Origin of the sequence: Moraxella sp. 179-F 1C4 NHS (assembly GCF_045370505.1) — a bacterium.
In the GTDB taxonomy this organism is placed as follows: Bacteria; Pseudomonadota; Gammaproteobacteria; order Pseudomonadales; family Moraxellaceae; genus Faucicola; species Faucicola tetraodonis.
Map to the genome: position 1 here is coordinate 1 of NZ_JBIQEC010000009.1, position 57671 is coordinate 57671.

The 57671-nt window shown below is 43.9% G+C and carries 46 protein-coding genes (1 of these 46 running past the window's edge); 12 read left to right on the plus strand and 34 right to left on the minus strand.

Annotated elements, in window-relative coordinates:
* Positions 1-276: 276 nt before the first annotated feature.
* Positions 277-1473, minus strand: a complete 1197-nt coding sequence (locus ACH0AB_RS05790; protein WP_076776244.1) for an amino acid aminotransferase — start codon at positions 1471-1473, stop codon at positions 277-279.
* 348 nt (positions 1474-1821) lie between these two features.
* Here ACH0AB_RS05790 and ACH0AB_RS05795 point away from each other — a divergent pair, with 348 nt between their 5' ends.
* The 3 genes from ACH0AB_RS05795 to ACH0AB_RS05805 all read left to right on the plus strand — a co-directional run bounded on the left by ACH0AB_RS05795 (position 1822) and on the right by ACH0AB_RS05805 (position 4704).
* Positions 1822-2370 (plus strand): hypothetical protein, encoded by a 549-nt coding sequence (locus tag ACH0AB_RS05795; protein ID WP_406877535.1) that lies wholly within the window; start codon positions 1822-1824, stop codon positions 2368-2370.
* Between the two features lie 191 nt (positions 2371-2561).
* On the plus strand, positions 2562-3818 hold the full coding sequence (locus ACH0AB_RS05800) for a putative DNA modification/repair radical SAM protein (protein WP_406877536.1): 1257 nt from the start codon (positions 2562-2564) through the stop codon (positions 3816-3818).
* A gap of 70 nt (positions 3819-3888) precedes the next feature.
* On the plus strand, positions 3889-4704 hold the full coding sequence (locus ACH0AB_RS05805) for a TIGR03915 family putative DNA repair protein (RefSeq protein WP_406877537.1): 816 nt from the start codon (positions 3889-3891) through the stop codon (positions 4702-4704).
* A gap of 93 nt (positions 4705-4797) precedes the next feature.
* Here ACH0AB_RS05805 and ACH0AB_RS05810 read toward each other — a convergent pair whose 3' ends face one another.
* Positions 4798-5928 carry an RluA family pseudouridine synthase gene (locus ACH0AB_RS05810; RefSeq protein ID WP_406877538.1) on the minus strand — a complete coding sequence of 377 codons (1131 nt, stop codon included), beginning with the start codon at positions 5926-5928 and terminating at the stop codon, positions 4798-4800.
* A gap of 174 nt (positions 5929-6102) precedes the next feature.
* Here ACH0AB_RS05810 and ACH0AB_RS05815 point away from each other — a divergent pair, with 174 nt between their 5' ends.
* The gene (locus ACH0AB_RS05815) at positions 6103-7185 is read left to right on the plus strand and encodes an outer membrane protein assembly factor BamD (RefSeq protein ID WP_406877539.1); all 1083 of its coding nucleotides are present in this window, start codon (positions 6103-6105) and stop codon (positions 7183-7185) included.
* A gap of 87 nt (positions 7186-7272) precedes the next feature.
* On the plus strand, positions 7273-9483 hold the full coding sequence (locus ACH0AB_RS05820) for a DNA primase (RefSeq protein WP_406877540.1): 2211 nt from the start codon (positions 7273-7275) through the stop codon (positions 9481-9483).
* 12 nt (positions 9484-9495) lie between these two features.
* Here the strand turns inward: ACH0AB_RS05820 and ACH0AB_RS05825 are convergent, their stop codons facing one another.
* Genes ACH0AB_RS05825 through ACH0AB_RS05840 form a run of 4 tightly spaced genes read right to left on the minus strand, consistent with a single transcriptional unit; the run spans position 9496 to position 14118 of the window.
* The gene (locus ACH0AB_RS05825; RefSeq protein ID WP_406877541.1) at positions 9496-10809 is read right to left on the minus strand and encodes an ABC1 kinase family protein; all 1314 of its coding nucleotides are present in this window, start codon (positions 10807-10809) and stop codon (positions 9496-9498) included.
* Between the two features lie 13 nt (positions 10810-10822).
* Entirely contained in the window at positions 10823-11617 is a 795-nt protein-coding gene (locus ACH0AB_RS05830) for a HesA/MoeB/ThiF family protein (RefSeq protein WP_406877542.1), read from the minus strand.
* 55 nt (positions 11618-11672) lie between these two features.
* Complete coding sequence (gene prmC, locus ACH0AB_RS05835; RefSeq protein WP_406877543.1) at positions 11673-12527, minus strand: peptide chain release factor N(5)-glutamine methyltransferase; 855 nt, start codon at positions 12525-12527, stop codon at positions 11673-11675.
* Positions 12520-14118, minus strand: coding sequence for an AmpG family muropeptide MFS transporter (locus tag ACH0AB_RS05840; RefSeq protein WP_406877544.1), 1599 nt, complete (start codon positions 14116-14118; stop codon positions 12520-12522). The genes prmC and ACH0AB_RS05840 overlap by 8 nt, the downstream gene beginning before the upstream one ends.
* Before the next feature lie 556 nt (positions 14119-14674).
* On the opposite strand from ACH0AB_RS05840, the gene ACH0AB_RS05845 reads away from it, so the two are divergent.
* The gene (locus ACH0AB_RS05845) at positions 14675-15601 is read left to right on the plus strand and encodes a LysR substrate-binding domain-containing protein (RefSeq protein ID WP_062330529.1); all 927 of its coding nucleotides are present in this window, start codon (positions 14675-14677) and stop codon (positions 15599-15601) included.
* A 70-nt stretch (positions 15602-15671) separates the two neighbouring features.
* A complete protein-coding gene (locus tag ACH0AB_RS05850) occupies positions 15672-16673 on the plus strand; it encodes an LLM class flavin-dependent oxidoreductase (RefSeq protein ID WP_076776218.1) in 1002 nt (333 codons plus the stop codon).
* A 57-nt stretch (positions 16674-16730) separates the two neighbouring features.
* Here ACH0AB_RS05850 and kdsB read toward each other — a convergent pair whose 3' ends face one another.
* The 10 genes from kdsB to ppsR all read right to left on the minus strand — a co-directional run bounded on the left by kdsB (position 16731) and on the right by ppsR (position 27205).
* Complete coding sequence (gene kdsB / locus ACH0AB_RS05855; protein WP_406877546.1) at positions 16731-17525, minus strand: 3-deoxy-manno-octulosonate cytidylyltransferase; 795 nt, start codon at positions 17523-17525, stop codon at positions 16731-16733.
* Between the two features lie 21 nt (positions 17526-17546).
* Positions 17547-18650 carry a tetraacyldisaccharide 4'-kinase gene (lpxK, locus tag ACH0AB_RS05860; RefSeq protein ID WP_406877547.1) on the minus strand — a complete coding sequence of 368 codons (1104 nt, stop codon included), beginning with the start codon at positions 18648-18650 and terminating at the stop codon, positions 17547-17549.
* On the minus strand, positions 18650-20413 hold the full coding sequence (msbA, locus tag ACH0AB_RS05865) for a lipid A export permease/ATP-binding protein MsbA (protein ID WP_406877548.1): 1764 nt from the start codon (positions 20411-20413) through the stop codon (positions 18650-18652). Before msbA ends, lpxK begins: the two co-directional genes overlap by 1 nt.
* Before the next feature lie 63 nt (positions 20414-20476).
* Positions 20477-20932 (minus strand): ExbD/TolR family protein, encoded by a 456-nt coding sequence (locus ACH0AB_RS05870; protein ID WP_065252671.1) that lies wholly within the window; start codon positions 20930-20932, stop codon positions 20477-20479.
* A gap of 30 nt (positions 20933-20962) precedes the next feature.
* Entirely contained in the window at positions 20963-21586 is a 624-nt protein-coding gene (locus tag ACH0AB_RS05875; protein ID WP_095355430.1) for a MotA/TolQ/ExbB proton channel family protein, read from the minus strand.
* 63 nt (positions 21587-21649) lie between these two features.
* Positions 21650-22786 carry a ParB/RepB/Spo0J family partition protein gene (locus ACH0AB_RS05880; RefSeq protein ID WP_406877549.1) on the minus strand — a complete coding sequence of 379 codons (1137 nt, stop codon included), beginning with the start codon at positions 22784-22786 and terminating at the stop codon, positions 21650-21652.
* Between the two features lie 178 nt (positions 22787-22964).
* Positions 22965-23765, minus strand: coding sequence for a ParA family protein (locus ACH0AB_RS05885; protein ID WP_406877550.1), 801 nt, complete (start codon positions 23763-23765; stop codon positions 22965-22967).
* Between the two features lie 104 nt (positions 23766-23869).
* Positions 23870-24517: a 16S rRNA (guanine(527)-N(7))-methyltransferase RsmG gene (rsmG, locus tag ACH0AB_RS05890; protein WP_406877551.1), complete on the minus strand. Its 648-nt coding sequence runs from the start codon at positions 24515-24517 to the stop codon at positions 23870-23872.
* Positions 24517-26211 (minus strand): Si-specific NAD(P)(+) transhydrogenase, encoded by a 1695-nt coding sequence (gene sthA, locus ACH0AB_RS05895; protein ID WP_315263612.1) that lies wholly within the window; start codon positions 26209-26211, stop codon positions 24517-24519. The genes rsmG and sthA overlap by 1 nt, the downstream gene beginning before the upstream one ends.
* A gap of 109 nt (positions 26212-26320) precedes the next feature.
* On the minus strand, positions 26321-27205 hold the full coding sequence (ppsR, locus tag ACH0AB_RS05900; protein WP_406877552.1) for a posphoenolpyruvate synthetase regulatory kinase/phosphorylase PpsR: 885 nt from the start codon (positions 27203-27205) through the stop codon (positions 26321-26323).
* Between the two features lie 483 nt (positions 27206-27688).
* On the opposite strand from ppsR, the gene ppsA reads away from it, so the two are divergent.
* Positions 27689-30055: a phosphoenolpyruvate synthase gene (ppsA, locus tag ACH0AB_RS05905; protein WP_406877553.1), complete on the plus strand. Its 2367-nt coding sequence runs from the start codon at positions 27689-27691 to the stop codon at positions 30053-30055.
* A gap of 104 nt (positions 30056-30159) precedes the next feature.
* Here the strand turns inward: ppsA and ACH0AB_RS05910 are convergent, their stop codons facing one another.
* The 7 genes from ACH0AB_RS05910 to ACH0AB_RS05940 form a co-directional block, all read right to left on the minus strand.
* Positions 30160-32280, minus strand: a complete 2121-nt coding sequence (locus ACH0AB_RS05910; protein ID WP_406877555.1) for a 2-oxo acid dehydrogenase subunit E2 — start codon at positions 32278-32280, stop codon at positions 30160-30162.
* An 81-nt stretch (positions 32281-32361) separates the two neighbouring features.
* A complete protein-coding gene (gene aceE, locus ACH0AB_RS05915) occupies positions 32362-35175 on the minus strand; it encodes a pyruvate dehydrogenase (acetyl-transferring), homodimeric type (protein ID WP_406877557.1) in 2814 nt (937 codons plus the stop codon).
* A gap of 272 nt (positions 35176-35447) precedes the next feature.
* Positions 35448-36143 (minus strand): glutathione S-transferase, encoded by a 696-nt coding sequence (locus ACH0AB_RS05920; RefSeq protein WP_406877559.1) that lies wholly within the window; start codon positions 36141-36143, stop codon positions 35448-35450.
* A 173-nt stretch (positions 36144-36316) separates the two neighbouring features.
* Complete coding sequence (gene gyrA, locus ACH0AB_RS05925) at positions 36317-39130, minus strand: DNA gyrase subunit A (protein ID WP_406877561.1); 2814 nt, start codon at positions 39128-39130, stop codon at positions 36317-36319.
* Positions 39131-39588: 458 nt separating this feature from the next.
* Complete coding sequence (locus ACH0AB_RS05930) at positions 39589-41253, minus strand: alpha/beta hydrolase family protein (protein ID WP_406877563.1); 1665 nt, start codon at positions 41251-41253, stop codon at positions 39589-39591.
* Between the two features lie 168 nt (positions 41254-41421).
* A complete protein-coding gene (pssA, locus tag ACH0AB_RS05935; protein WP_406877564.1) occupies positions 41422-42345 on the minus strand; it encodes a CDP-diacylglycerol--serine O-phosphatidyltransferase in 924 nt (307 codons plus the stop codon).
* Between the two features lie 129 nt (positions 42346-42474).
* Positions 42475-43362, minus strand: coding sequence for a 23S rRNA (adenine(2030)-N(6))-methyltransferase RlmJ (locus ACH0AB_RS05940; protein WP_036604382.1), 888 nt, complete (start codon positions 43360-43362; stop codon positions 42475-42477).
* Between the two features lie 133 nt (positions 43363-43495).
* On the opposite strand from ACH0AB_RS05940, the gene ACH0AB_RS05945 reads away from it, so the two are divergent.
* A complete protein-coding gene (locus tag ACH0AB_RS05945; RefSeq protein WP_406877565.1) occupies positions 43496-44110 on the plus strand; it encodes a 2OG-Fe(II) oxygenase in 615 nt (204 codons plus the stop codon).
* Here the strand turns inward: ACH0AB_RS05945 and ACH0AB_RS05950 are convergent.
* On the minus strand, positions 44096-44710 hold the full coding sequence (locus ACH0AB_RS05950) for a LysE/ArgO family amino acid transporter (RefSeq protein ID WP_406877566.1): 615 nt from the start codon (positions 44708-44710) through the stop codon (positions 44096-44098). The two genes, ACH0AB_RS05945 and ACH0AB_RS05950, sit on opposite strands and share 15 nt — an antisense overlap.
* A gap of 196 nt (positions 44711-44906) precedes the next feature.
* Here ACH0AB_RS05950 and dapE point away from each other — a divergent pair, with 196 nt between their 5' ends.
* On the plus strand, positions 44907-46145 hold the full coding sequence (gene dapE, locus ACH0AB_RS05955; RefSeq protein WP_406877567.1) for a succinyl-diaminopimelate desuccinylase: 1239 nt from the start codon (positions 44907-44909) through the stop codon (positions 46143-46145).
* A 211-nt stretch (positions 46146-46356) separates the two neighbouring features.
* Here the strand turns inward: dapE and iscX are convergent, their stop codons facing one another.
* The 6 genes from iscX to ACH0AB_RS05985 all read right to left on the minus strand — a co-directional run bounded on the left by iscX (position 46357) and on the right by ACH0AB_RS05985 (position 51370).
* The gene (gene iscX, locus ACH0AB_RS05960) at positions 46357-46557 is read right to left on the minus strand and encodes a Fe-S cluster assembly protein IscX (protein WP_036604374.1); all 201 of its coding nucleotides are present in this window, start codon (positions 46555-46557) and stop codon (positions 46357-46359) included.
* Positions 46558-46569: 12 nt separating this feature from the next.
* Positions 46570-47082: an acyl-CoA thioesterase gene (locus ACH0AB_RS05965; protein ID WP_406877568.1), complete on the minus strand. Its 513-nt coding sequence runs from the start codon at positions 47080-47082 to the stop codon at positions 46570-46572.
* Positions 47083-47170: 88 nt separating this feature from the next.
* On the minus strand, positions 47171-48559 hold the full coding sequence (locus ACH0AB_RS05970; RefSeq protein WP_095355761.1) for an NAD(P)(+) transhydrogenase (Re/Si-specific) subunit beta: 1389 nt from the start codon (positions 48557-48559) through the stop codon (positions 47171-47173).
* Positions 48560-48570: 11 nt separating this feature from the next.
* Positions 48571-48933: a proton-translocating transhydrogenase family protein gene (locus ACH0AB_RS05975; protein WP_406877569.1), complete on the minus strand. Its 363-nt coding sequence runs from the start codon at positions 48931-48933 to the stop codon at positions 48571-48573.
* Positions 48934-48976: 43 nt separating this feature from the next.
* Positions 48977-50098, minus strand: coding sequence for a Re/Si-specific NAD(P)(+) transhydrogenase subunit alpha (locus ACH0AB_RS05980; RefSeq protein ID WP_095355440.1), 1122 nt, complete (start codon positions 50096-50098; stop codon positions 48977-48979).
* A 222-nt stretch (positions 50099-50320) separates the two neighbouring features.
* Positions 50321-51370 carry a ribonuclease Z gene (locus ACH0AB_RS05985; protein ID WP_406877570.1) on the minus strand — a complete coding sequence of 350 codons (1050 nt, stop codon included), beginning with the start codon at positions 51368-51370 and terminating at the stop codon, positions 50321-50323.
* Positions 51371-51821: 451 nt separating this feature from the next.
* On the opposite strand from ACH0AB_RS05985, the gene ACH0AB_RS05990 reads away from it, so the two are divergent.
* Together ACH0AB_RS05990 and ACH0AB_RS05995 are read left to right on the plus strand one after the other, a co-directional pair.
* Entirely contained in the window at positions 51822-52103 is a 282-nt protein-coding gene (locus ACH0AB_RS05990) for a subtilase-type protease inhibitor (protein WP_406877571.1), read from the plus strand.
* Positions 52104-52244: 141 nt separating this feature from the next.
* Positions 52245-53924, plus strand: coding sequence for a sigma 54-interacting transcriptional regulator (locus ACH0AB_RS05995; protein WP_406877572.1), 1680 nt, complete (start codon positions 52245-52247; stop codon positions 53922-53924).
* On the opposite strand, the gene ACH0AB_RS06000 is transcribed toward ACH0AB_RS05995, so the two are convergent.
* The 4 genes from ACH0AB_RS06000 to ACH0AB_RS06015 all read right to left on the minus strand — a co-directional run.
* Positions 53921-54469, minus strand: coding sequence for a 2-amino-4-hydroxy-6-hydroxymethyldihydropteridine diphosphokinase (locus ACH0AB_RS06000; RefSeq protein ID WP_406877573.1), 549 nt, complete (start codon positions 54467-54469; stop codon positions 53921-53923). The two genes, ACH0AB_RS05995 and ACH0AB_RS06000, sit on opposite strands and share 4 nt — an antisense overlap.
* Before the next feature lie 40 nt (positions 54470-54509).
* Positions 54510-54989 (minus strand): dihydroneopterin aldolase, encoded by a 480-nt coding sequence (folB, locus tag ACH0AB_RS06005; protein ID WP_406877574.1) that lies wholly within the window; start codon positions 54987-54989, stop codon positions 54510-54512.
* Between the two features lie 11 nt (positions 54990-55000).
* A complete protein-coding gene (gene rarD, locus ACH0AB_RS06010; RefSeq protein ID WP_406877602.1) occupies positions 55001-55897 on the minus strand; it encodes an EamA family transporter RarD in 897 nt (298 codons plus the stop codon).
* A gap of 227 nt (positions 55898-56124) precedes the next feature.
* On the minus strand, positions 56125-57671 hold the 3' portion of the coding sequence (locus tag ACH0AB_RS06015) for a bifunctional prephenate dehydrogenase/3-phosphoshikimate 1-carboxyvinyltransferase (protein WP_406877575.1). Its footprint extends 688 nt past the window's final position; only the last 1547 of its 2235 coding nucleotides appear in the window; its start codon lies beyond the right edge, outside the window; the stop codon is at positions 56125-56127.

The following is a 57671-nucleotide window of genomic DNA, read 5'->3' on the forward strand; positions in this document are numbered from 1 at the left end:
AGCTCGTAATTTTGAGTCAATGATTTACCTCGCTTGCATCATTATTCATGTTAAAGTGAATTGAGGACACAGCCTAACAACCCTCAAAAATATTTCTACAATCTTACCAAAACGGGCTTAAATACTCCCCGCCCGGTTAATCATAAGTCATAAACCATCACTTATAAATCGTAAGCCATACGTCATAAAAAACCCCTAACAGGCGGTTAAGGGTTTTGATGATTTAAGCTATCTTAGTTTTTTAACAGGCTTATTTAATAAGCCCATGTAATACGCTTAGTCTTTCAACACTTCTGCCATGGCATTGGCCACATAGTCGATATTGCTAGCATTTAGACCGGCAACCGAGATACGACCATTAGCGACCATATAGATACCAAAATCTTTGATAATGCGCGCTACTTGCTCAGGGGTGAGACCAGTATAGCTGAACATACCGTTTTGCTTGGTGATATATTCAAAACTGCGACCGGGTAATTTGGCCTCTAGGCTGTCACGCAGTTTTTGGCGCATGTCTTTGATACGATCGCGCATCACATACACTTCTTGTACCCATTCATTGAATAACGCTTCGTCATTCATCACGATATCAACCACGTGACCGCCATGCGAAGGTGGGCTTGAGTAAATGCGGCGGATATTGAACTGCAATTGACCTTGCACCGCTTTGGCTTGTGCTTCGTCTTTACACACCACAGATAAACCGCCAACGCGTTCACCATACAGTGATAGATTTTTTGAGAATGAGTTACTGACAAAGAACAACAAGCCCATGTCCACTGCTTTGCGAATCGCATAGACATCTGCATCCATGTCTTCACCAAAGCCTTGATAGGCAATATCCATAAAGGCAAGCAAGTTTTTCGCTTTGACCACTTCAAGCACTTTATCCCATTGCGCTTGGGTCAAATCAACGCCCGTTGGGTTATGACAACAGGGATGCAGCAACACCACATCATGGGCTTGCAAGGTGTTTAGAAAAGCAATCAGCTCATCAAATTTGATGCCATTGGTCGCTGCATCATAGTAAGGATATTTGCCCACCGCAAAACCAGACCCTTCAAAGATACCAATATGGTTCGCCCACGTTGGGTCAGACACATAGCATTTGGCTTGTGGAAACCAAGCATGAATAAAATCAGCCCCGACTTTGAGCGCGCCTGAACCACCGATGGTTGCTGTGGTTGCCACACGTTTATCTTTTAATACTTGTGCGTCTTTACCAAACAATAGGTTTTGGCAAGCGGCGCGATAACCTGGCAGACCGTCCATTGGCAAATAGGGACGTGGTTTTGGTGGATTAGCGATTTGTGCTTCAGCTTTTTGCACACAGTTGAGGACGGGTAATTTACCGTCATTATCAAAATATACACCCACACCCAAATTAACTTTGTCGGCACGTGGGTCTTGTTTATGCTTGTCCATCAACCCCAAAATCGGGTCACCCGCATACGGTTCTACATGTGAAAACATGAATAGCTCCTACATTTAATTGATAAGTTTGACTGCTAAAAAATTTACGCTAACGTGGCATTGCCCAAATATTCAATGTCAACGGATAAGGATAAACCTTGTAACCCAATAAAACAACCGTCACGCCTATTTTTTTGCTTGTCTAAGCGCTTTACCTGACAAAGTTTTAAGCCTATCAAAGTGTCCTGTTCAATGGGTTAATTGACCCATGCAGTTACATTTTTTCACAGCAGTTATCGCATAAATTGCAAATTTTGCGTGTTATTTACATTTATAACTTATATTTCTTTCAACAATATGCGCATAATAATTTCATCAATTCCGTGTGTATTTTTGAGGAAACACAACATGATGATGACCGCTATAAAAAAATCTCAAATCGTTGCCGCGACAGTTGCGGTGATTGCCATGAGTGCCGTGGCAACGCCCAGTCATGCGCGCACCGTTAAAGCCGCCGCCAAAAAAACTACAACAGTAACCACGACCCGCATCGCACCAAAAACCACAACGATTGTCAATCAACATATCGATGGCACTAGCGATACCGTGATGGTTCGCCCTAATGGATTTACCATCGTTGACGGTATGCCATTTTACCCGACACAAATTGTCACCACGCCGACTTATCGCACTGTCTCTACGCCTGTCGTCACTACCACAGCCCCTGTGTTAACAACAGCACCTAGTACGACTGTAATATCAACATCGAATGTCAATACTACTACCCCAGTAACGGTACAAACAGGCTCAGGCGCGACAGTGACCGTGTCAAAACCTGCTACGGTTGTTTCTACCACTACGACAACCCCCGTATTGCTACCGGCATCAACGCCTGCGGTAGCGACAATGACCACCATGCCTGTCACGACCGCACCGGCTATTATCGTGAATCCGTAATTCGTAATTCGTAATTCGTAGACACTAATTAGTTAATCTACCAAAAGCAAGACGACAACGTGTGACGTCTTGCTTTTTTTTAACCGTATTTTTAGCCGCTGATAAGGTAAAATACTCATCTTAAGTTTAATTTTGCAACCTATTTTTTATGTTTTTATCCGCTGATATATGAGATATGCAAGGTTTACGCGATGAATTATGAAAGATTGCAAGACAAATTAGCCATCTTAGCCGATGCTGCCAAATATGATGTTTCCTGTTCATCAAGTGGTAGCAAACGTGACAATCATAACAAAGGAATCGGTACGGCTAACTCGGGTATTTGTCATAGCTATACCGAAGATGGCCGCTGTGTTTCCTTATTAAAAATATTGTTTACCAATCATTGTATTTACGATTGCGCCTATTGCACTTCAAGGCGCAGTCACGATACGCCGCGCGCAGCTTTTACTGTCGAAGAAGTGGTTGATTTGACCATGCAGTTTTATCGGCGCAACTATATTGAAGGCTTGTTTTTAAGCTCAGGGATTTTTAAATCGCCCGACTACACCATGGAGCGATTGGTTCGTGTCGCCAAAACCTTGCGCCTTGCGCACAAATTCAATGGCTATATTCATCTAAAAACTATTCCCGGTGCGTCTGCTGAGCTGATGCAGGAAGCAGGATTGTATGCCGATCGCTTAAGCGTCAATATGGAAATCCCCACCAAATCAGGCTTGGCATTGCTCGCACCTGAAAAAAACCATGACGATATGAAAGCCCCAATGAAAGTGGTGCAAGAACAAATCGTGGTGTTTAAAGACAGTAAAAAACAACACAAACATACCCCAAAATTTACCCCAGCGGGTCAAAGTACCCAGCTGATTGTGGGCGCAGCGCAAGAGACCGACTTACAAATCATCCGTTTATCGAGCCATTTTTATCAAGAATATGACCTAAAACGGGTGTACTATTCAGGGTATGTGCCTATGCTCAGTGACAATCGCTTGCCCGCCATGGGCACCCCTGTGCCGATGGTGCGAGAAAATCGCTTGTACCAAGCGGATTGGTTAATGCGTTTTTATGGATTTGAAGCAGAAGAAATTCTACCCGATGACCATCCGTTTTTGGATTTGGACTGTGACCCCAAATTGGCTTGGGCGATTCGTAATAAGTCACATTTCCCCGTCAATATCCAAACTGCGCCTTACAAAATGATTGTGCGTATTCCTGGTATTGGCACACGAACCGCCAAAAAAATTGTTCAGGCACGAAAATTTTCAACTTTGACGCTTGATCATCTCAAGCAAATGGGCGCTGCCGTGAACCGTGCCAAATACTTTATCGCACTCAAAGGTCGCAATGAGCATTTAAGTCATTTAACGCAGGATAATTTTCGCGATTATGTACTGGCGCAGACCCAAACCAAATTCAAAGCCGAGCGGCATGGTCAATTGGCGTTGTTTTAGCATTATTGTTTTAACATTACATTTTTAAAATCAAAGTTTTAAAGTCCACTGTGCAAAAGGTCAATCATTTATGGATTTAGTGACGGCTGAGACCCCCATTTTAATCTTTGATGGCAGCTTTGAAGGGTGGCTCACGTGTGTGTTCACCATTTTTGAGAATGGTTGGCAGCACACCCCGATTGTGACCATTCAAGCCGAGCATGAAGTGGTGCCCAATTTTTGGCAAGCCACTGTCACCGTCGCGACCGATGAAGCCAAAACCTTACGGGTGAGTGATAAATTAGAACGCGTCTTTGGCAAAAACGGTATGCGGCAACTGCTGTGGGGCTTTTTATCAGAATCGCCTACGGTGTATAGTCATCTGTTTGGTGTGGTACGGTTTCAACTGTCCAATCCCAACCTTGATGTGTGGGAGAATTATACCCATGCGGATGTGATGGCAGTGAGCAAGCTTATCAAAATGGTCGGGCGTGAGCGCCACCGTATGCAGGCGTTTGTGCGATTTGAACAAATGCAAATGCCAGACACTGACAAACCGGTATATTTTGCGCGCGTTGAGCCCGATTTTAATGTATTACCCATTTTGCATCAGCATTTTAAAGAACGCTATGCCGATCAGACTTGGGCGATTTATGATGTCAAACGCGGGTTTGGTATTTATTACGCTCACGATGATCCCAGCGAACAAGTCCATATCATCTTTGATGTAGATGATGAAGCGCTACTGCATCCGCAGCAGTTTTATAGCGAGGCAGAACAACAATACCAGACGCTTTGGCAAAAATATTTTACTCACGTGACCATCAAAGAGCGGTTAAATCGCAAGCTACATATTCAGTATTTGCCAAAACGCTATTGGAAATATTTGACAGAAAAAATGGGTTAATAGCCGGGCGTACCTTAATCGCCCGCTAACACGCCTCAATAACACTTCATTTATTTAATAAAAGTCGTATAACGGTAAAAAGTTATGGCTTTGTTAGGGCTTTAGGGTGTCGAGTAATTTTTGCATGTCTTCGGGCAGGCGTGCTTGCACTTTAATAGGCTCGCCTGTTTTTGGGTGGATAAAGCCAAGCTCATAAGCATGTAGTGCCTGACGCTGGAACTGTTGCACGATGTGTTTTTGGTCGTCATGCAAAGTTTTTAACAATATCGCATTTTTACGAGCTGCACCATAGAGCGGATCTCCGAGCAACGGAAAACCCAAGTTTGATAAGTGTACACGGATTTGGTGGGTACGCCCTGTTTCAAGGCGGACGCTGACCAATGAGACAGCGTCGCTTATCGCTGTGATTTTCTCAAGATGGGTGACAGCGGGTTTGCCACTACCCACCACCGCCATTTTAGTGCGCTGGGTCGGATGGCGACCAATGGGGGCGTCAATGGTGCGATGGCGGGCAAGCTCAGCCGCGGACGCTAACACAATCGCTTGATAAAGCCGGTACACGGATTTGTCTTTAAGCTGATTAATTAGATGCAGTTGGCTTTGACTGTCTTTAGCAATCACCATTAAACCCGATGTTTCTTTATCGATGCGATGTACCAATCCTGCTCTAGGTAGCGTGCGGCTGTCAGGATAATGAAAAAGCAGCGCGTTGACTAGCGTACCCGACCCATTGCCTGCGCCAGGATGGACGACCAAGCCTACTGGCTTATTGATGACCAGCACCGCCTCATCTTCATACAAGATATCAAGTGGGATATTCTCGGGCAAATCTTGCTGCTGAGCAGTCAAACTCGCTTTAAGCATCAACATATCGTTGGGCTTAAGACGATATTTGGGTTTTTGCGCTGCGCCATTTACGGTTAGTTCGCCTGACTCAAGCCAGTTTTTGATTTGCTCACGCGAATAATCGCTAAACATCAAGGCAGCAATTTTATCAATGCGCTCCCCTATTTGCTCAGAGTTGACTATATAATTTTGGACAATTTGATGACTGCCAGCGTCGTGGGTATGTAGGTTTTGAGTGCTTGGCTGTGGTTGTGACAGGTTTTCCCATTCTTCTTCGAGTTGATTGGTGTTGTTTTGAGTCATAGATTCAGTCGTAGATTCAATGTTTGATTCGATTGGATTTAAGTTGCTCGGATGTGAGGCGATTGGCGTGGTCATAAACATATCAGACTTAGGGTATATGGATTTGCAAAATTAATATGCGCGGATAGGTCACAAAGTATAACGTTTCGTGATAGACTTAGTGAAATTTTTAATACAATATTTTGCATTCAGTTTTGAACAATAAGTATTATGATGGGCAAATATTTTTGCAATAGATTTGAGGTTCGTATGCATCATCTTTCCAAAGTTGTGGGTGTCACCGCAATTACTCTGGCTTTGACCACTTTATCTGGCTGTCAAACGCTAAAAAATTCAAAATTGTTGGGTGGCAAAGACGAAGTCGTCGCGACCAAAGCTGAAAAAAGCGAACAAGGCTACTACCAAGCAGCGTCTGACAACATCAAAAAAGGCAACCTTGCTAAAGCGATTAGCCAGTTAAACGATTTGCGGACTTTCTATCCTGTGGGTGATTACAGCGAGCAAGCATTACTTGACTTAATGTACGCGCAGTACCAGCATGGTGACTATTTGGATGCCATTGCCAGTGCTGATCGTTTTATTCAGTCTTACCCATCCAACCCGCAAGTTGACTATGCTTACTATGTTCGCGGTATCTCAAATATGCAGGCAGCATCAGGCGGCGTGATGAAATACACCAAGCTCAATCCTGCACACCGTGATATGGGCTATTCGCGCATTGCGTTTAATAATTTTCAGCAATTGATTAATCGCTTCCCCAATAGTGCCTATGCCCCAGACGCTGCGCTACGTATGCGTTATATTTATAACCAATTGTCAGAAAGTGAGATGGATGTAGCGCGCTGGTATATTAAACGCAAAGCCTATGTGGCAGCCGCCAACCGTGCTAAATGGGTATTTCAGTACTATCCACAAAGCGAAGCGATTCCAGAGTCTATTGCAACCATCGCCTATAGCTATGACAAATTGGGAATGACCGACACCGCCAATCAATATAAACAACTACTTCGTATCAACTATCCTGGTCTGATTGATGCGCGTGGCAACGTCAAACTTGATAATACCCGTACCGGTTCAAATTGGTTAAATAAAGCCACATTGGGCGTGCTGGGTCAAAGTTCAAAAAATGCTGCTGTTCAAGGGCTAGCCCAGCAGTCGGGTCAATACTCAGGCAACACCAAGCCACAAGTGATTCAGACTTCAATTCAGCAAGCTGCTGCAATGCGCCTGCCAAGTCCGGCTACCACGGCAAATGATGAAACGCCAACCAGACCACGTGAGACGACAATTGGTTTGGGTCTACCACCTGACAATACCAGTCAAGTCAAATAATCTATAAACCCTGTTAACATTAGCTAGGTTTATCCTAGCTATTTTTTTTCAATCAGCTAATTTTTAACTGGAAATGCGCTTTTTACCATGAGTAACAATGCCATCATTGATCAAATCATTGCTAATGCCGATATCGTCAAGATTATTGGCAAGCATGTGGAGCTCAAACGTTCGGGCAATGAATTCAAAGGCTGTTGCCCTTTTCATGGAGAAAAAACGCCCTCATTTTTTGTCAATCCGCAAAAAGGGCTATATAACTGTTTTGGCTGTGGTGTCGCTGGCAATGCGCTCACCTTTTTAAAAGAGTATGAAAACCTCACCGCGGGTGAAGCGCTCAAAGAATTATCCCGTCAAACGGGGATTGAGCTGCCCAAAGAACCTATTAATAAATCACACACCTATAAAAAAACACCCGTTGCACCTAAACCTGCTGTAGCGCAAGCAAGGGCATCATCTCATCAAAGTCCCGCTCAAGCCCTCTCTGACTCAGATGTTGCCGAGTGTCCGGCTATTACCAATACAGAGGCTTTGTGGATAGACGCTTTTGATGACTTTCAAACGTCTGATAACTTAGCTGCCAGCTTCATCCCTTTTAGCGAGTATGACGACGCAAGCGTTGGCGGGTTTTCACCTTTTGATGACATGGGCAATAACAGCCTACAGGATAGTTCATCAAGTTTATACGACTTACTGACCCAAATCTGCCAGTTTTATCAGCATCAATTACAGCAAAATAGCTTTGCCCAACATTATTTGCTCAAACGTGGATTGACGCCGCATACTATCGAAGAATTTGCCTTAGGTTTCGCCCCAAACGGTTGGCAACATCTTGAAGAAGCCTTCCCCCAAGATATCGAAGGTTTAAAAATCTTGGGATTGGTGCGCACTTCGCAAAATGGGCGTGATTTTGATTTGCTGCGCAATCGGGTGATTTTCCCCATCCGCGACCAACAAGGGCGCGTGATCGGCTTTGCCGGTCGCACCCTATCCGATGATGAGCAGCCCAAGTATATCAACTCTTCAGATTCACCTGTATTTCATAAACAAGCCGTGTTATATGGTCTTTTTGAAGGTCGCAAGGCCAAAGCCAAAGACTGGCTGGTGGTTGAAGGTTATATGGATGTCATAAGCCTTCATCAAGCGGGCGTGTATGGTGCAGTTGCCTCCATGGGAACAGCGCTGGCGCAATCACAAATCGAAAGATTACTGCAATTTAATCCCAGACTTACTTTAAGTTTTGATGGCGATAGTGCAGGACAAAAAGCCGCTTGGCGTGCTATGGAAGTTGGGTTGCCTGCCCTTACTGATGGCAAGGAATTACACTTTTTGACACTGCCAGATAATCATGACCCGGATAGTTATGTCAAAGCGCATGGTTTGTTAGCGATGCAGCAACAAATCGCCCAAGCGGTTCCCCTATCAGCGTATTTGTATTCAAGTCTGACGCGTCAATATCCTACCAATACCCCTGAAAATCGCAGCAAGATTTTGCAGCAACTCTCTGCGCTGACCCAAAAACTGCCAAAAGGCAGTTATGGCTGGTTGCTACGTGAAGACATCAAGAACAAAATGGGATTGGGGCGAAAAAACCAAGCACGGCAAGCGCAAGATGCCCTGCTCAATTTTGATAGCGAATTGACGGTACAACTGCATCTGCAGCTGTGTTTTTTGTTTCAACCAGAGCTGTTAGGCAATCTGGAAAATAACCGTATTAGCCAGTCTGTTATCCGCGATATTTATCAGCGCAGCGAAGCGGCTAATGTTTTTAAACCGAAACACCCCTCTACCAAACCGACAGCCCCGATTCGATTGGACGAAAATTCAACCGGTGACACTGGTGTTATCACGGATATCATCATGGATGCGATGAATGCGCCCTGCAAAAACTATGATGAAAGTTGCTGCCTAACTTGGCAAGCCATTGCCGATGAAGAATTATTGAAGTTGATTAGTTGGATTCAAACCATTCAATCAAGATTGCAGGATTTTGATAACCCAAACTGGTCAACTTACGAGCGAATCAATGCCAAAGCACATTTTATACTGGCGTGTTTGACATCAGAGCAGCAAAACAAACTTATCAAACATTGGGCGCGGTTTTTTAAAGAGCTCAGTCAGCGCAATATTGATGATATCTCAGACCTGGTGACAGAGTTGGTGGTTCAGCTGATGTTAGAAAGCCTACAGCGCGAACAAAAAACCCTAAAAGCAGACTTAAAGGCGCTGAGCCTATGTATCAAACACCACCAAGCGATTTTAACTTGGCTTAGAACATGGCTACAGCGTAAAGAGGATTAATTCATCGCGTGTTTATGCCATTTTAATCCGCGCATCATGAAACATATCCATCTCAGGGGCGAGTACTTTCATAAAACGGTCAAAATATAACAGTTGTTTGGTGAGTAGCGCAAAATCTCTTGGGAAGTGAATACCATGGCGTTTACCGACTTCCACCATTTCAAGCAACATTTGGTTGATTTCATCAGTATGATCTTTCAAGCGGTTTGGCATGGTTTGGTCAATGGTTTTTCCCATAAACAAACTATCATCTGCCAAGATTTTTTTCATCACTGATTCAAGATCTTGGGCAAGGACATCGACATTGACTTGCTCTCGCACATGGGTCATATCCATTTCAACCATATAATGCGCCATGCAGCGATAGTCTTCTTTAGCAAAACTATCCATCATCCCCATACTGGCCTGCCAGGCTTTGGGTTCAAGTTTACCTACAATCCCAAAATCAATAAAGCCAATACGACCATCGGTCAACAACATCAAATTGCCTGCATGCAAATCGGCATGAAAACTATTGCACAGCATCAAGCTAGAAAACCACGTATTTAAAGTATCTGTCATCACCTGTGCGGGGTATTTGCAGTATTGACGCATGGCAGCATCATCAATCATCGAAACCCCAAAAAACCGTGTCATGACAAGTACTTTTTTGGTACTGATATCATGATAGACATCGGGTGCGACTACTTTCTGATTGTCGGTTTTTTTCAAAAAATCTTGGAAATCATCAATGTTTTTGGCTTCTTGTAAGAAGTCCGTTTCTGCTGCCATACGCAAACGGATTTCATCAATAATGGGTGAAATACTGGCAAATTTTAGCGATGGTGCAATACTGTCAATCAGTTTAGTTACCCCAACCATCATGCCTAAATCGGTTTGAATAATGGTATCTACTTCAGGTTTTTGCACTTTTAACACCACATTATCGCCATTTTTTAAAATAGCACTGTGGACTTGGGCGATGGATGCAGAGGCTAGCGGTTTGACCTCAATACTTTGAAAAATATCTTCCAATGTCTGTCCATCTTTTTCCAGTTCCTCTCTTAAGACGCCTTCAATATAGCTATAAGGCATGGGCGTGGTTTGATCCAGACAGCCTTGAAATACTGTCACATATTCGCGGGGAAAGATGGACGGGGTACTGGCAATAAACTGACCGATTTTGATATAGGTAGTACCCAACGCTTCAAAGCTTTGGCGCAGCAGCGTTGGGGTCATTTTTTCACCTTGGGTGATGCGCAGCCCTGCTTTGCCAGCCACGGTTGCCGTCTTCCCGACCCGCTGAATGACATTTAAGGATTTTTTCAAAAAGTGATTTTTTTGCATGATTAACTCTAGTTTACATTACGTCTGTGATAGCGGATGGTTGGCTACAAATCTCGCAGTTCGCGTCTTTACGATAGTGAAGTTTTTTAAGATTCATGGTTTTGCCGTTCCATAGCAATAACGTTTGCGCTATAGGATTGATACCGAGTCCCAAAAAACTCAAAGCCGCTTGGGCTTGAAGGTTGCCGATGATTTGGGTGGTACTGGCAAGCACACCGCTAGTGGCACAATTTCGCTCGTCATCCCCTGCCCCTTGAAACAAGCAATGATAGCAACCTTGCTGCGGCGCAAATAATGCCAGTTGCCCGGTTTGTGCAATGGCTGAGGCTGATAATAATGACAAATTTGACTTGACAGCGATGGTATTAATAAGGTCTCGCGTTTTGAAGTTATCGGTACAATCACAGATTATTCTGCTTAGGCTATTTATTTTCGCTTGTTCAACCATTTGTTGATAATTATCTGCTGTTAAACGTGCTTGTATGGCGATAACATCACAAAATGCATTGATTTGATTTAATTTAGCCTTGGCTACCAGCGCTTTAGATTGACCGATATCGTTAGGGGTAAACAACGACTGCCGCTGTAGATTGCTCTCATCAATCGTATCATCGTCAATAATAAGCATCTTGCCAATACCAGCACGGCACAAGGTTTCTGCAAGTGGGCAGCCTAGCCCGCCCATGCCAATAATAATCGCACAGCTATTTTTTAGCCGCGTTTGTGCTTCTATATCCCACCCTTCTAGCAATATTTGGCGGGCATAGCGTAGCATTTCTGCATCGGTTAATTCTGTTTGTTTTGACATAGTAGTTAAATTTCACATATTTACTTAGGCTATTTTAGCCCATTAATTTAGTACACTAATTTAGTACACCTAGCGTTACCCGTTCATTGTCCCCATAGTCTTTGACGGTGATTACATCGCCAAAGCCATGTGACAAAAACACGCCCCTAACCTGTTCACCCTGATCATACCCATGTTCAATCGCTAATAAGCCATGAGGCTGTAAAAATTGTGGTGCAGTTTTGACAATATGACAGATGTCCGCCATGCCCTTATTATCCGCGATTAGCGCGCTAATGGGTTCATCGGTTAAACCTGCCAAGTGGGGATCGTTGGGATCGATATAAGGTGGATTAGACACGATGATATCAAATTTGTTGTTTTCATCTGCATGGGCTGTCATAAAGGGTTCATACCAACTGCCTTCAAAAAACGCGATATTACTAACCCCTATTTTTTTAGCATTTTGTGCTGCCATCTTCAGTGCATCAAGCGACTTGTCTACTGCTTTAACGGAGGAATTTTTAAATTCCTCTGCCAGCGTGATGGCAATACAACCTGACCCCGTGCCTAAATCTAAAATATTCATTGGTTTGCTTAGGCTATTTTTATGGTGATTAAGCACTGCTTCTATCAACCTCTCGGTATCAGGACGCGGTATTAAAGTATGCTCATTGACTAAAAACTCATGCTGCCAAAAACTTTGTTTACCTAGTACATAAGCGAATGGTTTACCGGCTATCAACTCATCAAGCGCAGCAAAATATTGAGTGGCTATTGCTGCAGTTACCATTTCGCCATCATGGGTAATAAGATAAGTTTGCCCTACATGAAGATACTCACCCAGCAACTGTTTGCGGATATATTTTTCAACTCTGCTTGGCACAGCCAACAATGATTGAATAGTGTAAGATGACATTGGGTTATTCATGGGTGATGTTATCGCCTCTTGGCGCATCTTGGCTCATCACATGCTTATCTACCATATAAATCAACAACAGCACAGGAATCCCAATCAATGCAGTAAAAGTGAAAAAAGCAGGATACCCCATGGTTTCTACCATCGCACCCGAGTAGCCACCCAAAATTTTTGGTGTTAACGTCATCAATGAACTAAGCAGTGCATACTGTACCATGCTAAAACGAATATTGGTCAATACCGATAAAAAGGCGACGAAAATAGCACTTGCTAGACCTGATGCGAGGTTATCAAACATCACCGCCGAGTACATATAAAAAAAATCATGTCCCTTGCCCGCCAAAATCACAAACAATAAATTACTGGCTGACGCTAAAATCGCACCAATCAACATAGCATTCATGATTTTAAAACGCTCAGCAAGCAAGCCGCCTAGAATACCCCCTACAATTGACATCCCCATCCCAAAGGTTTTGACCGCCAAGGCGATATCGGTTTTGCTAAAGCCCAAATTGACATAAAACAAGTTTGACGTCGTACCTGCCACAATATCTGAAATACGATACAAGCCTATCAATAAAATCAGCCATACGGCTTTTTTACCATAACGAATGAAAAAGTCTTGAATCGGTGCGACCCACATGTCAACCGCGACTTGCTTTTTGATGATTTTGGCTTTTAATAACACCAAAGCGGTGCCAATGGCGATAACCACAGCGCCAATAAATTTAATACTCTCATAAACAAAGCCCAAAAATTTTGACTCAGTCGCTGGAAGCACATGACCGATGACAATAAAACTGGCAATCAGCGCAATCACTGAAATTAAAAATAGTAAAAACAGTTGAAAATAATCCGACATCGGGCGTTCATGCTGCTCACGGGTGACGGTGGGTTCTTTAATCAAAAGGGTGGTAACAACCCCTATTAGCATCAAAGATGACATAATATAATAGGTTTGTTGCCAAGCAGCGTAGTTGTAAGTGGCTTTGGTCGAGCCAAAATATTCTGCCAAGAACAGCGCCCCCGCCCCTGCAACAATCAGACCGATTCGGTAGCCTGCCATAAACATACCAGAGAGTACAGGCTGCATCGATTTTTCAGCAATTTCAATGCGATAGGCATCAATCACGATGTCTTGTGTCGCCGCTGAAAAACCTAACAACACGGCAAAAAATGCCATATAATCAAGTACAACATCACTGGTGGGATTAAAACTACCAAGCATAAAAATTGCAAAGGCAACCACAATTTGTGCCAAAGCTAGCCAACTACGGCGTTGTCCTAGCATTTTGGTTAACAATGGAATCGGCACGGCATTGACGAGGGGCGACCAAACAAACTTAAACGAGTACCCGAGCATCGCCCAACTAAACATGGTGATAATTTTGATATCAAACCCTGCTTCTTTGAGCCAAATTGATAAACTAGAAAATATCAATAAATAAGGCAACCCTGAAGAAAAACCCAATACCAACATCACCCAAGCGCGCTTGTCCATATAGGCTTTGATGGCTTCGCCCCAAGACTTTTTTGTGCCTGTTGAGCTTTCGCTTGGTAGCGCCGCTTTGTCGTTTGACACAGGTTGTTTTGATATTTCCATGTTACCTCTCACTCATCACGCACGATTTACCACAAAACTTCATTAAAATCTTGCTATTGTAGCGGTTTTCTAGGTGTATACAAACTAAAATTATTATGGCTGTCTGAAACGTTGATATCTGAAACAAAGTGGCACTGCAACTGAATCAATAACTGAGTCAATGTCTACAGACTTGTCATATTTCAATTTTTTAAATTTTAAGCCTATTAAATAAGCCTGACTTAAGCAGCTAGGTTTTGAACCTGCTATTTTATGGTAATATGCTATACTTGACACCCTGCGGTGACTTTTAACCTTTTTGTCAGTTGTTAGCTGTTGACGGCTTTGGGGCAAATTATGCAATAGCCGATTGCTATCTATCAGCAAAACAATGCCTATCATGTCACGGTACCTGATATTGAAAGCATATCTGTAATTGATAGTAGCATGGCAGGCGCGGTGTCTAACACAGATATGGCGGTAATGCCTAGTTTTGTTAATATTTAAGTTCAACCAAGCTCATAAAGCGAGCATTTTTATTTCGTTTTTTTATTCGTTTTTTTATTAAGGTCATTTTATGGCAATCAATGTTGTCATCAATCAACGTTATTTACAAATCCAACTTAAACAACTTGAAACCGTTTGGCAGACTGTGATTAATAATTACAATCTAAGCCAAGCTGCCAAAGTATTACACACCAGTCAATCCAGTCTTAGTAAGCATATTGCCGCGCTCGAAAGTCAGCTTCGAGCAGAAGTTTTTGTGCGGCAGGGTAAGCGATTGGTGGGTCTCTCTCCTATCGGGGAGCTGCTACTGCCGCATATTGAGAAAATCTTTGTGGAAGTAAGGTCGATTGAAAATTTAACTTTAGATTTTCAAAATCCCCATCAGGGTGAATTATCAATTGCCACGACCCATACCCAAGCACGTTATGTGTTGCCTTGGGTGGTACAGCGCTTTAAACAACAATTTCCCAATGTCCATCTGATTTTACATCAAGCTGACCCCGAGTCGATTGCCAATATGGTGGCACAAGGTCAAGCTGACATTGGCATCGCAACCGAATCACTGCTTGCGCACGATAATCTACACTGTATTCGCTATTATGATTGGTATCATCATGTTATTGTGCCAGTGGGACATGAGCTTGAGAGTCGCACTGAGATTGATATCCAAACCTTAGCGAAATATCCGATTATCACTTATCACGGCGGTTTTACGGGCCGTGGTGCGATTGATAGAGCCTTTAGCGCGGCACAGCTGACGCCTAATATTGTACTTACTGCTTTGGATGCCGATGTGATTAGTACCTATGTCGGTATTGGTATGGGCGTGGGCACGATTGCTGAAATGGCATTTGAAGGTCAGCATTATCGCAATCTTGTCAAAATTCCAACGAAAATTTTTGGAAAACATGTGACGTGGATAGCTACCCGTGTCGATGGCGATATCCGTAATTTTGGCAAAGCTTTCATTGATATTTGTCAGCAACAATTTGGGTGATTGATTTTTTTGGATTCGCCATTATAAAGGGACTACTATTCTTTTTATGATGACTACAGTGATGACAAAGATGACCAAACAAATCCCTATTTCATTTTTAGACCTTGTTCCTGTACCTGAAGGCAGTGACGCTAAAAACGCGCTTAAGCAAGCGGTGACTGTTGCCCAAACTGCCGAACAAGTAGGTTTTAACCGCTATTGGCTGGCTGAGCACCATAACATGCGCGGCATTGCCAGTACCGCAACCAGTGTGTTGCTAGCTCACATTGGCGCTCACACCTCAACCATACGGATTGGCTCAGGCGGTATCATGCTGCCTAACCATGCGCCGTTAGTGGTTGCAGAACAGTTTGGTACGTTAGCCACTTTGTATGGCGAACGTATCGATCTTGGCGTGGGCCGTGCCCCTGGGACGGATGGGGCAACCTTCCGTGCCTTGCGCCGCACCATGAATGATGCTGAAAACTTCCCGCAAGATGTGCAAGAGCTGATGCATTATTTTGACCCGCTCGATGGTCAGACAGTGACCGCCATGCCGGCTAATGGGTTAAATGTGCCTGTGTGGATTTTAGGTTCGTCCTTATTTGGCGCCAGTCTTGCTGCTGCATTAGGCTTGCCTTATGTATTTGCGTCTCATTTTGCCCCGCAGATGTTATCGCAAGCGGTGACATTGTACCGTGAGAATTTCAAGCCTTCCCGCTACTTGCAACAACCTTATGTGATGGTAGGAGGTAACTTGCTATTGGCCGATAGCGATGAGGAAGCCGCTTACCAATTCACCTCAGCGCAGCAAAGTTTTGTCCATTTGCGCCGTGGTAAACCTTCACAAATGCCAAAACCGATTGAGAATATTGATGCTTTTTGGACATCTGCAGAGAAATACATGGTTGAATCGTCATTAGCAATTTCGTTTGTCGGTACACCTGATAGTGTCAAACCAAAACTTGACCATTTTCTTGAGACTATCCGCCCTGATGAATTGATTGTCACTTGTAATATTTATGACCAACAAGCCCGCCTCAACTCATTATCTTTGGTGAAATCGCTTGATTTATTTAGCTTAAACAGCTAATCAAAACCATAAAAACGCAAACCATAAAAAAGCCCAAGATTAACTTGGGCTTTTTTATTATTTCAATAACTCTGATAACGTCAAATCATTGAGCCGATCCAAATCCTCTTGCGTGTCTACACCGGGCGGCAACAATTCTGAAGCAATATCAATGGCGATACGCATGCCTTGCTCCAAAATACGCAATTGTTCCAATGATTCAAGCTGCTCTAGCTCGCCTTGCTGCCAAACACTAAATTGTTGTAGCAAACTGACCCGATAAGCATAAATGCCTAGGTGTCGGTAAGCGTTTTTTGGCGCGCTATTTTCCCCACTGATTGGCTGATCAGTCAACAATGCTGTATGGCGATCGCAAGGAATTGGCGCTCGGCTAAAATACAAGGCTTCCTTGTGGGCATTTTTGACGACTTTGACCACCGATGGCCGTAAAAACTCTTCAACGCTTTGGATGGGTTCAGCCAAAGTCGCCATCACGCAATCTTTTTTTTGTAGCAGAAGCTCAGTCACTTGTTTGATGAGCCCTGCAGGCACGAGTGGTTCATCGCCTTGCATATTAATCACGATATCTTCAGTTGACCACTGCTGAAGCCTAGCTACTTCAGCAAGCCTATCAGTGCCAGACGCATGATTGGGGTCAGTCATGATGACATTTGCCCCATAGTCTTGACACAGTTTAGCGATGCTATCATCATCGGTTGCCACAAAAATATCATCGGCAATTTCCGCCGATTTTACCGCATTGGCACGATCAATCACCCATAGAATCATCGGCTTGCCATGAATTTCTAACAGTGGTTTGTTGGGTAGTCGGGTACTTTTTAGACGGGCTGGTATGACCACATGTTTTAACATAGTGTATTTCCTACAAGTTTTTTAATTGTCAGCATTGTCAGCAAGGGTAACCAACTCACCGATTTGTCGGTCGATTAACGCATAAAAGGCGGGTGATAATTCGGCTTCTACCGGTAACACCCAGATATTTGTTGCAATGTCATTTTTTTCATGACCTTGGGCGAACAAAACACGCAATTTGACCGCATCCTTATCGGTGACGATAATCGGTAACTTTGGCAAGTTGGCAAAATCTTGCAAACTATAAGTGTGATGGTCATTCAATGGCATCGGTATGATGTCAAACCCTAATTGGCTTAGGCTATTAAAAAAACGCTGCGGCAATCCAATCCCCGTCATGGCAATCACTTGTTGGGCAGGTAAGCTATTTTGCGAACACGTTTTAAATAAAGGTGTTTTAAATAAAGGTACTAGGGGTTTTTGTAGCAAACGCATGCGAACATCGGGTGATATGCTATGACAATTTCTGCTTAGGCTATTTGAAAAATTGGTTAAAGTCTGCGTATCTTGCCAATCACTTTGGTGAAATATGACGGTGGTATTGGGCTGATACAGGCGTTTAATCGGTTCGCGCAGAAAGCCTGTGGGCAATAGCTGGCGGTTACCAAAGCCGCGATCGGCATCGACGACAATCCAGTTTTCATCCCTATCCAAGGCAAAATGTTGCAGTCCATCATCCGCCAAAATAAGTTGAATGCTTGGGAATTGCTCAAGCAATAACTCAATTGCTTGACCACGGTTGGGACAGACTGCCATTGGCACGCCTGTACGCTGGACAATCAGACACGGCTCGTCACCAACGTCACTGGGCTTTGAATTTGTTGTCACGATACAAGGCATCAGCTTGGCTTGTCCACCATAGCCACGACTGATGACGCCGACTGTCAGCCCTTTTTGCTGCAGGTAAGTTACCACGGCAATGATTAGCGGCGTCTTACCGCTACCGCCAACCGTGATATTGCCCACTACAATGACGGGCACGTTGGGATAATAAACGGGTTTTAGCCCTAATCGATAAATATTTTTATTGAGCCAAAAAACCAATCCATACAACCAAGACACGGGCAATAACAACCATAGCCAGAGAGATTTGTTGCGCCACGCCTGTAGTAGTGTCTGTTGCATTAGCTTGACAATATGTCCTCTTCAAAATGACGCTCATACAGCTTGGCATACGTACCTTGCGCCGCTAGCAAACTGTCGTGGGTACCGACTTCAATAATTTCACCTTTATCCATGACCACGATTTTATCGGCATTTTGGATAGTGGTTAATCGGTGCGCGATAACGATGGTGGTTCTGCCATGCATGACGCGCTCCAGCGCTTTTTGGATATAAAATTCCGATTCGTTATCTAGCGCGCTTGTGGCTTCATCCAAAATCAAGATAGGCGCATCCTTTAGCAGGGCACGTGCAATGGATAAGCGTTGGCGTTGTCCGCCAGATAACTGCAGACCCTGTGAGCCTATCTTTGATTGGTAACCCTGCGGCAACTGCATAATAAAATCGTGCGCAAAGGCTGATTTTGCGGCATCAATCACTTGCTCCGAGGTTCGGTTAGATAATTCGCCATAGGCGATATTGTTGTGGATAGAGGTATCAAACAGTACCACTTGTTGGTTGACACTGGCAATCTGACTACGCAGTGAATGTAATGTCAAATCTTCGATAGCGACATCGTCAAGATAAATATTGCCCTTTGTGGGCTCTAGCGCACGCATCAGACAGTTGACTAACGTGGTTTTACCTGCGCCACTCCGACCGATTAATGCCACGGTTTCACCGGGATTGACCACCAAATTTACGTTATTGAGCGCTTGTTTTCCATCCTCAAAAGTGACGCTTAGGTTGTTAAGTACTATTTTACCGGTCAGGGTTTTTTCAATCTTGCCTGTATCTTTTTCTTCGGCTTCATCAAGCATCTCAAATATAGAATCCGCCGCCGCCAAACCTTTTTGTAAGCCTTGATTGATATCGGTCAACGAGCGCACGGGTTTGCTCAGTAGCCCTGCTGCACTGATATAAGCGATAAACTCGCCTGCAGTAGTATCACCTAATACATTGGGTCTTAATGCAATCCATACCACCACCGCCATCGCACACGCCATCAATAATTGAATTAATGGCGTATTGATGCTATTGGTCACCACCACCTTTAGCCCTTGTTTCAGATTGGTTAAAGAGGCGTTATTAAACCGCGTCAGCTCGTTTTGCTGACCGCCATAATTTTTGACCACTTGGTAGCCTGTGATGACTTCATTGGTAATATGACTGACTTCACCCATGGATTTTTGAATACCACGCGACAGCTTGCGAAAGCGTTTACTGGCTTTACCGACTAACAATAAAATCGGCGGCAATACCACAAACAACGACAGGCTTAATTTCCAATTACTGTAGAGCAAAAACGCTAACAATCCAATCACGGTCAAACCATCGCGTAACAAGGTTTTGAGCGTATCGGTACCCGCCGCAGTTACCTGCTCAACATCAAAGATTAATTTTGCAGAAATCTGACCGGCATTGTGGCTCAAATAAAATTGGCTGGGTAATCTAAGCAATTTTGAAAACACTTGCATACGCAGCTGATAGACGACATTACGTGAAATCACTGCGCTAAAGTAATTACCTAAAAATGAGCTAAGCCCTCGCAGTACAAACAACAACACGATTAAAGCTGGAAAAAGATTGATATGCGCTTGATCACGTTCATTAATCGCATCAATAATGAATTTGACCAGCTTGGCAATGCCCACTTCGGTGCCTGCATTTAAGGTAAAGCCAATGACTACGAAGGTCATCGCCCACCAATACGGCTTGAGATAACCTAGCAATCTTCGATAGGTCTGCCAACGTGGGTGAGCATTGGAAGGTTTTGAAACGGTCATGGCATCTCAATATATAAAAGAACGACTTAACAGCTATTGTATCAGTAAATTGAAAAATAAAAATTATTTGGCATCTGGCGCTGGGGCAATATTACTATCGAGCGAAGTGGCAGGTATCACAGTACTGATATTTAAATTCATAAAGCCCATTTTACCCGCTATATCCATCACTTTAACCACCGACTGGTGACTGGTATCGGCATCAGCAGAGATAACAAATAGCTGCTTTCGGTCTTCACCCGCTTCTTGACGGATCATCGCCGTCAATTCAGCTTCGCCATTACCAGATAAAGCAATGCCATTGACCAGATAACTACCATCTTTTTGCACCGCGATTTCAATGCGTTTGCTTTTTTCGGTAATTGGTACGCCCTCTGCTTGCGGCAAAATGATATTGAGTTTACTAAAATGGTTAAAGGTGGTCGACAGCAGCAAAAAAACAATCAAAAACAGCAAGCAATCAATCATCGGGGTAAGATTGATTTCTAATGGTTCGACCGTGGGTTTACGAAATCGCATGGGTTGACTCTTTTACGCAGCTATATGCCATTAACGAGGCGTGATTAGACCATAGTCCAGTAATTCTTGCATCATCAAACCCGCTTCTTGTTCAAACGCGGCATTGATATCAATGATACGGCGCTGAAAAATACGGTAAGCCATCACTGCAGGTATCGCAACCAGCATACCCCCTGCTGTGGTAATCAGCGCTTGTGATACGCCAGCTGCCAGCATGGTCGGATCTTGCATTGCGCCTTCGGTAATGGCTAAGAAGGATGAAATAATCCCCAGTACGGTACCTAAAAGACCTAACAATGGCGCGATAGCACCGATGGTACCCAGCATATTAATATGTTTTTCTAATTGGTGAATGGCGATACTGGCGCGGTTTTCCATATGCATGGTCATTGAATCAATCCCATGCTGGCGATTCATGAGTCCTGCAGCAAGGATATCACCCAAAGGCGAATTGAGTTTGACATTCTCAAGCGATTCACGATCAATGTCGCCCTGCTCAATCAAATGCTGCATCAATTGTTCACGCAGATGAGCGGGTGTCACTGTACTGGCTTTAAGTTTTATCGCGCGCTCAATGATGATAATTAACATCAAAATCGAACATAGGACAATGGGCCACATCAACCAACCGCCTGCTTTAACTAATTCCCACATCGGTTATACTGCCTTTGCATGTCAATGACTAATAAATTGAGAAAACTAATCTAATGCGCAAGATTAATGCTCAAGTTGCGACTGAAACTGCACAATCAAAGCTTGTAATTCCTCTTCATTGTGAAAAAATATCTCAATACTCCCCTTTCCTTTTGAAGAGCCTTTGATTTTTACCACGGCACCGAGTTGCTCAGAGAGGTGTTGGTTCAGTCGCAGCCTATCATAATCAATTTCTTGGCTCTGTGTCGGCGCTTTTGGATTTAAAATATCTTTGACTAAGGCTTCAGTCTCACGAACAGTCAATTGACCCTGTATAATTTTTTTGGCAATAACCGGCTGCTGTTTAGGTGACAGCGACAATAATGCCCTGGCATGCCCCATGTCCATTTGCCCTTCATTTAACGCTTGTTTGACATCGTCATGTAATTGGTTCAAACGCAACAAATTAGAAACCGTTGTTCTCGCCTTACCGACCACATCCGCAATTTGCGAATGACTCATGCCAAATTCATCATGAAAGCGCTGCAATGCGGCAGCCTGTTCCATGACGCTCAAATCTTCCCGTTGGATGTTTTCAATCAATGCCAAAGCGATAGCCAAGTCATCTGACATTGGGCGCATGATGGCGGGTATATGGGTTAAACCCGCAATTTGCGCCGCACGCCAGCGACGTTCACCAGCGATAATTTCATGGGTAATCAGGGAATTGGGCAATACTTTGGCTAAGGGCCGAATCACAATAGGCTGCATCACGCCATGCTGCTTGATAGAGGTTGCCAGCTCTTGCAAGGCATCTTCGTCCAAATCAATGCGCGGCTGATACTTGCCACGCTGCAAATACGCGACATTGATATGCATCAAATTTAAGCTAGCCACATTACTATTATCATTGGCATCATTATTGATGGGTGCGTTATGGCTACTGGACTTTAGTGTTTTGGCGGGTTTGGGGGTTATCGCCGATGTAGGCGATTTTTTGGCTACGGCTATAGTATCGCGAGCTTCGGCTGATTCGATATCCGAAACATTTTGCCCATTATCGGTTGACTTGGCATTTAGTTTTTCAGCGCTTTTCGCGTCTTCGACAGAGGCTCGAACACTCGCATCGATTAGATTACCGGTAATCAATTTTTCTGTTTTGATTGAGCCGAGTAACGCATCAAGTCCTCGATTTGATGCCAATCCACGCTTTTTAACCATGTCGAAATTCCCAATGCCATTAAATAGTTAAAAATGACTGATAAAAAATTAAACCAATGCCGCCATTTTTGAACTGGCTATTTTAGCAGATTCGCTATTGCTTGAAAAATAGTTTCATTGCTTTTTCCAGTGCGCACTTGCCAACAAGTTAACAAAAAAAGTGCCTAAACAGCTTAAGTTAGGCAAGTTGGAATTGGCGACTTTGCTTGATAATTTCATTGGCAAGGCGAATATACGCTTGTGAGCCTTTTGAATTCATCTCATAATCAAGCGCAGGAATGCCGTGTGCCGGCGCTTCTGCTAGACGAATATTACGGGGAATGATGGTATTAAATAAAATCGGACCAAAATGCTCAATCAATTCCATAGAGACATCATTTGCCAAAGTATTGCGCGGGTCAAACATGGTTCTTAACACACCGCGGATATGCAGTTTTGGGTTTAGCGACTTCAAACGCTCAATGGTTTGCGACAAATCCGCCAATCCTTCCAATGCAAAATATTCACATTGCATCGGAATAATCACCCCTGATGTGGCACACATTGCATTGATGGTAAGTAAACTTAAACTCGGCGCGCAGTCAATCACGATAAAATCATACGGCTTAGTCGCGCGGCCGTTTTTGGCAGGCATATCAGCGAGCTGGTGCATGGCTTTTGACAAAATTGCATGATTCTCAGGCTTTTGACTTAAATGCAAATCACTGCCTGACAATTCATTGTTGGCACCGACAATATCAAACCCATTCGGGGTTTTGACAATCGCCTCATGGATTGGTAAGTCATCTAATAGCACATCAGCAATACTGTACTCTAACTCGCGTTTATCCAGCCCTGATGCCGTGGTCGCATTGCCTTGGGCATCCAAATCAATCAGTAAAACTTTTTTGCGGCGATGTGCCAGTGCACTTGCCAAATTAACCGCGGTGGTGGTTTTGCCCACCCCACCTTTTTGATTAGCAATGGCTAAAATATCCATGAACTGTCTCGCAATGTGTTGATAAAAAGGTTGAAAATTGTAGTCAAAAACAGCCAGTTTTTCAAACCCTAATAATACCGGTAAAACTGGCTGAAATAGGATGTTTATCTTTGCAAATAAATCAAATGACGTGATTCATAGAGCTCTGGCACGGTTAACACTTGGGTGTTAATTTGCCATTCATTTTGAAGGGCTTGAATCTCGTCAATAGGTTCAACACCCTTCATGGCACAAATGATACCATTGTCTGCCAATTTGCTTTGACTATGGGTGACAAAATCCACCAGCGATGCAAACGCCCTTGAGGTAATGACTTGATAAGTGCCTGCGTGCGCTTCGATACGACTGGCAACCGGTGTTAGATTTTTTAACCCCAATTCACTGGCGACTTGTTTGATAAAGCGAATTTTCTTTTGGTTACTATCAAGCGCTGTCACCGCACGTTGTGGCTGACAAATGGCAACTATCACCGCTGGCAAACCCGCACCCGTCCCAATATCTAGCAAATCACCGGCTGGCAAAAATGGCACAATCGATAAACTATCAAAGATATGTTTGATTAACGCTTGTTGGTCATCTTTGATAGCGGTCAAATTATACGCTTTATTCCAAAATAACAGCTGCTGTAGATAGTACAGTAGCTGTAATTGCTGCTCATCCGATAGCTTCAACCTTAACTCAGAGAGTGCTTGTTGCAACTGCGGTTGTAATTTTACGTACTGGGGTTGTAGCTTTACATTAATTTGCGCCATTAAAACACCCGATTAAGACCATTGAGCGCAGCAACGCGATAGGCTTCTGCCATCGTTGGGTAGTTAAAGGTGGTATTGACAAAGTATTCTAATGTATTGCCGCCTTTACTTTCCATCACTGCTTGTCCGATATGAATAATCTCAGAGGCGTGATTGCCATAACAATGGATGCCTAAAATCTCTAAGGTTTCACGGTGGAAAAGTATTTTTAACACCCCGCTACGCTCACCGATGATTTGTGCGCGAGCAAGGTGTTTGAAGAAGGCTTGACCCACTTCATACGGCACTTTTTCGGCCGTTAATTCTTGTTCGTTTTTACCAATGCTTGAAATTTCAGGAATGGTATAAATACCCGTTGGTACACTGCGAACAGGTTGTGCATTTTCATCGCCCACCATATAAGCAGCGGCGCAGCGCCCTTGGTCATAAGCTGCCGATGCAAGCGATGGCCAGCCAATCACATCCCCTGCTGCATAAATATTTGGGATATCGGTTTGGTAATGCTCATTGACTTTGAGTTGACCCCGGCTGTTTGCGCTGAGTCCGATGGCGGCAAGGTTGAGACTGTCGGTATTACCTGAGCGACCGTTTGACCATAAAATAGCGTCAGATTTGATGCGTTTACCACTTTTTAGGTATAAAATCACGCAGTCATCATAAGTTTCTAGCCGTTCGATTTCTTCTTTGTTGCGAATCAACACGCCAAATTGTCTAAAGTCATGCGACAACGCGTCAGAAATCTCATCATCTAGATAGCTAAGTAACTGCTCTTGGGTATTAATCAAATCTACTTTATAGCCAAGACCAGTAAAAATAGACGCATACTCACAGCCAATCACGCCTGCACCATAAATAATAATGCGCTGTACCACATAATCCATTTGTAGGATTTTATCGGAATCAAACACGCGAGGATGGCTAAAATCTAACAAATCAGGGCGATAAGGACGGCTACCCACGGTAATAATGGCTTGTTCAAAGGTAATGTCTTGCTCAGTACCATCACTCATATCAACATGAATGGTATGGGTATCTTTAAAACTTGCCCAACCATTGATTAAGTCAATTTGATTGCGCTCGTAAAAACGGGTATGGGTTTCTACCTGATTACGCACCACTTCGCGCGCTTTGGTTAATACTTTATTAAGTGGAATCTGGTGATAGTCGATGCCTTGGTTTAAGATAGGATCGCGGCGATTACCAATAATATTAAACACCGACTGACGCAATGCTTTACTTGGAATCGTGCCTACGTGCGTACAGTTACCGCCCACTTGTTTGCGTGGATCAATCACGGCAACTTTTTGCCCAGATTTGGCGATTTTCATCGCTGCCGCTTCACCCGCCGGTCCTGCACCAATCACAATCGCATCATAATCATAGGCATGGCTAACGGCATCTTGACGCTTATAACGCTTTAAATTGATACGGGTGTTATCCAGCGGACTAATTAAATCAAAATGCACCGATGCATCATCAAAATGTTTGACCTTATCATCGTCTTCACTGATACTGACGGTATTGGCTTTTTTATCAGAATCCGAAATTTCAGTTTTGGTTGGTTTTGCCAAAATTTCGGTAATATTTTCTTGGGGCTCAATAATTGACTGCGTATTGGAATCACAGATGTTTTCGTTGTCATTGTTTGTAGGGGGAATTTGAGTGACTTTGTCATTAATCCGTTTTTTTGGCATATTAGCTCCCATATTTTAAGCCTTGATAATGAATAAAAAAGATAATGAATAAAAAATTTTTAAATTAAATATAAAATACGATAAATTAACCGTTCGTTAAGAGATTACATTAACCAATTCGGCGTTTTAACCCCGTCATCTGTAAAATACGCGTTGCGATTTCTTCAATCGACATCGTTGATACATCAATATTTGGAATCCCTTGAGAAATATAAATACCTTGAATGGCGCGCAATTCCTGCTGACATTGCTGATAACTTGCATAGCGGCTACCTGCACGGCGCTCGTTACGAATTTTTACCAGTCGATCGGTGTCAATCACCAAACCAAACAGTTTGTCACGGTAGGGCTTTAACGCTTTGGGCAACGAATTTTCATATAAATCATCTTCAGTCAACGGATAATTCGCCGCACGAATACCAAATTGCAACGCTAGGTATAAACAGGTGGGCGTTTTCCCCGAACGTGACACCCCGATCAAAATAATATCTGCCGCATCATAATGGGTGGTACGCGCCCCATCATCATTGTCTAAAGCAAAATGTACCGCATCGATACGCGATTTATAGTTCTCAGAATCGACATCCCCATGGGCATGACCGGTATGCGGTGCAGGTTGTACTTTGATTTCATCGGCAATTTTACTGATTAAGCCTTCATAAATATCCAAGTTAAAGGCATCTGCACCGTTGATTCGCTCACGAATCACAGGGTCAACGATGGTATCAAAGACTAGCGGCTTTACCCCATCACGTTGGTGAGCAAGATTGATTTGATTGACCGCTTCATCGGCGCGATCAAGGGTATCAACATAAGGAATAACCCGGGTCTCAAATGGTACCGTGGGAAATTGGCTTAAAATAGAGCGACCTAGGGTTTCAGACGTAATCGCGGTACCATCAGAGATAAAAAACACACTTCGCAACGATTGCGAATTTGCAAAATTTAAGGCGTCTTTATTTTGAATCGTGGCTTTGATTTGCTCAATGGTCATGAAAAATTATCCAAAAAAATGACAAGAAGCGTCCATACTAATTTAAATTAACACTGGTTTGAACTGACACTACTGACATTGGGGGTTAACCTCACTCATTCACCGCGTTTTTGGCAGTGAATGTCATCTAGTAATATCGTTATCAGTGCAGACACTATCGTTTGTCTCACGGGCATTTGTCTTACAGGCGTTTGTCTTACAGGTCGAGAGTTTGTTATTATACGTGACTTGTAGGCTTTAATCTAACAAATCGATGCTTAATTTGCCTTAAGTAGCCGTCAGTTATTGTCATTGAAGGCTAATCTACGTTTTTTCCCGTTAAACTCAAAGATATCCAAGCAAAATTTTAGTTGAATTGTTGATGGCTGACAGTTTTTTTAAAATTATAAATTTTTTGCTAGAAAATGATTTTTTAAGATGAATTTTCTACGAAATACCGTTATAATCTTTTCAAAATAATCTTTATTTCACGGAGTTATCACCTTGAACGCACAAGTTATCTCACTCGACAAGTTAGGCAAAAACGACATTGACAAAGTAGGCGGTAAAAACGCTTCATTAGGTGAAATGATTAGTCACCTAACGGATTTAGGGGTAAGCGTACCAGGTGGTTTTGCAACAACGTCTGAAGCTTTTAACAAATTCTTAATCGGTACCGGTCTTCAAAACAAAATTAAAGACGCGCTTCAAGGTCTGGATGTGGATGATGTGGCCGCTTTAACTGCCACGGGCAAGAAAATACGTGACATGATTATTGAGCAAGAGTTGCCTAAAGATCTTGAACAAGAAATCCGTGATGCCTTTGCCGAGATGAGCGAAGGCGAGGATATCGCTGTTGCAGTTCGTTCCTCAGCGACTGCCGAGGATTTACCAGACGCCTCATTTGCTGGTCAACAAGAAACTTTCCTCAATATCCGTGGTATCGACAATATCTTGATTGCTATTAAAGAAGTCTTTGCTTCTTTATACAATGACCGCGCCATCGCTTACCGCGTTCACAAAGGTTTTGAGCACGCAGGTGTTGCCTTATCAGCTGGGGTACAACGCATGGTACGTTCAGAGACAGGCACCTCAGGTGTGATGTTCACCATTGATACCGAAAGTGGTTTTAATGACGTGGTATTTATCACTGCAAGCTATGGCTTGGGTGAAATGGTGGTGCAAGGTGCGGTGAACCCTGACGAATTCTACATTTCAAAAGCCCTATTAAATGCCGGCAAACCCGCCGTAATCCGTCGCAACCTCGGCAGCAAACAACAAAAAATGGTTTATGCAGACGAGCACTCAGCCGGCAAATCAGTCAAAATAGTCCCAGTAGACAAAGCTGAACGCAACCAATTTTCACTGAGCAATGAAGAGTTGGTTGAACTTGCCAAACAAGCCTTAATCATCGAAAAACATTATGGCCATGCGATGGATATCGAATGGGCAAAAGATGGTGATAGCAACAAATTATTTATTGTGCAAGCGCGTCCAGAGACAGTAAAAAGCCGTGAAAGTCAAAATGTCATGGAGCGTTACATCCTTAAAGAAAAAGGCGATGTCATCTGTGAAGGTCGTTCAATTGGTCAACGTATCGGCGCAGGTACTGTACGCGTGGTCAACTCAATCCATGAAATGGATAAAGTACAAGAAGGTGACGTCCTTGTGTCTGATATGACTGATCCAGACTGGGAACCCGTCATGAAACGTGCCGCTGCTATCATCACTAACCGTGGTGGTCGTACATGCCATGCGGCAATTATCGCGCGTGAATTGGGCGTCCCTGCCATCGTGGGTTGTGGTAACGCCACTGACCTATTGACCGATGGTCAAGCCGTCACTGTATCTTGTGCAGAAGGTGATACCGGTTATATCTACGAAGGTCAATTGGACTTTGAAATCCAAAACAACTCAATTGAGTCAATGCCAGACTTGGCATTTAAAATTATGATGAACGTCGGCAACCCTGACCGCGCCTTTGGATTTGCCCAAATCCCTAATGAAGGGGTGGGTCTGGCGCGATTAGAATTCATCATCAACCGTATGATTGGTGTGCATCCAAAGGCACTGCTTAACATGAACACCCTACCACGCGAAATCGTACAAGCGATTCAAGAGCGCATGGCAGGTTATGCTTCACCGATTGATTTCTACGTTGATAAATTGGTTGAAGGTATTTCAACCCTAGCCGTCGCATTCAAAGATAAGAAAGTTATCGTACGTATGTCTGACTTTAAATCGAATGAATATGCAAACTTAATCGGCGGTAAACTATATGAGCCATCTGAAGAAAACCCCATGCTCGGTTTCCGTGGTGCAAGCCGTTACGTATCAGAAAACTTCCGTGACTGCTTTGAATTAGAATGTCGTGCATTAAAACGTGTTCGTGATGAAATGGGCTTAACCAACGTTGAGATTATGATTCCATTCGTACGTACGACAGAAGAAGCGCGTAAAGTACTAGAGCTACTTGAGAAAAATGGTCTTAAACGTGGTGAAAACGGTTTACGCGTCATCATGATGTGTGAGTTGCCAACCAATGCCTTGTTGGCAGAAGAGTTTTTACAATACTTTGATGGTTTCTCAATCGGCTCAAACGATTTAACCCAGTTAACGCTTGGTCTTGACCGTGATTCGGGTATCGTATCTCAATCATTTGATGAACGTGACCCAGCAGTTAAAAAACTACTCAAAATGGCTATCGATGCCTGTAACGCACAAGGCAAGTATATCGGTATCTGTGGACAAGGCCCTTCTGACCATCCAGACCTAGCGATGTGGTTAATGGAACAAGGTATTACTTCTGTTTCATTGAATCCCGATTCGGTGTTAGACACTTGGTTCTTCTTAGCAAAAACCGAAAAATAAGCTTGTTAGTATTCATAAAGCCCTTAGTTTTGACTAAGGGCTTTTTTTGGGCATTAAAAAAACCTAGCATGGAGATGACCCGCTAGGTTTTTTTGCGCTGCAATTTATAACAACACGCGGCGTGGATCTGCTAGTAATTTTGCAATATATCGGGTAAATACCGCAGCGTCCGCACCATTGATCACACGGTGGTCATACGATAATGACAACGGTAGCATTAAACGTGGCTCAAACTCGCCTTTGGTCTCATTCCAACGTGGCTGAATACTAGATTCACTGATGCCTAAAATCGCAACTTGTGGCCAATTAACCAGCGGCGTAAAATAAGTACCGCCAAGATTGCCTTGACTTGAAATCGTAAACGACGCGCCTGTTAACTCTTTGGCAGATAATTTTTTATCACGCGCTTTTTTGGCAAGCTCACCGATTTCAATCGCTAGTTGCTTGATGCCTTTTTGCTCTACATGTTGAATGACTGGGACTGTCAAACCCTCCTCAGTTGCTACAGCAAAGCCTAAATTCACAGATTTACGGATGATAATTTGGGTATTGTCATCGCTTAAATGGCTGTTAAATTTTGGGTGTTGCATCAGCGCGTAAGCAGTTACTTTCATGATGAAAGCCAGAATAGTTAGACTCACCCCTTCTTTTTTCATCTCATCTTTTAGGTCACCACGCAATTTTTCAACATCGGTAATATCTGCCAAATCAAACTGGGTCACTTGTGGCAAATAGGTATTGTAATTAAGCTGCGGAATTGAGACTTTTTGTAGACGGGTCAAATCTTGGCGCTCAATTTCTCCCCAAATTTCCGTTTTACTCATATCGGGTAAATTAGGTAATCCTGAGCGAGCCGCTGATGGCGCAGAGATATTATTTGCTGCTGCGGGCGTGCTAACTGCTTTTATCATATTCTTGACATAAGCAAACACGTCTTCTTTGACAATACGCCCATTAGCGCCCGTGCCAGTCACCTCACTGACATCAACACCCAATTGGCGCGTAAGTTTGCGCACCGCAGGACCTGCATAAACTGCGGCATTTTTGGCATTGATTTGCGCTTCAGACAGTTTTGACTCTGAACTTGACTGGCTAGATGGTGTACTGGCGCTATTAGTTGAAGTTGACGCGGTATTTTGCGTTTTAGCGACTGCTTGCTGAGCGGTATGGGTGGTCGCTTGCGGCCGTGATGCTAAGCTTGATGCGGATTGCACTGACCCCGCCGCTTCAATTACAACAAAGTCTTGACCATTGGTGACGGTATCGCCAGGGTTAACCAGTAATTCAGCCACTTTACCGGCGACTGGCGAGGGAACTTCCACCGATGCTTTATCAGATTCTACTAACAACAAGGGTTGTTCCGCTGTGACCTCATCGCCTACTTTGACCATCCATTCACTAATCTGTGCCGACTCTACCCCTAAATCAGGCAAACCAAAGGTTTGTTTACCAGCGGGGGTGGATGATTGAGGGGCAGATACCGTTTGAGCGGGTGGCTCATTTTGATTTGTCGCTGAATTGGCTTGACTAGCGGCTTGTTCTGATGGGTCACTGGCTAATGGCTGTTGCGTAGCTGATTGGGAGGCCATCACGATAAAGTCCTGACCATTGGTGACCGTATCCCCTGCATTGACTAAAAATTTGACAATTTTTCCGCTGACAGGTGCTGGTACTTCGACCGATGCTTTATCGGATTCGACCAATACCAGCGGTTGTTCAGCAGTGACAGTATCACCTTCTTTGACCAACCACTCACTAATTTCTGCGGTATCGACACCCAAATCTGGCAATGTATAGGTTGCTTCAGCCGATGTAGATGTGGGCTGTGATTGATTTGACGCAGCCATAGACGGCGCTTGCGATGAAGTCGCATTAGCCTCTTTAGCCTCTTTAGCCTCTTTAGTCTCTTTAATTTCTCCAGCTTCGTTAGATTGGGCTGCTTGTTGGTCTGTCTGTTGCGCAGATTGCTCTACGGGTGTAGTGTTGGATTGGCTATTGCCTGCACTGTCGATGGTGAGAATCACATCACCTTCTTTGACCTTATCGCCGATTTGAAGACTAATCGCTGTGATAGTCCCTGCTGATGTTGCAGGTACTTCCACAGAGGCTTTGTCAGACTCTAATAAGACAATGTTATCGTCCACATTGATGACATCGCCGACTTTGACCATAATTTCACTGACTTCAGCGCTATCAACGCCTAAGTCGGGAACTTTGATTTCCATGGGTTTATCCTTAAATTTTTATTTTTACTAAGTGGGTAATCAGCCGCTAATACGTGGCTGATTACCTACTATTGATTTCTATTATTCAGGTTTGTCGTTAAGAATTGGCGCATCGGCTTTATCTTCTGCTTTGCCGTCTGCTGAAATCGCTTCATCATCCTCTTCAACCAAGGTTGGTACAGGTTTTGGATGCGCGCCTAAAATCGCTGGGGCATCTGGGGATTGGTCGATTTGTACTTGAGGATGCCAAGCAGGTGAAGCATCAGCATCAATACCTAGGCTACTAATGGCATCTTTGACCAAACGTGCATCAACCTCACCTTCATCTGCCAATAGTTTAAGCGTTGCCACCACAATGTGGGCAGCATCCACTTTAAAGAAACTACGTAATTGGCGGCGGCTATCCGAACGACCAAAACCATCGGTACCTAAGGTGGCATAGGGGCGACTGTCTGGTAGGTAGGCGCGGATTTGTTCAGAGAATATGCGCATATAGTCGGTGGCGGCGACTACAATACCTTCATGCTGCGCAAGTTGCTCAGTAACCCAAGGCGTACGCTGTTCATCTAATGGGTGTAGACGATTGTACTCATCACATGCCATGCCCTCACGAGTGAGTTCATTAAAGCTTGTGACACTCCACACGTTGGCGTTGATGTTAAATTCTTCAGCGAGAATTTGTGCGGCTTTTTCAACCTCACGTAAGATCACGCCTGAACCCAGCAATTGCACTTGTTTTGAACCATTATCTTTAAGCAAGTACATGCCTTTTTTGATGCCTTCTTCGACCCCTGTTGGCATAGCTGGTTGCTCGTAGTTTTCATTCATTAAGGTGATATAATAGAAAACCCGTTCGCCTTCACCATACATACGGCGCAGACCATCTTGTACAACCACCGCTAGCTCATAACCATAACATGGGTCATAAGTGACACAGTTTGGCACCGTGTTAAATAAAATCAACTGATGACCATCTTGGTGCTGTAAGCCTTCGCCATTGAGTGTGGTACGACCTGCGGTACCGCCAAGCAAGAACCCTTGCGCCTGCATATCGCCTGCTGCCCAAACTAAATCACCGACGCGTTGGAAACCAAACATCGAATAATAGATATAGAAAGGAATCATCGGTAACGCATTGGTTGAATAACTGGTTGCTAACGCAATCCAAGCACTCATCGCACCCGCTTCATTAATGCCTTCTTCAAGCATGTGACCGTCTTTGGCTTCTTTATAACCCATCAAGGCTTCATGGTCTTCAGGGGTATAATTTTGACCCGATGCCGAGTAGATACCCAATTGGCGGAACATACCTTCAAGACCAAAAGTACGGGCTTCATCAGGCACAATCGGCACCACACGCTCTTGCAGCGCTTTATTTTTTAGCAGTGCCGCTAGCAAGCGTACAAATACCATAGTGGTAGATTGTTCTTTGCCTGCACTACCTTGTAGTAATTTGTCAAAAATCTCTAACCCTGGGACATCGAGTGGAATATGACCACTACGGCGATTGGGCAAATGTCCGCCCAGTGCTTGACGGCGACCTTTCAGATATTGGATTTCAGCAGAATTTTCATCAGGACGATAAAACGGCAATTCTTCAAGCTGCGTATCGGTAAATGGCAAATCAAAACGATCACGGAAGTATTTTAATGAATCAATTTCGAGTTTTTTGATTTGGTGGGTCTTGTTGACCGCTTGGCTTTGGTTAGATAAGCCATAACCTTTGACGGTTTTAACCAAAATCACTGTCGGCTGACCTTTGGCTTTCATGGCTTCACTAAATGCGGCATACACCTTCATCGGGTCGTGACCACCACGGTCTAAATTTTGGATTTCTTCGTCAGTCCAATCTTTGACCATCTCGGCAAGTTCTGGGTATTTACCAAAGAAATAGTCACGGACAAATTTACCATCACGCGCTTTATAGACTTGATATTCACCATCGAGGGTCTCAAGCATACGATGTTTGAGCGCGCCCGTATGGTCTTTGTCTAGTAGCGTATCCCATTTACCGCCCCAAATAACTTTAATCACGCGCCAACCTGCACCACGAAACACAGATTCAAGTTCTTGGATGATTTTACCGTTACCACGCACCGGACCATCTAGGCGCTGTAAGTTACAGTTAATTACCCAAATCAGATTTTCTAGATTCTCGCGACCTGCTAGTGAGATAGCACCTAAGCTCTCTGGCTCATCGGTTTCACCATCACCCAAGAATGCCCAAATCTTGCGACCTTCTTTTGGAATCAAGCCGCGATTTTCAAGATATTGGTGCACATGCGCGTGATAAATCGACATAATGGGGCCTAAACCCATCGACACGGTTGGGAACTGCCAATAGTCAGGCATCAAATAAGGGTGTGGGTAGCTAGATAGCCCTTTGCCGCCTACTTCACGGCGAAAATTCGTCAGCTGCTCTTCAGTCAATCGACCTTCTAAAAATGAGCGAGCATACATCCCTGGCGAACCATGACCTTGATAATAAATCATATCACCGCCAAAGCTTTCACTCGCTGCACGCCAAAAATGGTTAAAACCTGTTTCGTATAACGTCGCGCTTGAGGCAAACGTCGCTAAGTGACCGCCCAAGTCGTCGTCATTTTTGTTGGCACGCATCACCATCGCCACCGCATTGTAACGAATGATAGCGCGAATTTTACGCTCTAGGGTTAAATCACCGGGATACGAGGGCTGATCTTCTACAGGAATAGTGTTGATGTAAGCGGTGTCAAGACGGTTAACGCGTAATCCTTCTTGTACCGCCTTATCATAGATGGCCTTTAGTAAAAAAGTGGCACGTTTTTTTCCCACTGACTTGATCACCGAATCAAAGGCATCAAGCCATTCTTGGGTTTCTTGACTATCAGGGTCTTTAAAATACTGATATTGCATTTTTCGTTCCTTCTGGCAATGGCATCCATCCATGGAAATAACCTAGAATGGAGCTAGGTTGTAAACGACTCAAAGTATTCAACTATTAGACACAAAACATTGTTATAAATAGCGATAGCAATATTTTACATAAAAAAAAATGTTTCAGTATTTTCGCTAATTTTTGATAGGTATTTAGTTATGAAATAAAGGTAAAAAAACAACTGTTTTTTCTGACCGTATAGTAAATTTATCGACAAAGTAAAGCTGTTAACTGTGTTGACAGTCAACCATCAACACTTATCAACCGCTTTTTGATAAGCTGGGCGAGCTTGGCATTTTTTTAACCAATTGTGAATGTTGGCGTATTTTGCCTCTAAACTATGGGTTTCTAGCATGGCATTTATGCCAAATTCAAGCTGTATATCAGCGCCGCTAAATTGGTTGCCAGCAAGCCATTCATTACTCCCCAAATGCTTATCTAGCATTTTGAGCTGTTCGGTTAATGAATGATTCAGGTAAGATTTGTCTATCCCCGATTTGAGTAATTTTGCCACTTGCTTGATACCTATCGGTGATTTTTTTATCATGGTAGCAAATATTAGTCGGATAATAAGCAATGGCATCAACGAGCTTTCGGTAAAATGCAGCCAATATCGATACTGCTCATACGCCTCACTGCCATAATCTGGGCGAAAATTTTTATTTAGCACCAGTTGTGAGATTGGCTGTGCATCTTGCTCGTCGCTTAACTGGTCATAGTTATCAATCAAATACTCAATGATATTGGCCGATTCAATCAGCGTTTTTCCATTATCTTGCAGGATAGGTGCCTTACCCATCGGGTGAATTTTTTGCAAAGATTTGGGCGCCAAACCATGATGGCGTTCGTACTTGGTTAACTGGTAAGGCAGTTCTAATTCCTCTAATAGCCAAAGAATTCGAAACGAACGTGATTTTTCAAGGTGATGTAGATGCAGTTTTGACATGGGTATACTCGTCTTTTAATGTAATAGGATTGTTGGAACAAAGTAACTTTAAATTTTATAAGGGTTTAAACTTGCTAGCTGTTGCGAAATTGTAGAATTCAGCGAAAAAAAACCAACTTATTGATTGATAAGCTGGTTTGATAAAGCGAGGCTAAAAATGGTAATGCTACATATTAGTCATCTAGCTGTTGTGCATCGGCTTCTAGTAAACCATCTTGCTGCAGCGCATCAGACAACTCGATTTCTTGCAAATCCGCACTGTCTCGCAAATCAGTACCATCTTGCGCCATATTGTCAGTCAATGCTGCCTCTAAACTATCTTCGTCCAGCTCGTCTTCGCTACCGCCCTCAACCAAAGCGATGGAGACCAATGATTCATCTTGTGAAATACGAATCAGGGTGACGCCTTGCGCATTACGACCTGTTTGCGCGATTTGTCCGACAGGTGTACGCACCAACGTGCCTGCATCAGAAATCAGCACAATATCATCGGCATCGGTTACCGCTAATGCCTGCACCAGCTCGCCATTACGCGCCGTGGTTTTGATGGCGATAATGCCTTTACCGCCACGACCTTTGACAGGGAAATCAGAGACAGGTGTACGTTTGCCAAAGCCACGCTCACAAGCACATAAAATCTCGCCTTGCTGTGGGGCTACAACTAACGACACCACACGGCTAACCGCAACGACACTGTCATTGTCTTGGTCATCATGGCTATCGTCTTCAAGCTCGGTGTCCTCGTCTTCGATACCTTGATTGGCCAGTAGCATCACCCGCATACCGCGTACCCCTTTTGCGGTACGACCCATCGCACGGATTTTACTTTCATTAAAGCGAATGGCTTTACCTTCATTGGAGAATAACATGATGTCTTGCTCGCCATCGGTAATGGCAACGCCAATTAAGTTATCGCCGTCGTTAAGTTCAACAGCGCGAAGTCCGTTGGCGCGAAGGTTTTTAAATTGTGACAATTGGACGCGTTTTACCATACCCGATGCGGTTGCAAAGAACACATAGCTATTGTCATTTTGCTTGTCGTCTTCGGTCACAGGCAAGATGGCGGTGACTTTTTCATCGGCATCCAATGCAATTAGATTGACCATCGGACGGCCACGCGAACCACGGCTGGCAATAGGCACTTCAAACACTTGTAACCCAAACACACGGCCCCGATCGGTAAAAATCATCACGTTGTTGTGTGTGGACGTGACCACCATATGGTCAATGACATCGTCTGCTTTCATGGCAGTGGCTGACTTGCCTTTACCACCGCGTTTTTGGGCGATATAGTCGCTGATAGGCTGGGTTTTGGCATAACCCGTGCGTGAAACAGTCAACACAACGGTTTGTTCAGGAATCAAATCTGCACGGCTAAAGTCACTGCGGCTATCGACGATTTGGGTTTTGCGTGCATCGCCAAAATCCTCACGAATTTGGATTAATTCATCTTTGATTACTTGCATTAATTGGTCAAAGTTATCCAAGATGCTTTGTAATTGGGCAATGAGTGCCAAGATTTCTTTGAATTCTTGCTGTAGCTTGTCTTGCTCTAGCCCTGTTAAACGGTGCAGCTGCATATCCAAAATAGCATTGACTTGGTCAGGCGATAGACGATAATGTTGGTTGTCATCAATCAGTCCATATGGGGCATTTAGGTCTTCGCCTTCAATCACATCGGGGCGAATCGAATGACTGCCTGCTGCCTCTAACATGGCAATCACGCCACCTGACTGCCAAGTATTGGTCAGTAAGTTATCGCGGGCTTCTTGGCGGTTTGCCGATGCCTTGATAGTGTCAATAATACGATCAATGTTGGCAAGGGCAATGGTTAGTCCTTCTAGCAAATGACCACGCGCCTGTGCTTTTTTGAGTTCAAAAATAGTACGGCGAGTCACAACTTCTTGGCGGTGACGTATAAAGGCGGCAATCAAATCCCGCAACGTCATGATTTTAGGTTGACCTTCATCTAAGGCAACCATGTTGATACTAAAACTCGATTCTAAAGGCGTTTGGATAAATAGATTGTTAACGATGACTTCTGCGTTTTCACCCCGTCTTAAGTCAATAGCGATACGCATGCCATCTTTATCTGACTCATCGCGAATCTCGCTAATGCCTTCAAGTTTTTTATCGCGTACCAATTCTGCGATTTTTTCAATCAGTTTTGCTTTATTGGTTTGATACGGAATCTCGGTAAATACAATACGCTCACGCTCTTTATTGGCGCCCGTTTCACTCATCGGTTCGATGTGATATTTGCCGCGCAAATGCAGGCGACCTTTACCGGTGCGATAAGCATCGACAATGCCTGAGCGGCCATAAATGATACCGCCTGTTGGGAAATCAGGACCGGTGATGTACTGCATAAGCATTTCACCCGAGATGTGCGGGTCATCGGCATAGGCCAAACAGGCATTAATCACTTCGGTCAGATTATGTGGCGCCATATTGGTCGCCATACCCACCGCAATGCCTGTGGCACCATTAACAAGCAAATTTGGAATACGGGCTGGCATGACGCTTGGCATTTGCTCTGAACCATCATAGTTTGGCTCCCAATCCACAGTGTCTTTATCCAAATCACCCAGCATTTGGTGAGTAAGTTTTTGCATGCGCACTTCGGTATAACGCATCGCTGCGGCAGGGTCATCATCCACTGAGCCAAAATTACCTTGACCATCGATGAGCATATAGCGCATTGAGAACGGCTGCGCCAAACGCACAATCGCGTCATACACTGCAGTATCGCCATGTGGGTGGTATTTACCGATAACATCACCGACCACACGCGCCGATTTTTTGTAAGGTTTGTTAAAGTCGTTTGATAATTCATGCATCGCGTATAACACACGGCGATGAACAGGTTTGAGCCCATCACGCACATCAGGTAAAGCACGGGAGACAATTACGCTCATGGCATAGTCGAGATAAGATTGTTTTAATTCATCGACGATGCCAATCGGGCTAACGGAATCGGTGGACATGCACGCTCCTTTTATCAAGCTACTTAAATATACGAGTCATCTTATTTATTTTACTTTTCAAGGCGATAGCTAAGTTAACAACCATGCGTTTAAAAGCAATGCGCAATTTTGACCAAAAGTTGCAAAAAAACCCAATCAAAACTTTTAGAAAAGTAACACAGATGACTTAATATTTTTAGGATAGTAAAAAGGAATAATTATAGCATAAAACGCATGATTTAGCAGTTAACCCACCGCCAAATGTCGACGGTAACATCAAAATATCATGCTTTGACGGGTGTTATTTTACCCCCATGGCAAACTGCCCAAACTTTACCAGTTATTTTTACAAGCTATAAAATAATCGGATTAAATCTGAGGCTCGATATCAAACTGTCTAATGACAAAGCCTGTTGATAAACAGGCTTTGTTAAATTGGAGTCAGTTATATACGTATATGTTTAGTAGATATGACAAATTTAGAACTGGCTAAACAATGTCTGTGCCACACCCATACAATATGGCGTGACTAAACCATGATATTGCATAGCAACGGCTTGTGATGGATTGCCCCCGTTGGCAGCCGCATTTGCCGCAATATTTTGCACTTTACTAGCAAATCCTGCCTGCATTTTTTCTGATTGAGACTGGATGCTATTATTGTTGACAGTATCAAAACCTAACGTTTGATAAACCGGTTTTTGACGCGTGGCGCGATTGGTGACATCGATATCAATAATTCCCAACTTGGTCGCGCTAGTTTTATTAGTATCTGTGTCCCATAGTTTTTTCATTAAACTACTATTGACGTCAAAGAACACCATCGGATCTTGGTTACCACCACACATAATGACAGGCATTGTTGGTAAATAGCCGCGCAAGTCATTGGCTTTTAACGCTTTACGTAGTGGATGTTCAGGCAGTGTGGCAGGCACTGGGCTATAGTTGGTATAACCTTGTAAATAAGGCACTGCCCAATCGACATTTTTTTGGGCATCTGCCAAGTACTCTAATCGGTAGTCATTTTTGACTAAATAATGCGTGGTGTCAAAGCCAAAGCTAAATGCTGGGTCAGACGGTGATATCGCATCGAGCGTTGAATTGCCCGTTGGGGCTTTCTGAAACATCGCTGAGGCAGGCAATTTGCCACTTGAAATGAGCTGCATATCAGTCATGCTGGCGCTAGGCAGTAGCGAGGGGATTTCATCGGCATTGGCTGGCGCGAACATGTCACTGGGTTTGGCATAAATATTGCCATACTGCTCTTGATAGTTGCGAGCCATCAGCGGGGCAAAAAACGTCGCACCGAGCATGACTTTGCCACCAAATACCACATCACCAAAGGCTTCCATGGCATAGGGTCCAGAAATTGGCAGCGCCGCTGTCACAGGTTCTTTGAGCGTTTCAAGATAGCGTGTTGTTGCCATGGTGACATAGCCACCTTGAGAATAACCTGTGATAAACAATTTACCATTGTCGGCAATGTTGGTTGCACTGCCCGTGCGGCGTACCACTTCCCTGCCTGCTTTTAACGCATCTGCCATCTCGTGTGACTGCTGCTGGGCATTGAGGTACGGATGATAAGCTAGGCTTGATTTGTCATAACCTGCATAATTGGGTGAAATAACCACATAGCCTTGCCCTGCAAACAAAGCCGCTAACAATGTCGCAGCTGGTCCTGCTTCATTGTTGGCATTACCGACTTCTGCAAAATTATAGGCTTTGGTCGTTGCCGTACCGTGGGCATTGAGTACAATGGGGCGATTGCCACTACAGTTTCCATCCGTGCCTGTCGGAATAAACACAGCACCCGTCGCATCGGTCTTATTACCTTTGACATCGACGGTATCATATTGCATGTATTCTACACGCACACCGCACTTGGGCGTGGCTGCAACTTGGCTAAAATCGGGATCTGTGGTATTAAATAACTGGGTTAAGGCGCTGGTGGTGAGATTTTTGGTCGTTAATGGATCTTTGATTAAGTTACCTGTGGGCAGTGAAGCAACGCCTGTTTTGGCAGGTGGCGTTGTCGCGGAATCATTGTCGCTACCACAAGCGGCTAAGGTTGATGCCAACCATACCGAGATAAAAATTTTGGTTAGGCTAAAAGTAGGGTGGATTAAATCAGACTGACGGTGCATCTCATACTCCTTATGAGGAAATTAATGGTTCATATCCTTGAACAACGCATCATGTTACCCAAAAAAAACGGGCATGAAGGCGATACGCTCATCATGCCAGTTTTTGTACTATTTGAACATCCGTTTCTAAAAAAAATTGCTACTGAAATAAAAAAACCTAAAGTAGTGCTAAACAGATTTGCGTTTAAACTTGCTCCAAACCGCAGTTACTGGGCCCGATAAGGCGTAAATCACGCTAATCGCCAGCAATCCTGCAGGAATATTATACAGCACGATACCGAGCGCAAACACAATCAAAATCAATGCCACAAACGGGACACGCTTTTTATCAAACTCTTTAAAGCTATAGTATTTTAAATTACTCACCATCAAAAAGCCGGCAACCACTACCCAAATAGCTGCCAAGATTTGAAAAGCGGGACTGATCACAGGCAATTCAACTTGCCAATCCATATGTACCATCACAAACGTAGTGACTAAAATAGCGGCTAACGGACTTGCTACCCCGACAAAGTATTTTTTATCAACGACACCAATTTGTACATTAAAACGCGCCAGTCTCAGCGCGGCACAGGCAGCATACACAAAGGCGCAAGCGATACCAATACGCCCCAACGGCTCTAACGCATAATGATAAATCAATAACGCAGGCGCCAGTCCAAATGCGATGCAGTCGGCTAGCGAATCTAGCTGCTCGCCAAAGGGACTTTGTGCATTGAACAGCCTTGCCGCCCGACCATCTAACCCATCTAGCAATGCCGAGATAAAAATCGCCACACAGGCACGCATATAATGCCCTTCCCCCAACGCGCTTTGGGTAATCGAATAAAATGCCGCAAGCAGCGACAATAGCGTAAATGAATTGGGAATTAAATAAACGCCTTTTTGCGCAATCGTTTTGTCAGCGACACGCGCATTTTCAATGACTTCAAAGGTGAGCCCATCGTAGTCATCGGTTTCTGCCAATTCACGGTTACGCTGATGCTCAAGCTGAATCGGATTGATATCCTGAGCCGGTGGCGGCTGTTGCGGCTGTTGTAATGCGTCGATGGGCGTCTTGATAAGGGTTGGTTGGTTATTATCGTTATTCATTGATTATCCTTGCAGGTTGTCTCTTGCAGGTCGTCTATAATAAATCGTTTATTGCTAAGTGCATCGAGCTCGGTAACAAATTGCAAAATTTGGCGGGTTTTGTGACCAGTTAACCCGCCAAGTGTGACATTATTCGCCAACCAACCATTGTACTTTGGTGCGCTGCTCCACACTCATTTGTGGGCTTTCAGGATGCTGCAAAATTGGCTGTAGATATTGCAAAATTTCTTCGGCTTTAGCATCAAATTGCCAAGGTGGGTTAATCACCAACATACCCGTCCCATTTAAACCCATCGGCAAATCGGGTGGGAAAATATTCAGCTCAAGTACCAACTGACGGCGGATTTCGGTGCGTTTCATTTTTTTATAAAACAGCTCAACCGCATCGTTGTTTTTGATGGGATACCAAAGTGCCAATACCCCGGTTGACCATTTTTTATGCGCTTTTACCAATAAATCTACCAACGCGCTAAAATCACGGTGTTCCTGTTCAAAGGGGGGGTCGATTAAAATTAACCCGCGTTTTTCTTGCGGTGGTAGCACCGCCAAAATTCCTTCATAGGCGTTGCGATGTTGCACGCCAATGGGCAATTGGTGCAGTTGGTAGTTGAGCGCATCAAACTCGCTTGCTTTCCATTCAAACGCTTCGGCGCGATTGGTAATTTCTGGGTGAGCGTCTTGTTGTTTTTCGATGTGATGGGCAATAAACCAAGGCGAACCTGGATACACATGCTTATCGTAGAATTTTTTGGCGTAGCCAATATCTTGTAGATAGGTTTGCACCGCCTGTGGCGCTTGGCTATTATCTTGCGCTAGCAGTTTGGTAATGCCATGGATGGCTTCACCCGTTTTTTTGGCTTCATCACTGGCAAGTGAATACAAACCGCGCCCACCATACGCATCCAAAATATAATAAGGTTTTGGCTTGGCGCTCATCATCTCAAGTAATTGCAATAATAAAACGTGTTTTACCACATCAGCGAAGTTGCCCGCGTGGTAGCTGTGTTGATAATTCATAATAAATTTTTCGTAAACAAATTAGCAGGTATGGTAGCATAGCTATCAAAAATTGGCGAAGTTTTTGCTAGAAGTTTTTGCTAAAAATTGCCCAGTTAAATGTTTAAACAATAGTGGAGGAAACATAGCGCATATGCCAGAGTTGAATTTTATCCTGCCCAATTGGTTTGGAAAAATAAATGACGCACAGCTTGACGGTTTGGTTAATGACGGGTTTATCGTGCTAGATGACTGTTTTGACGTCAAATTTTTTCAGGCGTTACAAAAAGAGAGTGGCTTGATTGATTACCAAGCCGCCAATTTGACGCAGGGTGAGCGAATCACTAGCATTCGCGGGGATAGCACGCGCTGGATTGATGAGCACTGTCCGATTGGTATGCAGTATCTACAAGCGATTAATGAGCTCGCGCAATTTTTTAATCAAACCTTATACACCGGCATTCGCCGTAGTGAAGCCCATTATGCCCGCTACCCTGCAGGGTTTGGTTATCAGTGGCATTCAGACAATCCGCAAGGGCGTGATGAACGTGTGTTATCGGCGGTTTTTTATCTCAATGACGGTTGGGGGGCACCCGATGGCGGTGAAATTGTCGTCATCGATCAGTATGACACACAGCAAAAATTACAGCCCCAAGGTAACAGATTGGTGATTTTTAATAGTAACTTAGTCCATCAAGTTGCAATCACCCATCGTGAACGCTTCTCGATTGCCACTTGGATGAGAAAAGATGGGTTAATTGGCCAGTAATAAACTTGCCGCAATCCCCCACATCACAACCCCGATAAGGATATCAAGAATTTTCCAAGACAGTGGTTTGGCAAATAGCGGCTGCAGCACACGCGCACCATAACCCAAACTAAAAAAGAAGATAAACGAAGATAAAATTGCACCCAACGCAAACGCCAGCTTATCAGTAACCTGTGACGCAATAGTCCCAAGCAAAATCACCGTATCTAAATACACATGGGGATTGAGCCAAGTAAATGCCAAACACATGGCAATCACTTGTTTTAAATTACCAGCGTCTTCACCCTGCGCCACGAGCGACTGGTTTGATTGATAAGCCGCAATAAAACTTCGGGCACCATACACAATTAAAAACAATGCCCCTGCGTATTTGGCAATGGTAATAATCAGTGGGAATTGCGAAATCAGCTTGCCAAAACCAAACACGCCACCGGTAATCAACACCGCATCGGATAACGCGCAAATCAAACACACGATAAACACAAATTGTTGTTTTAGCCCTTGTTTAAGCACAAACGCATTCTGTGCCCCTATCGCCAAAATTAACGAAAAGCACACGCTCATGCCCATTAAAAAAGTAGAGATATTCATCGATACCACATGTCCCCAGTAACATTCGCAAAAAACACAAAAAAGCACAGTAAGAAAAAAGCATAGCGAGAAAAAAAGCGTATTGTAGCCAAAATGCTAAGCGATTGCGAACAATGCGACCCGCTAAGGCGCTAATTTATGCTAATATGCAGCGCAAATAAGCGAGCTTTTTGAGAGATTTTTGAGAGATTTTAAGGAAACAACAATGACCGATTTTGCCAGTAACGCCACTGATTTAGACCACCTTCAAGCGCAAACCTTAGCACTAAGTTTACAGTTGATGCGCGAGCCATCAGTGACGCCAACTGACCTTGACTGTCAAAATATACTGGCTGAGCGGCTTAACCAGCTCGGCTTTGATTGTGAGTTTTTATACTTTGGTGAAAAAGGCGCGACAGGACGCGAAGCAGAAGTCAAAAATTTATGGGCAATCCGTCAAGGTCGTGGGCAGGCGCAGGCGCCCGTCTTATGTTTTGCAGGACATACCGATGTCGTGCCCACGGGGGATGTCAGCCAATGGACCTATCCGCCATTTGAGCCTACTATCAAAGATGGCATACTGTATGGGCGTGGTGCTGCAGACATGAAAACAGCGATTGCGGCATTTACTGTCGCTGTTGAAAATTTTGTCGCCAAGCACCCCAATCATCACGGCTCAATTGCTTTCTTAATTACCGCTGATGAAGAAGGTCCTTCGGTCAACGGTACAATCAAAGTGGTGGAAACATTGCAATCTCGCAATCAGCCAATCACCTATTGCTTGATTGGCGAACCCTCTAGCACTCACACCTTGGGCGATATCATCAAAAATGGTCGCCGTGGCTCGCTCGGCGCCATTTTGACAGTCACCGGCAAACAAGGCCATGTTGCCTACCCGCATTTGGCAGTTAACCCCATTCATTACGCTTTGCCAGCACTATCCGAGCTTTGTAGCCAAACTTGGGACAATGGCAATGCGTATTTTCCCGCCACCACCCTGCAAATCTCAAACCTTCATGCAGGCACTGGGGCTAACAATGTGATTCCTGCAACGTTAAGCGCCGAATTTAATTTTCGTTTTTCAACTGAGACCAACGATGAGAAACTTAAAGCGACCACCCATGCGATTTTTGACAAGCATTTTCAAGACGGTGCAGCCAGTTATCACATCAACTGGAAACTATCGGGCAACCCATTTTTAACGCCGCAAGGCAACCTCGTCGGCGCCTGTCAATCCGCGATTAAAACCGTGACAGGGACAGATACAGAGCTGTCAACCACAGGCGGCACTTCAGATGGTCGTTTTATCGCAACGTTGAACGTTGAAAATAGGTCGCCTGAAGTGGTTGAGCTTGGCGTGCGTAATGCCACCATCCACCAAATTGATGAGTGTGTAGAAGTTGAAGATTTGGGTAAACTTGCCGCAATTTATGAGCAAATATTACAAAACTTATTGTTAAACTAAATACTGTTAACCCAAATCATGCATGCTAACAACCCAGTGATACGGCTAATTTCGGTGGGTTGGCAAATGATTATTTACCCAAGCCAAATGACATCAAAGACCATTACTTTTTGGCTGACGCATTAAGTAAACGTGGGTCATTTTTCATGGGTAAATTAATTTAGCTGCTGGTCATTTAGAATCTAGTATGAAGAAGAATCTAGCATTCAGCTTAATCTAGTTCGTCTAACCAAGCCATTTGAATCGCTTCTAGTTGTTTTTCAGTCGATTTGGTTGGGTCATCGCTAAATTCTTCTAACTGCGTCACATACCGATGCAAATCGGTAAAACGAATATATTGCACGTCTTCATCAGGGTATTTTTCAGAAAGTTGAATGGCAATTTCTAACGTGTCGTTCCATTTGAGGGACATATTTTTCTCCAGTTACTTAATGGGGGTGAGTTTTTTGATTTCGTTAAGATTGTCTTGCCAAGTTTTGATGACAGGATGAGCTTGTTCATCTTGCTGTACAATGACGCTGGTCGGTTGCACTTGCTGGTCTAGCATCAATACAATTTTGGTCAGTGCCACCACATACAAGTCATTTTTGACCCAAAACTCGTGGCGAAAATACAGGTATTTTTTATCCCAAGCCAATAATTGACTGCGAAGCGCCAATTTATCAAACAAAAAGCTTTCTTTGATGTAGGTTAATTGTTGCGATGCAATCACCCAACCTAGCTCGTCCGTTGGGCGTTGCTGCATCAGCCACTGTTGGATGTTAAGCTCAATAAAGCTTAAATAGCGATAATTAGGCACATGGTGACGAAACCCCATATCATGTGGCAAAATCCGGTAGTGGCGGATAATCGCATCGCTATAGCTTGGTTTAGATGACTTTGCTTTATCAGATTTTAGCATCAAGCATAAGATAAGGTAACGAAGTAATAAATTCATAAATTTTCCTTGTGATATCCGCCTGATTATAGCAAATAAAAAACCCTGACTAAACTGGTTAGTCAGGGTTGATTAAAGTTAAAAAAACTTAGTGACCTGTGCCATTGATATGGCGAATCATGTCTTCCACCACTTTTTTGGCATCGCCAAAGATCATCATGGTTTTGTCCATGTAGAACAAGCTATTATCAAGACCTGCGTAGCCGGCACTCATTGAGCGTTTGATGACCATCACAGTTTGCGCTTTGTTTGCTTCAAGAATTGGCATACCAAAGATAGGTGAGTTTGGATCGTCTTTTGCCGCTGGGTTGACAACGTCATTGGCACCGATAATCAGCACAACGTCAGTACCGGCAAAGTCGGAGTTGATTTCATCCATTTCTAAGATGTCTTCATACGGCACATCTGCTTCAGCCAATAGTACGTTCATATGACCTGGCATACGACCTGCCACGGGGTGAATCGCAAAACGTACGTCCACGCCTTCTTCTTTGAGCATTTCATAAAGCTCTTTTACCGCATTTTGGGCACGACCTTGCGCCATACCATAACCTGGCACAATGACGACACTGCTAGAGTTTTCCATCATGAAGGCGGCATCTTCAGGTGAGCCTGTACGGTAAGTTTTGGGTCCGGTATCTTCTTCTGTCGCAGCGGCTGAGCTGCTTGACATACCGCCAAACAATACGTTGAGCAGTGAACGGTTCATGGCTTTACACATAATGTAAGACAAAATCGCCCCAGATGAACCCACTAGTGACCCTGCGATAATCAGCATTGAGTTGCCTAGGGTAAAACCGATACCGGCTGCCGCCCACCCAGAGAATGAGTTGAGTAGCGATACCACCACAGGCATATCACCGCCGCCAATCGGTGCAATCCACATCCAGCCAAAAATAATAGCAAGGATGGTCATGGCATAAAACGCTGGCATGGATTGGGTGGTGAAATACATAATACCAAATGCTAACATCGCGATGAATAATAGCGCTTGGACAGGTTTTACCCAAGTGCCTTTAAGCGTCTTTGCCCAGCTTTTTGCCGCCAACTTACCAAAAGCAAACATTGACGCTGAGAAGGTAATCGCACCAATAAAACAGCCCACAAACAATTCAAACCGCGCGATGGTGCTATGCTCGACGCCGGTATGCAATACGCTCGCTAGTGCGATGGCAACTGCCGATAGACCGACTAAAGAGTGCATCAAAGCCACGGTTTCTGGCATTTGCGTCATGGCGACAGTGCGTGCTTTCCAAGTGCCGACCACCGCGCCTAGCACCATCGCGCCAACAATTAATACAAACACCGGACTGGGTGCCAAGAAAAAAGTGGTGATAATGGCAATCGCCATACCTATCATACCGAATCGGTTACCACGGATGGCAGTTTTTGGGCTTGATAAACCCCGTAAGGTTAAAATAAATAGCACCGCACCAATCAAATAAAACCAATCCGCATGTTGGGCGACCCAATTCAAATTCTCATTCATCAAGCATTTCCTTCTTTGTTTGGCTCAGCTTTGGGTTTTTTATCTTTTGATTTAAACATTGCTAGCATACGTTCGGTCACCGAAAAACCACCAAAAATATTGATGCTAGCTAAAAATACCGCAAACGCACCCAAAAGACTTGTCGGGGTAAACATATTGCCATCAATGCTGACGGTCTGCAGCATGGCACCGACGATGACGATACTGGATAAGGCATTGGTCACCGCCATGAGCGGGGTATGCAGTGCAGGCGTTACCCCCCAAACCACGTAATAACCCACAAAAATAGCCAAAATAAAGATACTAAAGATTGCCACAAATGGGGTGGCAGATGTCGCAGACGCTAATAGGGTCAATAACATAAAACCTCCTAACCTCGATAGGTAAAATTAAATGAAAATTAGGTTAGCGACTGGCTAACAATACTTGACCTTGGCTAGTAACCAGCAAGGCTTTTTGGATTTCATCTTCTGGATTGAGCGCAAACGCTTTATTGTCATCCATTAAGGTTGCAAAAAAGTTATACAAGTTGTTGGCATACAATACCGATGACTGCGCCGCCAAAGTCGATGGAATATTGGGCACACCCATGATGGTGACACCGTTTGGGGTGATGATATTTTGTCCGACCACTGAGCCTTCTACATTACCACCAGTTTCCACGGCCATATCGAGTAAAATTGAGCCAGATTTCATTTTATCGATGGTAGCTTGGTGTATCAAACGCGGGGCATTGCGACCAGGAATTTGAGCCGTGGTAATCACAATATCTGCTTGACTGACCGCTTTATCGACAACCGCAGCTTGGTCTTTGATATATTGCTCAGACGGTGTCCAGGCATAGCCGCCTGTGTCTTTGGCTTTGGCTTTTTCCTCATCACTCATCGGGACATCGAGCCATTTACCACCCACTGACTCCACTTGATCACGCACCGTGGGACGTAAGTCACTGGCTTCTACAACCGCGCCCAAACGACGAGCAGTGGCAATCGCTTGCAGACCCGCGACGCCCACGCCTAGGATGACAATACGTGCAGGTTTCACCGTACCTGCCGATGTCATAAACATGGGGAAAGGACGACCAAACTGGTTAGCAGCCAAAATCACCGCTTTATAACCTGCCAAGTTGGCTTGGGATGACAGCACGTCCATGTTTTGCGCCCGCGACAAAGTTCGGGGCAATAGCTCCATGGCATATACTTTGGCGTGGCGATTGGCATAGTCCTGCAAATTGGCATTGCGATACGGATTCATCATACCGATAACAATCGCTTCTTGTTTTAGCTGGTTGATTTGTTCAATCGGCAAGCTATTGACCGTCAGCACCACATCACTTGTTGAGATCGCGTCTTCAACAATTTGTGCCCCTGCTTGTTCCAACGCATCATTGGTAATAAACGAACCTTTACCCGCATCGCGTTCGACCACAATACTGTGACCCAACTTGATGAACTTTTTAATGGTATCGGGGGTAATCGCAATCCGATTTTCATATAATGCAGTTTCTTTTGGTACACCAATTTGCATACACTCTCCTCAAGCGGTTCGGTTGGATTCTCAATCCACAACTGACGATTAGCTTAGACAGTTATAAATTAAAAAAATGATAATTAAATTACCATAAATATAATTAATTATGCAAAATAATTCTAGGCGGAATAACAAGTAAATTTGACTGGTGCGTATAAAAAAAAGTTATCAATAAAACTTTTTACAAAATTTTCTTTTAATAAGATAGATTTCTAAGGGTTAATTCATTTGCGTATTGCGTTTTTTAACGTTGCCATTGTCGATTTCAAATTCATCAAAATCTTGGGCAAGCCAAAAGTTACCCTGATAACTGGTAACCACTTCTGCCCGAATATCTGACATATTTAAAGTTTTACTGCTAGGTTTATCAAAAGGTTGAAAACGCGCGCTAAAATGGGTCAAAATCAGGTTTTTTAACTTTGATAGCTGCGCAAACTCAGCAACTTGCTTGGCGGTTGAATGCATGGGGTCAAAATAGTTAAGGGCTACTTTTCGTTTATCAGCGATTGCTTGGGTATAAGTCGCCTCGTGTACTAGCACATCGGTATCTGATATGGCATCGGCTAATAGCTCAGGTGAGTCATTGTCGCCTGCGACTATCAGCACGGTTTTATGCAGCGTGGTGGTGACAAAATCCGCGGATTTTAGCAAGGTGTTATCATCTAGATTGACGTCAATACCGTATTTAAGTTTGCCCCATAGCCGTTTATCTACCACGTTAAGCTCGGTGAGTTTTTCGGTCAATAAGGTTTTTTTGGACAGTCGCTGGGTGAATTTGAAGGCATGGCTAGGGATACGGTGTGATAGCGCAATCACGTCAACTTGTAGCTGATGGTCGTCTGTCAAATCCAGCATGATGGGTGGGTAACTATCCCCCTGCACTCTATTGTCAATGGCGATAAAATTAATGTCAAAATTTATCATCAGCGCTGTCGTGGCTTGCACGGCGGCAAGATAATCAGCAATGGCTTGTGGGGCGATGAGGGTTAATGGGTGCTTGCGACCATTCATCGCCATACTTGCCAGTAAACCTGGCAGACCATAACAGTGGTCGCCATGCACATGGGTGATGCAAATCAATGCTAGGTGCATCACGGACAACGGGGTTTTGAGTAATTGATGCTGCGTGGCTTCTCCACAGTCCACCAATATCCAAGGCACATTTTTTGCTTTGCTATAAGGATTGATGAGTGATACAGCAAGCGCGGTGACGTTACGGTGTTTGGTGGGTATCCCTGCTGATGTGCCCAAGAAAGTGAGTGTTAACATGATTGCCTCATTGTCAAACGTATTACCTATCTTTATATTGAATTTTTCATAAATTTAACTATAAAATGCGCTAACAAATTTCACAACAACTTTTGATTGGGCTATGACATTGACTTCAACGCATCTTTTTAACCATTAGCCTTTAGCTTTTGTCTTTTATCCACTACCCTTATATGGTGTCTGGCGAATTGGGCGAATCTGCTTTAAGCCTCGGCCTTGTACTTGTTGATAGGGTGACTTGTTGATAGGGTGACTTGGGGTATACTTTTATTACGGGTGCAACGGCTGGCGCATGGCTGCCCGCCTAGGTTTTAAAGATTTGGTAACAGATAGTAGCAATAATAATTTGGCAAGTGGGTTATTATTGAGGATGATTTCATATAGTTTTGGTATACTCAATGCCGCTTGTATCACCTCTTATATCACCTAATGAACACAATAAGGAAATGCTATGTTCAAGTTTTTTACCCCACTCTGTTTCTCATTAAGTTTATTTGGCTGCCAAGCTGTTAGCCCAGATCAGCAAAACCACACACCCATGCCTCAGCCCATCAAGAAACCTGAGATGATGTGCACCATGCAATATGATCCTGTCTGTGTCAAGACCATCAATAATGGCATCGTCCGCTATCAAACCTATGGCAACGCTTGTATGGCAAATAATGGCGTCAATGCTATGGACAAGACTATGAGCGTCACCAAAGGTGCTTGTGAGTCAGAGACTAGTAAGTGACTGACTAGCAAATAGCTGGGCTATCATAAATTAGCTCGCCATAACGTCTGCACCAGCTTGTTTGCCATAGCTGACTGGCGATAAAACAAGCGAAGTGCTATAATCCCTCTAATTACTTTGTGTTAAAGGTTTTGCATCTGTATGTCATTAGCATTGATTATTGATGATGAAGTAGATTTGTGTCGCTTGATGCAGATGACACTCAAAAAAATGGGCATTGAAACCAAAGTCGCCTATGACTATGCCACTGGTATCAGCCATCTTCAAGCGTATAGTTTTGACTTTTGCTTAACTGATCTCAAACTCCCAGATGGGACAGGACTTGATATTGTTAAATTTATCAGTAAAAATTATGCCAAGACCCCTGTGGCAGTTATTACCGCCCACGGTAGCATGGATTTGGCGATTGAAGCGTTAAAACTGGGCGCCTTTGATTTTGTCAACAAGCCACTTGAGCTATCACGGCTACGCCAGTTGGTCGAAAACGCCTTGAAGGTGGCAGAAAATACCAATAACCTTAATTGTAAAGAAGTCTATGATCCTTTTAGCAATCGCCTAATCGGAAAATCCGAAGCCATTGCCCAGCTCAAAACCACCATCCAAAAATTGGCGCGTAGCCAAGCGCCCGTATTTTTGTGGGGAGAATCGGGCACGGGTAAAGAAGTCGTTGCCAAGCTCATTCATGATTTAAGCCCGCGCTGCTCTGCCAATTTTGTGCCTGTTAACTGCGGCGCCATCCCATCAGAGTTGATGGAAAGCGAGTTCTTTGGGCACAAAAAAGGCAGCTTTACTGGGGCTACCGCAGATAAAGAAGGGTTATTCCAACAAGCAAATGGCGGCACGCTATTTTTGGATGAAGTAGCGGATTTGCCGATTTCCATGCAAGTCAAATTATTACGCGCGATTCAAGAAAAGAAAATCCGCCCCATTGGGAGCATCCAAGAAATTGCCGTGGATGTGCGTCTTTTATCCGCTACCCATAAAAATTTGGCTAAGCTTGTCGAAACGGGTGAATTTAGACAAGATTTATATTATCGCATCAACGTGATTGAAGTAAAATTACCCAGTCTCAATGAACGGCGTGATGATATTTTACTGTTAGCCAATCATTTTATCGCTTTGATTGCAGACGATTGGGGACTATCGTCGCAGCCACTGACACTATCGAATGAAGCCGCGGTTCAATTGACAAACCATCACTTTGCAGGCAACGTGCGTGAATTAAGAAATATCTTAGAGCGGGCGATTACCCTAGCTGATGATAATGTGATTGAAGCCCATCATTTGAATTTGCCATTATCAGCCGCCAACGTACCGCATGACACTCATAACATCCATGAAATCCATGAAATCATAGAAACCCCCAATCACCCCGTCTTATCAACACTGAGTCAACCGAGCGCGCCGAAAGTTGCGCCCTTAGCTGAAGCTAAATCCGCCTCAAACAGCGCTATCAATACTTCCTATAGCAGCAACTTGTTTGCAAGTGGTTATAAAGTCAAACCCAATATTCAACTTGCGCCCACACCGACCCAATCCACCCATGAAGCGTTAACTTTAGATGCGCCGATAGGGGGTATCAATGCGCCCAATCTAGCCCAGCCTCCTGCTGAAGAAAGTCAGCTGCCTGAAGAAGGGCTTGAAGAATATTTGATGAATCAAGAACGAAAAGTCATTATCGCAGCGCTCAACTGCAGTGGTTGGAATCGCACCCAAGCCGCTAAACTGTTAAATACAACGTTTCGCTCACTGCGCTACCGTATGAAAAAATTGGGCATTGATAGTGACAGTGATATTCATAGTGATAGCGATGAGGATTAAAAACTTCGGATAAAGGACAAATCGATATTTTTTGATAAATCTACTATCCCTACTTGGTCATAACAAGCTAGTGGAAAACGCCGGTGGATGCCTAACCACTGGTTTGCTGATTGAGCAAATAGCACGAATCGATTGCCTTTTTCATCGAGGCTTTGGTCGATATTGTCAATTTGATGCAGGCATTTTACCGCAATGATATCAATGTCTAACGTAACAGCGGGTTTTTGGTACAGAAGTCTGTCTTGTTGCTCTTCAAACTTCTTGGTGAGTTGTAACCACTGCCAATAATCTATGGGCTGCGCAAAGTCTAAATAAGCCACTTGGTTAAAATAAACCGGTGTATTGGATGTTTGCTTGTTTAAATCGTCGTTTAAATTGTTATCACTACAAGTATCTTCACTACTATGAATCGCGCTGAGTGTCAAAGTACCAAAGTTTTGCAGCCAGTCTTTGGCTTTTGCTAAATAGTAAGATTGTTTGACATTACTGGCTAACGACAAAACACAGGCTTCGATGACTATGACATCACGCAGTGGTACACTCATACTCAAATGCTCAGATAAACATATTTTTTGCTTAGGCTAATTAATTTTGCTGAAAACGGGTAATTTTAACCCCGACACTATCGGCTTGTTTGATGGCGGTGGGTTTGTGAATCGTCACTGTGACTTTTTCTGGGGCAAATTCTGCCAAAATCATCTCAGCGACCAATTGCGCTAACCGCTCTAGCAGCGCGACTTTGTTGGCAATGCTCACTTCAGCCACACGCTCACTGACACTTTTATAGTTGATGGCATCTTGAATATTATCAGTCTGCGATGCTTGGTATTGACAGCCCACCATTTCAATATCAAAAATCAGCGGTTGGGTTATTTGCTGCTCCCACTCATACACGCCAATCACGGCATCGACTTTGAGTCCCTTGACAAATACCATATCCGTTGAATTGCCCGTCAGCTTGATTGACTGACTGTTAGACTTTTCGTTTGCTATCGCATGTAAGGCATCCGCCGCTGAATATAGTGATTCATGCATGGTTTTTTGTGTAGTTTCTAGTGTAGTCATTTTTACTCTCGCTAGGTATTTCGCTGTTTGATTAAATCATAACTAAAAAATACCAACCCTGTCCAAATAAAGGCAAAGGTAATCAATTTATAAATGTTAAAAGGCTCATGATACAAGAATATCGCCAATAAAAAAATCATGGACGGGGTCAAATAATTTAAAAAGCTCAATAAACTAAAGTTGACCATTTTGGTAGCTTTATTAAACATTAAGAGTGGTATCAAGGTCACTGGCCCTGCAAGCATCAATAAAAAAATTGATGGCGACAGCCAAAAATCTAACTGACTACTAGCAACATCATGCATAGCAAACCAGCCAATAAAGACCGGCACCAATAGCGCCGTTTCGATAAACATCGCAGAGAGCGCGTCAAGCGGGGTATGGCGATGCATCAAACCATACACAGAAAAGCTACTCGCCAACAATAACGATACCCACGGCAATTTACCCAGCACGACCAGCTGAATCGCCACACCTATCGCTGCCAAAATCACTGCCATCCATTGCAAAGGACGCAGTTTTTCTTTGATGACCACTAGCGATAATAAAATACCCATCAACGGACCAATATAATAGCCCAAACTGGCTTCCAAAATCTGATCATGATTGACCGCCCACACGTACACCAGCCAATTGACCGAGATAATCGTCCCCGAAACGGCAGTATAAAGTAGCCATTTTGGGTTGGCTTTAATCACTTTTACCCAGTGCCAGTTTTTGGTCACTGTCATGATCAGTAAAATCGTGACAAACGTCCAAATAATTCGATGCCCAATGATTTCAATCGCATCATAATCTTTGAGTAGCTTAAAATACAGGGGGAAAAACCCCCAAATCAAAAAAGCAGCCAGTGCGGTCAATATCCCTTTGGGGGTGGTCACTATGGTTGGTTTTTCATGGTCAGTCATATCAACAGCACGGGTCGGAATGTCACTATTGATGATATCAATGGTTTGACTTTGGGGGATTTGACTCTTAAGGATTTGATTTTGGGGGATTTGATTTTTCATTAACACAACGATAAATGTTATTTTTTATAAAAAAGTAAAAACTAAGAAAGTCATCGTCTATCTTAGTTTTCATGTCATCAATGTAAAGACTTGCGACAGTGATACAAGTTTAGCTCACCTAGGATTTAGTCAGTCACCACTGTAACTTGCAATCCTGCACTATTGACCAATTCAGCAAAGTTAGGGAAGCTGGTATTGACCGTCTCAGTACCATGAATGGTAATCGTATCACTTGCGCGCAAACTTGCCACAGTAAAACTCATGGCAATACGATGATCATGGTGACATTCAATCTCACCACCGCCAAACACCTGTGCCACATCACCGCGACCTTCAATTTCAATGCCATCATCGAGTACAGTACAGGCAATTCCTAAGGTTTTTAGCCCATCTGCCATGACTTGAATACGGTCAGATTCTTTAACGCGCAGTTCAGCTGCTCCATGTAGCACGGTTTTACCCGTGGCACAACTTGCTGCCACAAATAGCACAGGGAACTCATCAATGGCGAGCGGCACCAAGTGCTCAGGAATCTCAATACCTTGCAATTTTGAAGATTTCACCACGATATCGGCAACTGGCTCACCGCCAACGGTGGTTTCATTGGTCAATGTCAAATCAGCGCCCATCAGCTTTAGGATATCAATCACCCCGGTGCGCGTGGGATTGATGCCCACTTTGTTGATGGTCACATTGCCTTGTTGGGCGATGGCACCTGCCACCATAAAAAATGCCGCGGATGAAATATCAGCAGGCACTGCGATATCACACGCCGTTAATTCGCCGCCCCCTGTCACACTAATTTGATTGCCATTGTGCACTTTTGACACTGTTACAGGATAACCAAATGCCGTCAGCATGCGCTCGGTATGATCGCGCGTCACTTCTGGCTCAATCACCGTGGTAGTACCTTGTGCCCATAGCCCTGCTAACAGCAAACACGATTTCACCTGTGCTGATGCCATCGGCATTTCATAGCGGATACCTGTTAAAGTTTGATTACCGGTGATGCTAATCGGCGGTGTGCCTTTTTCGCCCGTGGTTTGGATTTTGGCACCCATATCACGCAGAGGCTTGGCGACCCGTTCCATGGGACGTTTGGATAAACTCGGGTCGCCCGTCATCACCGAATCAAATTTTTGTGCTGATAAAATACCTGATAACAAGCGCATACTGGTGCCTGAATTACCCATGTATAGCGGATCATGCGAGGGTTTTAACCCATGTAATCCAACCCCATGAATCACTACCCTGCCTTGGTTTGGACCTTCAATCACTACGCCCATATCGCGAAAGGCCTGCAAGGTAGCGAGTGCGTCTTCACCTTCCAAAAACCCTGTCACCGTGGTGGTGCCTTTGGCTAACGAACCAAACATAATCGAACGGTGAGAGATAGACTTGTCACCTGCGACGGTGTGACTGCCTTCAAATTGTTGCGCGGGGGCGATAACGTAAGTTTGCTTCATGGCTTGTTTTTCCAAATAAGGCGTTTTATTTAACATATGTCCAAAATGTTGTCGGGCGGCTTGGGCTTGGGTTAATATACCCAGCATCTGCTCAGAATCATTGGTTTCAATAATTGCTTTCAACTGGCTTAATTGCTCACTAAATTCATCAATGGCATCGAGGAGCGCGGTTTTATTGGCATAAAAAATATCATGCCACATGGTTG

Bases quoted from the DNA above. Each gene is read 5' to 3' on its own strand.
- ACH0AB_RS05800 (WP_406877536.1), top strand. From the start codon at position 2,562: ATGAATTATGAAAGATTGCAAGACAAATTAGCCATCTTAGCCGATGCT.
- ACH0AB_RS05975 (WP_406877569.1), bottom strand. From the start codon at position 48,933: ATGTTATTGACCCTATTAGCGTCTGCGACATCTGCCACCCCATTTGTG.
- gyrA (WP_406877561.1), bottom strand. From the start codon at position 39,130: ATGTCCACCGATTCCGTTAGCCCGATTGGCATCGTCGATGAATTAAAA.
- ppsR (WP_406877552.1), bottom strand. From the start codon at position 27,205: ATGACCATTGAGCAAATCAAAGCCACGATTCAAAATAAAGACGCCTTA.
- ACH0AB_RS05815 (WP_406877539.1), top strand. From the start codon at position 6,103: ATGCATCATCTTTCCAAAGTTGTGGGTGTCACCGCAATTACTCTGGCT.
- ACH0AB_RS05845 (WP_062330529.1), top strand. From the start codon at position 14,675: ATGGCAATCAATGTTGTCATCAATCAACGTTATTTACAAATCCAACTT.
- ACH0AB_RS05810 (WP_406877538.1), bottom strand. From the start codon at position 5,928: ATGACCACGCCAATCGCCTCACATCCGAGCAACTTAAATCCAATCGAA.
- ACH0AB_RS05820 (WP_406877540.1), top strand. From the start codon at position 7,273: ATGAGTAACAATGCCATCATTGATCAAATCATTGCTAATGCCGATATC.
- ACH0AB_RS05995 (WP_406877572.1), top strand. From the start codon at position 52,245: ATGTCATTAGCATTGATTATTGATGATGAAGTAGATTTGTGTCGCTTG.
- ACH0AB_RS05830 (WP_406877542.1), bottom strand. From the start codon at position 11,617: ATGTCAAAACAAACAGAATTAACCGATGCAGAAATGCTACGCTATGCC.
- lpxK (WP_406877547.1), bottom strand. From the start codon at position 18,650: ATGCAACAGACACTACTACAGGCGTGGCGCAACAAATCTCTCTGGCTA.
- ACH0AB_RS05920 (WP_406877559.1), bottom strand. From the start codon at position 36,143: ATGTCAAAACTGCATCTACATCACCTTGAAAAATCACGTTCGTTTCGA.
- rsmG (WP_406877551.1), bottom strand. From the start codon at position 24,517: ATGGCGCAAATTAATGTAAAGCTACAACCCCAGTACGTAAAATTACAA.
- ACH0AB_RS06000 (WP_406877573.1), bottom strand. From the start codon at position 54,469: ATGAGTGTACCACTGCGTGATGTCATAGTCATCGAAGCCTGTGTTTTG.
- ACH0AB_RS05805 (WP_406877537.1), top strand. From the start codon at position 3,889: ATGGATTTAGTGACGGCTGAGACCCCCATTTTAATCTTTGATGGCAGC.
- ACH0AB_RS05850 (WP_076776218.1), top strand. From the start codon at position 15,672: ATGACCAAACAAATCCCTATTTCATTTTTAGACCTTGTTCCTGTACCT.
- ACH0AB_RS05985 (WP_406877570.1), bottom strand. From the start codon at position 51,370: ATGTTAACACTCACTTTCTTGGGCACATCAGCAGGGATACCCACCAAA.
- ACH0AB_RS05875 (WP_095355430.1), bottom strand. From the start codon at position 21,586: ATGTGGGAATTAGTTAAAGCAGGCGGTTGGTTGATGTGGCCCATTGTC.
- ACH0AB_RS05870 (WP_065252671.1), bottom strand. From the start codon at position 20,932: ATGCGATTTCGTAAACCCACGGTCGAACCATTAGAAATCAATCTTACC.
- ACH0AB_RS05910 (WP_406877555.1), bottom strand. From the start codon at position 32,280: ATGGAAATCAAAGTTCCCGACTTAGGCGTTGATAGCGCTGAAGTCAGT.
- sthA (WP_315263612.1), bottom strand. From the start codon at position 26,211: ATGCCAAAAAAACGGATTAATGACAAAGTCACTCAAATTCCCCCTACA.
- ACH0AB_RS05965 (WP_406877568.1), bottom strand. From the start codon at position 47,082: ATGAATTTATTACTTCGTTACCTTATCTTATGCTTGATGCTAAAATCT.
- pssA (WP_406877564.1), bottom strand. From the start codon at position 42,345: ATGAATAACGATAATAACCAACCAACCCTTATCAAGACGCCCATCGAC.
- iscX (WP_036604374.1), bottom strand. From the start codon at position 46,557: ATGTCCCTCAAATGGAACGACACGTTAGAAATTGCCATTCAACTTTCT.
- folB (WP_406877574.1), bottom strand. From the start codon at position 54,989: ATGACTACACTAGAAACTACACAAAAAACCATGCATGAATCACTATAT.
- ACH0AB_RS05980 (WP_095355440.1), bottom strand. From the start codon at position 50,098: ATGCAAATTGGTGTACCAAAAGAAACTGCATTATATGAAAATCGGATT.
- prmC (WP_406877543.1), bottom strand. From the start codon at position 12,527: ATGAATAACCCAATGTCATCTTACACTATTCAATCATTGTTGGCTGTG.
- ACH0AB_RS05990 (WP_406877571.1), top strand. From the start codon at position 51,822: ATGTTCAAGTTTTTTACCCCACTCTGTTTCTCATTAAGTTTATTTGGC.
- ACH0AB_RS05945 (WP_406877565.1), top strand. From the start codon at position 43,496: ATGCCAGAGTTGAATTTTATCCTGCCCAATTGGTTTGGAAAAATAAAT.
- ACH0AB_RS05940 (WP_036604382.1), bottom strand. From the start codon at position 43,362: ATGAATTATCAACACAGCTACCACGCGGGCAACTTCGCTGATGTGGTA.
- ACH0AB_RS05880 (WP_406877549.1), bottom strand. From the start codon at position 22,786: ATGGTTAAAAAGCGTGGATTGGCATCAAATCGAGGACTTGATGCGTTA.
- msbA (WP_406877548.1), bottom strand. From the start codon at position 20,413: ATGACCGTTTCAAAACCTTCCAATGCTCACCCACGTTGGCAGACCTAT.
- rarD (WP_406877602.1), bottom strand. From the start codon at position 55,897: ATGACTGACCATGAAAAACCAACCATAGTGACCACCCCCAAAGGGATA.
- ACH0AB_RS05790 (WP_076776244.1), bottom strand. From the start codon at position 1,473: ATGTTTTCACATGTAGAACCGTATGCGGGTGACCCGATTTTGGGGTTG.
- dapE (WP_406877567.1), top strand. From the start codon at position 44,907: ATGACCGATTTTGCCAGTAACGCCACTGATTTAGACCACCTTCAAGCG.
- ACH0AB_RS05930 (WP_406877563.1), bottom strand. From the start codon at position 41,253: ATGCACCGTCAGTCTGATTTAATCCACCCTACTTTTAGCCTAACCAAA.
- ACH0AB_RS05795 (WP_406877535.1), top strand. From the start codon at position 1,822: ATGATGATGACCGCTATAAAAAAATCTCAAATCGTTGCCGCGACAGTT.
- ACH0AB_RS05885 (WP_406877550.1), bottom strand. From the start codon at position 23,765: ATGGATATTTTAGCCATTGCTAATCAAAAAGGTGGGGTGGGCAAAACC.
- aceE (WP_406877557.1), bottom strand. From the start codon at position 35,175: ATGCAATATCAGTATTTTAAAGACCCTGATAGTCAAGAAACCCAAGAA.
- kdsB (WP_406877546.1), bottom strand. From the start codon at position 17,525: ATGTTAAAACATGTGGTCATACCAGCCCGTCTAAAAAGTACCCGACTA.
- ACH0AB_RS05840 (WP_406877544.1), bottom strand. From the start codon at position 14,118: ATGGAAATATCAAAACAACCTGTGTCAAACGACAAAGCGGCGCTACCA.
- ACH0AB_RS05825 (WP_406877541.1), bottom strand. From the start codon at position 10,809: ATGCAAAAAAATCACTTTTTGAAAAAATCCTTAAATGTCATTCAGCGG.